Annotated in this window: 53 protein-coding genes (1 of these 53 running past the window's edge); 22 read left to right on the forward strand and 31 right to left on the reverse strand. The window is 47.9% G+C overall.

Features of this window, described 5'->3' with window-relative positions:
• Positions 1–377: 377 nt before the first annotated feature.
• Complete coding sequence (locus ADS79_RS31460; RefSeq protein WP_049742441.1) at positions 378–662, forward strand: hypothetical protein; 285 nt, start codon at positions 378–380, stop codon at positions 660–662.
• Between the two features lie 205 nt (positions 663–867).
• Here ADS79_RS31460 and ADS79_RS31465 read toward each other — a convergent pair whose 3' ends face one another.
• From ADS79_RS31465 to ADS79_RS31475, 3 genes are read right to left on the reverse strand one after another with little or no spacing between them, the layout of a single operon-like run.
• Positions 868–1644, reverse strand: a complete 777-nt coding sequence (locus ADS79_RS31465) for a fumarylacetoacetate hydrolase family protein (protein ID WP_049742442.1) — start codon at positions 1642–1644, stop codon at positions 868–870.
• A 42-nt stretch (positions 1645–1686) separates the two neighbouring features.
• Entirely contained in the window at positions 1687–2886 is a 1200-nt protein-coding gene (thiI, locus tag ADS79_RS31470) for a tRNA uracil 4-sulfurtransferase ThiI (RefSeq protein ID WP_049742443.1), read from the reverse strand.
• 55 nt (positions 2887–2941) lie between these two features.
• Positions 2942–4084 (reverse strand): cysteine desulfurase family protein, encoded by a 1143-nt coding sequence (locus tag ADS79_RS31475; protein ID WP_084766154.1) that lies wholly within the window; start codon positions 4082–4084, stop codon positions 2942–2944.
• Between the two features lie 275 nt (positions 4085–4359).
• On the opposite strand from ADS79_RS31475, the gene ADS79_RS35415 reads away from it, so the two are divergent.
• Complete coding sequence (locus ADS79_RS35415; protein WP_161807333.1) at positions 4360–4497, forward strand: coiled-coil domain-containing protein 22; 138 nt, start codon at positions 4360–4362, stop codon at positions 4495–4497.
• Between the two features lie 270 nt (positions 4498–4767).
• On the forward strand, positions 4768–5784 hold the full coding sequence (locus ADS79_RS31480) for a LysM peptidoglycan-binding domain-containing protein (protein WP_084766155.1): 1017 nt from the start codon (positions 4768–4770) through the stop codon (positions 5782–5784).
• Between the two features lie 63 nt (positions 5785–5847).
• Here ADS79_RS31480 and dapF read toward each other — a convergent pair whose 3' ends face one another.
• Positions 5848–6708, reverse strand: coding sequence for a diaminopimelate epimerase (dapF, locus tag ADS79_RS31485; protein WP_049742444.1), 861 nt, complete (start codon positions 6706–6708; stop codon positions 5848–5850).
• A gap of 122 nt (positions 6709–6830) precedes the next feature.
• Between dapF and ADS79_RS31490 the strand changes: the two genes are divergently transcribed.
• Complete coding sequence (locus ADS79_RS31490; RefSeq protein ID WP_236700170.1) at positions 6831–7358, forward strand: DUF84 family protein; 528 nt, start codon at positions 6831–6833, stop codon at positions 7356–7358.
• A 59-nt stretch (positions 7359–7417) separates the two neighbouring features.
• On the opposite strand, the gene ADS79_RS31495 is transcribed toward ADS79_RS31490, so the two are convergent.
• The gene (locus ADS79_RS31495) at positions 7418–7996 is read right to left on the reverse strand and encodes a hypothetical protein (RefSeq protein WP_049742445.1); all 579 of its coding nucleotides are present in this window, start codon (positions 7994–7996) and stop codon (positions 7418–7420) included.
• A gap of 92 nt (positions 7997–8088) precedes the next feature.
• Between ADS79_RS31495 and ADS79_RS31500 the strand changes: the two genes are divergently transcribed.
• Positions 8089–8679, forward strand: a complete 591-nt coding sequence (locus ADS79_RS31500; RefSeq protein WP_049742446.1) for a nucleotidase — start codon at positions 8089–8091, stop codon at positions 8677–8679.
• A 70-nt stretch (positions 8680–8749) separates the two neighbouring features.
• Here the strand turns inward: ADS79_RS31500 and ADS79_RS31505 are convergent, their stop codons facing one another.
• Positions 8750–8965, reverse strand: a complete 216-nt coding sequence (locus ADS79_RS31505; RefSeq protein ID WP_049742447.1) for a DUF1540 domain-containing protein — start codon at positions 8963–8965, stop codon at positions 8750–8752.
• Positions 8966–9095: 130 nt separating this feature from the next.
• On the opposite strand from ADS79_RS31505, the gene ADS79_RS31510 reads away from it, so the two are divergent.
• Positions 9096–9875 carry an SDR family NAD(P)-dependent oxidoreductase gene (locus ADS79_RS31510; RefSeq protein WP_049742448.1) on the forward strand — a complete coding sequence of 260 codons (780 nt, stop codon included), beginning with the start codon at positions 9096–9098 and terminating at the stop codon, positions 9873–9875.
• Here the strand turns inward: ADS79_RS31510 and ADS79_RS31515 are convergent.
• A complete protein-coding gene (locus tag ADS79_RS31515) occupies positions 9846–11108 on the reverse strand; it encodes an MFS transporter (RefSeq protein WP_049742449.1) in 1263 nt (420 codons plus the stop codon). The genes ADS79_RS31510 and ADS79_RS31515 overlap by 30 nt on opposite strands.
• A gap of 134 nt (positions 11109–11242) precedes the next feature.
• Positions 11243–12454 (reverse strand): MFS transporter, encoded by a 1212-nt coding sequence (locus ADS79_RS34750; RefSeq protein WP_084766156.1) that lies wholly within the window; start codon positions 12452–12454, stop codon positions 11243–11245.
• Between the two features lie 164 nt (positions 12455–12618).
• Here ADS79_RS34750 and ADS79_RS31525 point away from each other — a divergent pair, with 164 nt between their 5' ends.
• Both ADS79_RS31525 and ADS79_RS31530 read left to right on the forward strand, forming a co-directional pair.
• Positions 12619–13353, forward strand: coding sequence for an ArsR/SmtB family transcription factor (locus ADS79_RS31525; protein WP_049742450.1), 735 nt, complete (start codon positions 12619–12621; stop codon positions 13351–13353).
• Entirely contained in the window at positions 13331–14641 is a 1311-nt protein-coding gene (locus ADS79_RS31530; RefSeq protein ID WP_049742451.1) for an MFS transporter, read from the forward strand. The genes ADS79_RS31525 and ADS79_RS31530 overlap by 23 nt, the downstream gene beginning before the upstream one ends.
• Positions 14642–14699: 58 nt before the next feature.
• Here the strand turns inward: ADS79_RS31530 and ADS79_RS31535 are convergent, their stop codons facing one another.
• From ADS79_RS31535 to ADS79_RS31610, 14 genes are all read right to left on the reverse strand, one after another.
• Entirely contained in the window at positions 14700–16142 is a 1443-nt protein-coding gene (locus tag ADS79_RS31535) for a serine hydrolase domain-containing protein (protein WP_049742452.1), read from the reverse strand.
• A 60-nt stretch (positions 16143–16202) separates the two neighbouring features.
• Positions 16203–17315, reverse strand: coding sequence for an o-succinylbenzoate synthase (gene menC, locus ADS79_RS31540; RefSeq protein WP_049742453.1), 1113 nt, complete (start codon positions 17313–17315; stop codon positions 16203–16205).
• Complete coding sequence (locus ADS79_RS31545; protein ID WP_049742454.1) at positions 17296–18300, reverse strand: ABC transporter ATP-binding protein; 1005 nt, start codon at positions 18298–18300, stop codon at positions 17296–17298. The genes menC and ADS79_RS31545 overlap by 20 nt, the downstream gene beginning before the upstream one ends.
• Complete coding sequence (locus ADS79_RS31550; RefSeq protein ID WP_049742455.1) at positions 18297–19283, reverse strand: ABC transporter ATP-binding protein; 987 nt, start codon at positions 19281–19283, stop codon at positions 18297–18299. Before ADS79_RS31550 ends, ADS79_RS31545 begins: the two co-directional genes overlap by 4 nt.
• Positions 19284–19307: 24 nt before the next feature.
• Positions 19308–20165, reverse strand: a complete 858-nt coding sequence (locus ADS79_RS31555; protein ID WP_049742456.1) for an ABC transporter permease — start codon at positions 20163–20165, stop codon at positions 19308–19310.
• A gap of 16 nt (positions 20166–20181) precedes the next feature.
• Positions 20182–21102 carry an ABC transporter permease gene (locus ADS79_RS31560; RefSeq protein WP_049742457.1) on the reverse strand — a complete coding sequence of 307 codons (921 nt, stop codon included), beginning with the start codon at positions 21100–21102 and terminating at the stop codon, positions 20182–20184.
• 21 nt (positions 21103–21123) lie between these two features.
• Positions 21124–22734 (reverse strand): ABC transporter substrate-binding protein, encoded by a 1611-nt coding sequence (locus ADS79_RS31565; protein WP_049742458.1) that lies wholly within the window; start codon positions 22732–22734, stop codon positions 21124–21126.
• Positions 22735–22763: 29 nt separating this feature from the next.
• Entirely contained in the window at positions 22764–23636 is an 873-nt protein-coding gene (locus ADS79_RS31570; protein WP_049742459.1) for a MurR/RpiR family transcriptional regulator, read from the reverse strand.
• 7 nt (positions 23637–23643) lie between these two features.
• Positions 23644–25137 (reverse strand): M81 family metallopeptidase, encoded by a 1494-nt coding sequence (locus ADS79_RS31575; RefSeq protein WP_049742460.1) that lies wholly within the window; start codon positions 25135–25137, stop codon positions 23644–23646.
• Between the two features lie 319 nt (positions 25138–25456).
• Positions 25457–26233: a GTP-sensing pleiotropic transcriptional regulator CodY gene (codY, locus tag ADS79_RS31580; protein WP_049742461.1), complete on the reverse strand. Its 777-nt coding sequence runs from the start codon at positions 26231–26233 to the stop codon at positions 25457–25459.
• Positions 26234–26559: 326 nt separating this feature from the next.
• Positions 26560–27336 carry a sporulation protein gene (locus tag ADS79_RS31585; RefSeq protein ID WP_049742462.1) on the reverse strand — a complete coding sequence of 259 codons (777 nt, stop codon included), beginning with the start codon at positions 27334–27336 and terminating at the stop codon, positions 26560–26562.
• A gap of 50 nt (positions 27337–27386) precedes the next feature.
• On the reverse strand, positions 27387–27926 hold the full coding sequence (locus tag ADS79_RS31590; protein ID WP_049742463.1) for a sporulation membrane protein YtrI: 540 nt from the start codon (positions 27924–27926) through the stop codon (positions 27387–27389).
• Positions 27923–28234, reverse strand: coding sequence for a YtrH family sporulation protein (locus ADS79_RS31595; protein ID WP_049742464.1), 312 nt, complete (start codon positions 28232–28234; stop codon positions 27923–27925). The genes ADS79_RS31590 and ADS79_RS31595 overlap by 4 nt, the downstream gene beginning before the upstream one ends.
• Positions 28235–28854: 620 nt before the next feature.
• Positions 28855–29763 carry a LysR family transcriptional regulator gene (locus tag ADS79_RS31610; protein WP_049742466.1) on the reverse strand — a complete coding sequence of 303 codons (909 nt, stop codon included), beginning with the start codon at positions 29761–29763 and terminating at the stop codon, positions 28855–28857.
• Between the two features lie 122 nt (positions 29764–29885).
• Between ADS79_RS31610 and hutG the strand changes: the two genes are divergently transcribed.
• From hutG to ADS79_RS35780, 4 genes are all read left to right on the forward strand, one after another.
• Positions 29886–30872, forward strand: coding sequence for a formimidoylglutamase (gene hutG, locus ADS79_RS31615; protein WP_141260944.1), 987 nt, complete (start codon positions 29886–29888; stop codon positions 30870–30872).
• Positions 30856–32043, forward strand: coding sequence for a sodium/glutamate symporter (gltS, locus tag ADS79_RS31620; RefSeq protein ID WP_049742468.1), 1188 nt, complete (start codon positions 30856–30858; stop codon positions 32041–32043). Before hutG ends, gltS begins: the two co-directional genes overlap by 17 nt.
• 122 nt (positions 32044–32165) lie before the next feature.
• A complete protein-coding gene (locus tag ADS79_RS31625; RefSeq protein WP_049742469.1) occupies positions 32166–33416 on the forward strand; it encodes an MFS transporter in 1251 nt (416 codons plus the stop codon).
• Between the two features lie 31 nt (positions 33417–33447).
• Positions 33448–33585 carry a hypothetical protein gene (locus ADS79_RS35780; RefSeq protein ID WP_162839559.1) on the forward strand — a complete coding sequence of 46 codons (138 nt, stop codon included), beginning with the start codon at positions 33448–33450 and terminating at the stop codon, positions 33583–33585.
• 67 nt (positions 33586–33652) lie between these two features.
• Here the strand turns inward: ADS79_RS35780 and ADS79_RS31630 are convergent, their stop codons facing one another.
• On the reverse strand, positions 33653–34162 hold the full coding sequence (locus ADS79_RS31630; RefSeq protein WP_049742470.1) for a hypothetical protein: 510 nt from the start codon (positions 34160–34162) through the stop codon (positions 33653–33655).
• 19 nt (positions 34163–34181) lie between these two features.
• Positions 34182–35261: a M42 family metallopeptidase gene (locus ADS79_RS31635; protein ID WP_049742471.1), complete on the reverse strand. Its 1080-nt coding sequence runs from the start codon at positions 35259–35261 to the stop codon at positions 34182–34184.
• Between the two features lie 161 nt (positions 35262–35422).
• Between ADS79_RS31635 and ADS79_RS31640 the strand changes: the two genes are divergently transcribed.
• Complete coding sequence (locus ADS79_RS31640; RefSeq protein ID WP_049742472.1) at positions 35423–36244, forward strand: GNAT family N-acetyltransferase; 822 nt, start codon at positions 35423–35425, stop codon at positions 36242–36244.
• Positions 36245–36313: 69 nt separating this feature from the next.
• Positions 36314–37594, forward strand: a complete 1281-nt coding sequence (locus tag ADS79_RS31645) for a BaiN/RdsA family NAD(P)/FAD-dependent oxidoreductase (RefSeq protein ID WP_049742473.1) — start codon at positions 36314–36316, stop codon at positions 37592–37594.
• A gap of 282 nt (positions 37595–37876) precedes the next feature.
• Here ADS79_RS31645 and ADS79_RS31650 read toward each other — a convergent pair whose 3' ends face one another.
• From ADS79_RS31650 to refZ, 3 genes are read right to left on the reverse strand one after another with little or no spacing between them, the layout of a single operon-like run.
• Positions 37877–38074, reverse strand: coding sequence for a hypothetical protein (locus ADS79_RS31650; protein WP_049742474.1), 198 nt, complete (start codon positions 38072–38074; stop codon positions 37877–37879).
• Positions 38075–38083: 9 nt separating this feature from the next.
• Positions 38084–40537 carry a septation ring formation regulator EzrA gene (locus tag ADS79_RS31655; RefSeq protein ID WP_049742475.1) on the reverse strand — a complete coding sequence of 818 codons (2454 nt, stop codon included), beginning with the start codon at positions 40535–40537 and terminating at the stop codon, positions 38084–38086.
• Positions 40534–41190 carry a forespore capture DNA-binding protein RefZ gene (refZ, locus tag ADS79_RS31660; RefSeq protein WP_049742476.1) on the reverse strand — a complete coding sequence of 219 codons (657 nt, stop codon included), beginning with the start codon at positions 41188–41190 and terminating at the stop codon, positions 40534–40536. Before refZ ends, ADS79_RS31655 begins: the two co-directional genes overlap by 4 nt.
• 200 nt (positions 41191–41390) lie before the next feature.
• Here refZ and ADS79_RS31665 point away from each other — a divergent pair, with 200 nt between their 5' ends.
• The gene (locus ADS79_RS31665; protein WP_049742477.1) at positions 41391–42215 is read left to right on the forward strand and encodes an endonuclease/exonuclease/phosphatase family protein; all 825 of its coding nucleotides are present in this window, start codon (positions 41391–41393) and stop codon (positions 42213–42215) included.
• Between the two features lie 65 nt (positions 42216–42280).
• On the opposite strand, the gene ADS79_RS31670 is transcribed toward ADS79_RS31665, so the two are convergent.
• From ADS79_RS31670 to ADS79_RS31685, 4 genes are all read right to left on the reverse strand, one after another.
• Positions 42281–43186, reverse strand: a complete 906-nt coding sequence (locus tag ADS79_RS31670) for a hypothetical protein (RefSeq protein ID WP_049742478.1) — start codon at positions 43184–43186, stop codon at positions 42281–42283.
• Between the two features lie 122 nt (positions 43187–43308).
• A complete protein-coding gene (locus tag ADS79_RS31675; RefSeq protein WP_049742479.1) occupies positions 43309–44304 on the reverse strand; it encodes an MBL fold metallo-hydrolase in 996 nt (331 codons plus the stop codon).
• Between the two features lie 76 nt (positions 44305–44380).
• Entirely contained in the window at positions 44381–46624 is a 2244-nt protein-coding gene (locus ADS79_RS31680) for a sensor domain-containing diguanylate cyclase (protein ID WP_049742794.1), read from the reverse strand.
• 206 nt (positions 46625–46830) lie between these two features.
• Complete coding sequence (locus ADS79_RS31685; RefSeq protein ID WP_049742480.1) at positions 46831–47409, reverse strand: histidine phosphatase family protein; 579 nt, start codon at positions 47407–47409, stop codon at positions 46831–46833.
• Positions 47410–47637: 228 nt separating this feature from the next.
• On the opposite strand from ADS79_RS31685, the gene ADS79_RS31690 reads away from it, so the two are divergent.
• The 7 genes from ADS79_RS31690 to ADS79_RS31720 all read left to right on the forward strand — a co-directional run.
• Complete coding sequence (locus ADS79_RS31690; RefSeq protein ID WP_049742481.1) at positions 47638–49932, forward strand: YcdB/YcdC domain-containing protein; 2295 nt, start codon at positions 47638–47640, stop codon at positions 49930–49932.
• A gap of 296 nt (positions 49933–50228) precedes the next feature.
• Entirely contained in the window at positions 50229–50828 is a 600-nt protein-coding gene (gene rpsD / locus ADS79_RS31695; RefSeq protein ID WP_049742482.1) for a 30S ribosomal protein S4, read from the forward strand.
• A 249-nt stretch (positions 50829–51077) separates the two neighbouring features.
• Positions 51078–54209 (forward strand): penicillin-binding protein 1A, encoded by a 3132-nt coding sequence (locus ADS79_RS31700; RefSeq protein WP_049742483.1) that lies wholly within the window; start codon positions 51078–51080, stop codon positions 54207–54209.
• A gap of 82 nt (positions 54210–54291) precedes the next feature.
• The gene (locus ADS79_RS31705; protein ID WP_049742484.1) at positions 54292–54924 is read left to right on the forward strand and encodes a hypothetical protein; all 633 of its coding nucleotides are present in this window, start codon (positions 54292–54294) and stop codon (positions 54922–54924) included.
• A 38-nt stretch (positions 54925–54962) separates the two neighbouring features.
• Positions 54963–55607, forward strand: coding sequence for a CBS and ACT domain-containing protein (locus ADS79_RS31710; protein WP_049742485.1), 645 nt, complete (start codon positions 54963–54965; stop codon positions 55605–55607).
• On the forward strand, positions 55604–56770 hold the full coding sequence (locus ADS79_RS31715; RefSeq protein WP_049742486.1) for an acetoin utilization protein AcuC: 1167 nt from the start codon (positions 55604–55606) through the stop codon (positions 56768–56770). Before ADS79_RS31710 ends, ADS79_RS31715 begins: the two co-directional genes overlap by 4 nt.
• 374 nt (positions 56771–57144) lie before the next feature.
• Positions 57145–57671: the 5' portion of a DUF4386 domain-containing protein gene (locus ADS79_RS31720; protein WP_049742487.1), read on the forward strand. The gene runs 172 nt beyond the window's last position; the window shows 527 of its 699 coding nt (coding positions 1–527); its start codon is at positions 57145–57147; the stop codon falls past the right edge of the window.

The following is a 57671-nucleotide window of genomic DNA, read 5'->3' on the forward strand; positions in this document are numbered from 1 at the left end:
GGCAAATCATTTAATGATAGACTCATTAACGCTTTCGCTGTTCAGTTTTCAAAGAACATTTTTCCATTTCGCCCAAAAAGCGACTCCTTGATCTTATCACATCGCTCTTTGTTTTGCAAGAGGTTTTTTTGACCATCTTTGCCGCCTCAGCAGCGACAAGATCTAATATATCAAAAATCCCCTTTTAGAGTCAAGATGTTTTTTTAAGCTTTTTCATCCGCGTCCGTTCAGTTCCCTGATCATTTTCGGCAGAATTTAAATATAATTGAACACAATCGTAAAGTCAATAGTAAAGCGCATAACACCGCTCTTTTTATTTCACACTATCTTTGAAGCCGTAACCTCGAAAGATGACCACTCAAAAAGGCGGTGTACACATGGAACCTAAACCAACCTATGAAGAGTATGAAAATGAACGATACAGTGAGCTATCCACCGTTGAATCACAACGAAACGAAATTCTTCAAGAGGAGTTTCCTGAAGGTCCATACGGTGCTTCCACAAATGAAGTCAAGCTGGGGAAAGCTACTGGCTGGGAGCCTGGGCAACACTCAACAACAACTCGCTTCACATATGAAACACGCCAGATGCATCAAGACTTGCCTCGGCAAGACCCTTCTGCTCATCCGATTCACGACGATCCTACAAAAGAAGAAGAGTAAGAAGACCTCTATCGAGGCTTCCCGAAGAAGGAGCAACCGCGTTTTAGGGGAAAGTTTCACCGAAGTAATATGAGAAGTGGACACAGAGGTACCTTGCCTGCGCTCCTTCATTAAGCGTCGCGCTTATAAATGCTTATACGGTGAAAAAAGCAGCCCCCTCCACAATCCACGTAGAGGGGGCTTGACTATTTCACTGCACGACTGCCTAGTCTTCTGCAACAACATGCGTGCTAAGCGTTCCGATTCCTTCAATACTTACCGAGATTTCATCTCCTGGTTTGAGCTCCCCTACTCCAGGTGGTGTACCTGTAAGAATGACGTCCCCAGGAAGCAAGGTCATCACAGCAGATACAGCCTCCACGATTTGCGGGATCGTAAACACCATTTGATTGGTATTGGAGTCTTGACGCACTTCCCCGTTTAAACGAGTCACGATGCGCAGATTTTGATAATCCAGCTTGGCTGCGATCGCAGGACCGAGCGGACAAAATGTATCAAAGCTTTTCGATCGCGTCCACTGCCCATCTGACATTTGCAAATCACGCGCAGTCACATCGATTGCACAGGTACATCCGAGAATGTAATCATCAGCATCTTCAGCTTTGACCCTTTTCGCCTCTTTTTTGATGATAACAGCAAGCTCTCCTTCATAATGAAGGTTTGCAGTCAGCTTTGGATAGACAATCGGTTCATGGGGACCGACTACAGTCGTCGAAGGCTTCAAAAACATCAAGGGCTCTTTTGGCAGCTCGATTCCCATTTCCTCCGCATGATCGCGATAGTTTACCCCGATGCACACCACTTTGCTTGGCTCGCTAGGGGCTTTTATGGCGATTTCATCCAGCGACAGCTCAAGTCCTGTCATGATCGGTTTTGCGGATTGGATTTTATAAATGTCCCCTTCGATCACGCGTACCTTCTGATCTGCTTCAACCATCCAGCCATGCTTTACCTTGCCGTTGCGCTCATAACGGATTATCATGACAACCTCTCCCCGTTCTGCCTTTTCTTATAACGGTACAGTTTAGAACAGATCTGTTGTTGTTTCTTTTGGTTTTGTTGTAATTTCTTCAATCACAGTCCCCGCCACAGCATTCTCTACGAGGGTTTCCACATCCAGCGCCTCCTCAAAACGAGCAGCCAGGTAGGGCTTCGGACGTGTTACCGGGTTTTTAGGTGTAAATACTGTGCAGCAGTCTTCATATGGCAAAATAGACAGCTCATACGTATCAATTTTGCGAGAAATATCGGTAATGTCGATTTTGTCCATACCAACGAGTGGGCGTAAAATCGGAATCGAGATCACTTTGTTGATTGTATCCATACTCTCCAACGTTTGAGACGCGACTTGTCCAAGACTTTCACCGGTAGAAAGTGCCTTTGCCTTCGTATTCGCTGCTACTCGCTCCGACACGCGCATCATAAACCGGCGCATGATCGTGATGAGATAGTCCTCCGGGCATTTTTCGCGAATCGCTGTTTGAATCTCTGTAAAAGGTACGACGTGAAGACGAACAGTTCCTCCCCATTTCGTCAGCTTTTGTGCGAGATCACGTACTTTTTGCAGAGCGCGCTCACTCGTAAACGGGTAGCTATGGAAATGAATCGCTTCAAGCGTCACGCCTCTTTTCAGCATCATCCAGCCAGCAACAGGACTGTCAATTCCGCCAGATAACAGCAGGAGAACCTTGCCGCTCACACCTACTGGCAATCCGCCCGGTCCCGGAATCGTCTCACAGCTCAGGTATGTCCCTTCTGTGCGGATTTCGACGTTTACAATTGCTTCCGGATTATGCACGTCTACACTGATTTCTGGAATCGCCCGCAAAATATGTGTTCCAACCATGCGGTTTACTTCCATAGAAGGAATCGGGTAGCGTTTGTCTGCACGACGGGTTACGACACGGAAGTTACGCGGCTGCGGATTTAACTGACGGATCATCTCAAGCGCTTTGACCTTGATGTTTTCAATATCCGGATCAACCTGGATGGTTGGACTAAAGGAAGAAATCCCAAAAACGCGCTTCAGTCGTTCCATAACCGCGTATGCATCCTCACCATGCAGCTCCACATACATCCTGCCGTAATTGCGGCGTACTTTTACTTTAAAAAACGAACGCAGGACACTTTTCACACTTCTTGCAAGAGCATCCTCAAACTGGTCGCGGTTCTTTCCTTTTAAAGCCAACTCGCCATAGCGAATCAAAATAACATCGTAGTTCATGATTATCTCCTTTTTGTTAGACACGCTTTTTTCTGTGCATATAATAATGATTGCGTTATTTCATATAAGAACGAAGCTGAATGACGCACTCCCCCAGGGCCGACACAAATTGCTTGATATCCTCGGCAGTGTTCTCTCTCCCCAGGCTGACGCGAAGAGACGATAACGCACAATCACGTTGGATACCAATCGCTGTTAGCACGCGACTCGGTTCGTTTACCTTGGATGAGCAGGCGGATTTCGTAGAGATCAAGAAGCCGCGCTCCTCCAAAGCATGCAAGAGAACCTCCGCTTTTACTCCTGGTACGGACAGATTCATAATATGCGGAGCAGCACCTGTCTCAGGAGTATTGATGATACAGCCTTCGATTTGAGCGATTCCTTCTCGCAACTGCTGATTCAAGCCTTGCAATCTGATACTCTCCACGCTGCCGAACTCTTCAAGGATCCGAAAGGCTTTTGCCATGCCCGCAATGGCTGGCAGATTTTCTGTTCCTGAGCGCACGCCGGCTTCTTGCCCACCACCCATCATGAGTGGATGAATGATCAAGCCTTCTCTTTTATACAAAATGCCAGTTCCACGCGGACCATAAAACTTGTGAGCAGACACACTCATAAGATCAATCCCGGAGTCCTTAATCCGGAGGGGGATCTTGCCAATCGATTGGACCGCGTCTACATGAAACAGCACCTTCGGAAACTGCTTCAGCCACTGACCGATTTCCTCAATCGGTTGGATTGTTCCCAGCTCATTATTGACGTGCATGATGGATACGAGAATGGTATCAGGACGAATCGCCGCTTTGACATCTTCCACAGATACACGACCATCTTTGTCGACGGGAAGATACGTAGTCGTAAAGCCCAAGATCTCCAGCTGCTTGCAAACATCATAAACCGCCGGATGCTCCACTTGGGTCGTAATGATATGTTTCCCTCTGTTCTGATATTGAAAGGCAATACCTTTGATCGCCGTATTATTGCTTTCTGTACCACCTGAGGTAAAAATGATTTCTCCTTCTTTACAGCCAAGGTACTGTGCGGCAACCTTTCGTGCCTGCTTCAGCACATTTTCTGCTTCTGCCCCTTTATGGTGCAAAGAGGACGGATTCCCGTAATAGCTTTCCATGGCTCGTCGCACCGTTTCAATCACTTGAGGATGGGGCCTTGTCGTAGCACTGTTATCCAAGTAAATCACCAGTATACACCTTCCTGAAGGCAAGCTGCCTTAAATCTACGCTTCATCATACCATGACTCTTCCCCATTCATACAGTGGAAAGCACTTTGCCTCCTTATTTTTCCCGTATACAGAGGAGATAACAAGCAAAAAAATCCAAATCTGAACGTTCGTTCACAGAGTATTCACAGCTAAAGCGCTTACATCCAGTTATAGGCTATTTACTTCCTGAAATCATTTCGTTAGAATAGTCAATAAATTTAGATAAAACAATGACAACGGGGAGAGAACAACAATGACGGCACAAGCTATGCAAGAGAAAATCAGAAAAATGGAAGCGGAATTGAAGCATCTACAAGCAGAACTGGCCAAAATGAACAAAAGCACGGACCGATCAGACGTCGCATATCTAAATGAGGTGTACAACGGGTGACTTTTCGCTTATTTTCCCTTCAATAGCGTGGGTAGTGGCAGGACGTTTTTGCCGCAACCGCGCTATTTTTATGTCTTCATGCCTTATTTCGTGGAAAAGCACTCCTACTGTGGGTACAAATAAACATCCTTTCTAACGGTTCAATTTTCTTAGTTTGGGAAAATCGTCCATATGAGGGGGGATTTATCCAATGAAAGCCAATCCTTTGACTGCTTACAATAGTACTTGTATCAGTCAATCACATCATGCTACGGCAACGAGGAGGCTTTCATGTTCAAAACATCACGCTGGAAACGTCTGTCCGCGACAACGATCCTGATTGCTGCTTTGCTCCCCACCACTTCCGCTTGGGCTCAATCTGTTACTGTCGCGCCTGGAGATACACTCGGCATTATCGCTTATCACAATCAAATAACAGTAGAGCAGCTAAAGCTGGCTAACAATCTGACTTCAGACATGATACTGGTAGGTCAATCCTTATACATACCGCCACGCTCGCGGGTTTACACAGTGAAATCCGGCGACGTCTTGTGGAAGATCGCTGCCAAATATGGCGTTAGCATTCAGAGTATTGTGAATATCAATCAATTACCGTCAACGGATGATCTGTTGATCGGACAAAAGCTGCTTATCCCAAGCGAAGCGACAGCAGGCACCAACGAACAAACGAAACCAGTTGCCAAACAGGACAAGCCATGGGTTGAAAACATAAATTATCAAGTGGCTGCTGCCGATACTCCATGGACCATTTCGATTGCACACGGGATTCCTATGACCGAATTCCTCCAGGTGAACGGATTATCAGAAACGGATTATTTACAAGTCGGACAAACCGTAAAGATTCCTGTGCACCACATTCCCGAAACAGCTGTGACAGGCGCTGCGTACGGTGAATACCTGGACTGGTTTGATGCTGCTCAGTACTTGTTTCCGATCAATGCTGTTGCAACAGTAACTGACTTCGCCACGAAAAAAAGCTTTCGAGTGAAGCGTACCATTGGCGCTTCGCATTCTGATACAGAGCCACTTACTGCCGCAGATACAGCGATCATCAAGGATATCTGGGGAGGCTCATTTTCCTGGAGTGTCCGGCCCGTTATTGTAGAAGTAAAAGGCAGACGAATTGCTGCTTCGATGACATCCATGCCGCATAGCATCGAGTACATCACAGATAACAACTTTAGCGGTCATTTTGATATACATTTTCTTGGCAGCCTGCGTCATAAAGATAATCTAATTGACCCTGATCATCAGGAAGCAATCAAAATCGCCGCTGGCAAAAAATAAGCAAGGATTTTTACAACACGAAAAAACCGTTCCTGCCCGCAACTGGACAAGAACGGTTTTTTCTTATTTATATGGAATCTCTCCCTGATATACACCGGAAAATATTTCTGTAGCCGGACCTGTCATGAAGACGCGATTATCGCTTTCTCTCCAGTTAATCATCAGGTCCCCGCCTGCAAGATGCACCGTTACTTCTCGGTCCGTCTTTCCGCTCAAGGAAGCAGCAACAGCTGCTGCGCATGCCCCTGTGCCACAGGCAAGTGTCACCCCTGAACCGCGTTCCCATACACGGAAATGAATTTCCTTCCGATTTAATATTTGGATAAATTCGACATTAGTACGTTCCGGAAACCATTGATGGAATTCAATCTTGGGACCGTAGGTAGTGACATCTTCATCTCTTACTTCATCCACAAAGATGATCGCGTGAGGATTCCCCATCGAAACAGCTGTCATGGTGAAAACTTCGCCATCCACTTCAATTGTCTGTTCACGCGCTTGCTCATCTGGAATACCGGCCATTGGTATCGCCGCCCGCTCAAAGCGTGGCTCTCCCATGTCTATGGTCACCTGCTCGACTTTACCGTCCTCGCCCAAAGAAACGACCGGCGTCATCATGCCGCCCAGCGTCTCAACCGTGAAAGTCGCTTTCTCTGTCAAGCCATGATCATATACGTACTTGCTCACACATCGCAAGCCGTTCCCACAGTTTTTGGCTTCGCTGCCATCGTTATTAAACACACGCATGCGAAAATCAGCTCGCTCCGAAGGCAAAATCAAAATGAGCCCATCTCCGCCAATCCCAAAATGACGGTCGCTTACCCGTCTTGCCAGTTCGGGGAGATCTACGCCTGTCAAATCTTCTTCAAAGCAGTTGACATACACGTAATCGTTACCCAAGCCATGCAATTTCGTAAATTTCATCGTCCACTCCTCTTTTTCTCTGTAATATCTGACTTTACGTATACGCATTATCTTATCACAACACAACCGTTTGTGGGAAAGTGGTATACTACCTCTTAATGCTGGAAATGGAGGAATTGCAATTGGATTTTTCTTCGTGGCGTTTTGGCTTAGGGACGACAAACGGAGCAAAACGATTAGCTGTACAAATGGCGACAGGAGCAGAACCGATCTGCTTATCTGTCCCCTCAGGCATTTCGGATCAGCCCATGAGCGAGGACGAAACGATCACGGGTGCCATCAATCGGGCTAAAGCTGTATTGGAGGCATTACCGGAGGCGCAAATCGGACTTGGTTTGGAAGGCGGTTTGATGTATGACGATCGCTTTACACATCAGTGGTACCTCATCTCCGTCTGTGCGGCTTGGGATGGGAGACAGCTTTTTTTGGGAAAAGGCTTGTCCTTTCCCATGCCGCATCTCGCTGCAGAGCGAATTTTGCAAGAAAAAATAGAACTTCATACCGTTATTGACGAATGGGGTAAGACCACGAACAGCAACCATCGTGGTGGCGCATACGGCTTGTTAACAAATGATCAGGTGCGTCGTGCAGACGTGTTTCGTGATGCTGTCATCGCCGCTATTACCCCATTTCATTCTCCTTTTTATTAAAGGAAAAACAAAAGCCTCTCCAGGTACAAGCGACCGGAGAGGCTTTTGGGGTTTGGTGCCTAACGAGCGGTGTAGTACGGGTAGATTACCAAGGCGCCAAGGATGGCGACTGCACCGATAATCATTGCCCATGCCCCTAGTGCCCGTGCATTTCGACGATAAGCCAAAAAGCCTAGCACCATCCCGATGGGAGCAATCACATAAGGCATGAGGAACAGGGAAAGGATCGATAATCCCAAGCCTGTCATCCCAATACCGCTTGCCCCACCTTCCCGGCTGTCGTCATCGACAACATCACGTGAGGATCGACGAACAGGGATTGGGTCGGCGATCTCTGCCGCCGTTTCTACGTCGTCATCTCTGACAGAACGAGGGGCGCCATGCTCCTCCCGTGCCAGAACAACGCCGTCCAAACGCTCCGAAAAGTCTGTCCTCTCCCTGTCTGAGTCGCCAAAGTAACGCTCAGTCTGGGTAAACGGATCATAGGCGATACGTTTGCGGGCCCTTGCCTCGTGTCGATCGAACTCAGCTTGCGTCCACGTATCAGCTGCAAACTCCGTATCGTGCATGTCGACTGTTTCGGAAAAGCCGGTATCTTCCTTCCGCTTCGCATTCATACGTTCTTTTTGGTCCGCCATGTTATGCTCAGCCCCTTGTCCAAAGGAATTGTGGTGAAGGAAGTAGCCTTATTGTCTGCGAAAGGTGTACAATTTAAACGGGAGGCGAGAGAATGAAAACAGACAAAGTCCTAACCATTGGAATTGATATTGACGGAACAGTGACTTCACCTAGCAGTATTGTGCCGTTGATGAATGAATGCTTTGGAAAAGATTTACGATACGAAGACTGCTACGAGTACAATTTGGCGAATGTGTACAACATTACAGACGCACAGTTTGACGAGTGGCTCGATCAATACGGCCACCGTTTGTACGATGAATCCCCTGTACACGGCAATGCAGATCACATCCTTCGCAAATGGTATGCAGAGCACAAGCTCGTTTATATAAGCGCACGGGATGCTCGCCATCGCGATGTGACTTTAGACTGGTTTACCCGTTATCAGATTCCTTTTCATGAGGTGGATCTGGTTGGATCCCATGACAAGCTGGCTGCTGCAAGCAAATGGCAGGTTGATCTGTTCTTGGAGGATCGATTGGAAAATGCGCTGCAATTATCCGAAGCGCTACAAATTCCTGTTCTTCTCTTCGATACCCCTTATAACAAAAGTACACTGCCAGATCTTGTTCATCGTGTGAACTCCTGGGATGAAGCACAAGAAAAAGCCAATCAGCTGTTTCTTGCCAGGACAAGCTTCTAATTTCCATCGGCAGTCAAAGCAAAAAGACGTATCTTCGACAGATACGTCTTTTTGAGCCGAGAATCGCAGCTTACTTTTTCTTCGGCTTGAACGTCAGACAACAGGTTTCAGACGAAGAAGCAGCCTGGTCTTGGTGTTCCGTATTTTGACCATACTCACCAGCAAACTCTTCCTTGTAGCCTGCGTTTGCGTGAGCGTCAATTTCCACCATAATTTCGTCGGCGCTGCATAGGTTGCCCTGCGCCCAGTACTCACAATTAGCAACACTGCACTTAACTTGTGGCATGTGTATTCACCCCCTAGGGGCTATCCTTCACAACAAGCCAGAAGCTTATACTTCGGGTCGCCTGGGATTTTAGCCGTACCAATGCCCACATCATCCATCCCCTTCCTTTTTGAAAGAGGTGAATTCTACGATGTCTTCCGCCAAAATCGTTGTCATTACAGGTGCATCTGGTGGCCTCGGCAAGGCACTGACCGAGCTCTATCTCAAAAAAGGAGATCTGGTCATTGCTACGAGCCGCAGTGAAAGCACGCTAGAGGCTTTCGCCAGGAAGCTTTCTCACCCTGAAAAGCTCTACATCTATCCACTGGATGTCGGAAACAATGATGCCGTTCGCCAATTTGCAGCATGGGTTCATGTTCGTTTTGGCAAATGCGACCTGCTTTACAATAATGCGGGAACGGCTGTTTTCGAGTCTTTAGTGCTTATGCGACTAGAAGAGCTGGAGGAGACCCTGCTCACCAATATTGCAGGAGTCATGTACACGACGCGTGCGTTTCTGCCTATGATGCTGCAAGAGAATCAGGGCCATATTGTCAACATTGCTTCGCTCGCCGGTCAGGTCGCTACGGCCAAGGCTGCTGTGTATGCCGCGAGTAAAGCTGCCGTCATTCGCTTTAGTGAGGGACTTCGCCATGAGCTGGCGGATACAGGAATACAAGTCACTTGTGCGCTGCCTGGCCCGATCGATACACCTTTTTTAGATCGAGCGGATAAAACAGGTACGTATCGCAGTAAAGTCAGCAGCTATTTGCTGTCACCTGAACAAACGGCTTCACTCATATACAAAGCTGTACAAAGAAAACGCCCCGAGGTTGCCATGCCGTTTCGTCTGCATGCACTCTCTTTTCTGTATAGCCTCATGCCGCATAAACTGAAGCAGCTAGTCGCCCCGCTCCTCAACCGCAAGTGATGACTGGTCATCCAAATGCCGCAAAGCTCCGAAAGCGATCCCCCCACAGATGATACAAACAGCTGCTCCTGCTCCGAACAGGCCCTGTACGCCTAATCCGGGAATTAACAGCCCTGATACCGCTGCCCCTACAGGCATTCCTGTCCCCGTAATCGTCCTGATGCTGGTCATTACTCGCCCCAGTAAGGCATCAGGAACTTGTTTTTGCAGATAGCTCCTGTACAAAATGTTGTAGGGAGAAAAACAAAATCCGGCCAGTGCCATTGCTATCATCGCCACTTCTAATCGGGAAAAGATAGCAAGCGGCAAGGTTGTCACACCCCACGCTACAATAATACCTGCCAACGTGGCCCCTAACGGAATTTTCCAATTAATCGTACTGAAGAACAGGGAACCGAGAAGCGCACCAATCGCCAATGAAGACCAGAGCATCCCCAAAGCGACTGATCCTCCCCCTAAATCTTGATTCGCATACAGAGGAAGGGCTACCTCAATCGGCCCATAGGACATGTTAAATAAAAAGGTAAACAAAATAAGGCTGAGCATCTGTTTTTGCCCAAATACATAGCGGTAGCCTGTGCGCATATCCAATAGGAGCGAGCGCAAAAACGGTCCGATTTTCCCTGCAGGAGCCGATGCAGGGTTTGCACTTTGGGTAAGCTGTTTCGGCAGTCGCGAGAAACAGAATGCACAGATGAAGAAGCTAAAGGCATCAATCAAAAGGACATTTGCTTCCCCAATCAAGCTGATCAATACACCAGCCAGGGCGGGTCCAAACATGTAAACGATTTGCCACTGACTTTCCATAACCCCATTTGCTTTGACCAGATGCTTTTTATCCGGCACCAGTCTTGGCAGCAGCGTCTGGGCCCCTGCAGAGCTAAGCGGCGAGAGCAGACCTGCAATCACGATCAGCACATACACCAGGAAAAGGGGTACTTGTTCTACCTGTAACAGGACAACCAGTGCGATAAAAATAAGTCCTCGGGCCACATTGTCTACCATAATCAGCTTGCGGCGATCGTATCGATCCAGTAAGACCCCCGCCAGCAGCCCAGCCAAAACAGAAGGCAGCATGTAGGCAAGAATGACTCCACCCATGGCTACAGAGGAGCCTGTTTTTTTCATAATAAACCAGGTCAAACCCATCCAGCCAAACTGATCCCCAAGACTGGATAAGAACATTCCTAGCCAATACCAGCGAAAGGAACGCTGGCGCCATAGCTCTTTCATCTGTCATCTTCCTCTTCTTTCCTTCTTTTGTCCCTTATTGTAACTTTCATTACATACTTTTTCAATAATTATATTTATTAAATAAAAAAAGAAAAAAGCCCTTTGCCACCAAGCAACAAAGGGCTTTTTACCTCTCAGTATGCTTTTGCCTCTGTCTTTTCCAGCTTTCGTTGACTCCAAAGCCAGATCATTCCTGCCAGTACCCCAAAAACGCCAAGCCACACCGAGACCGTGGCACTCCCTACCTTTTCAGCTCCATATCCGAGAATGAGACAGCTTATTGAAAAGCTCCCCATCGTCGCCATCTCTCTGATCGAGAAAACGCGGGCCAAATAGGCCGGATCGGCTAATTTTTGAAGCTTGGTAACAGACAAAATCGCAGAGCTAAACGAAGCGAATGAACAGAATAAAATCGCAACCGCAAGTCCCAGGATCGGCTTGATATGAAAGACCGCGACAATGGCACAGCCCATCGCTACAAGTGCCCAGCCTTGTACCGCCGTCACGCCCTTTTCACCCAGACGATACGATAGTCGGTTAACGAGAATTCCTGCCATCACGCCTCCGAGTCCGAGTGGAATGTCAAGCAGACCAAAAACATACAGGCCTTCTCCTCGCTCGGTGAGCACATAAAACATCAACATGATGTAGTAAGCACCACATACCCGCTCTGCCATTTGGTAAAAGATAACTCTCCCAATCTCTTTTTGCTTGCTGATGTAGCGAAATCCTTCCTGAAGTCTGTCCTTAAAACCGGCCGTTGCCTTGGAGGCCTCTGCACTGGCTATCTGCGGGAGCTGCAGCAGGATAAACAATGATGCCAGGTAACACACCGCATCAAGCAAAAAATTGTAACGATAAGAGAACAAATACACCAGGATAGCCGCAACACCTTGGCAGACAATAATCAAAAAGGACGTGGTGCCTTGCAAAAGCGAGTTGGCAGCGAGACGGTCCTTTTCTTCTACAGAGCTGACAATCGCGACCTGCATGGCGGGTTGAAAAAACGCACTGCATATATTGACCAAAATCAACAATAAAAAGGCTACCCACAAATAGGTAACAGAGGTAATGAAGAAAAAGAGGCTGACCAAAATCCCGCGAAGCAAATTCACGATGATCATCACGCGGCGTTTATCCCAGTTCTCTACGAGCGCACCTGAGAAAAAGCTGGTCAAAACATAGGGCAGCATCCGAAATACCGTCCCCGCTGCAAAGGATAGCCCTGAGCCGCTCAAGTCATTCAGCAGCCCAACGACAGCAATAAAAGTAAACTCATTTCCGATGATGTGAATGATATGTGCCGTATACAAACGGCGAAAGACTGGATGTTGTAGCAATGACATGATTAAAGCATCCTTTCACCGTTTTCTCGTATTGTAACACTTGTCAAAAAATAGTGGCAAATTGATCTTGCCAAACGGAATGTTTTATTGCTACAATACGTTCAAATAAAACTGAACGTGTAAAAATAATGTAACGTTCTGTTCAACTAAACGAGGGTGATTACTTGAAACGTTATTTGGTTGTTGAAACATTGGATCAACTAAAAGCCGTAAGCGATGCATTACGAATGCAAATCATCACCATGCTGGTAAAAGACGAATACACAGGGAAGCAATTAGCTACACAACTCTCTTTGTCAGCCTCCAAAATCCATTACCATCTGAAAGAATTGGAGAACCACGGCTTTGTCCATGTCGTGCGTACAGAAGAGAAAAACGGGATCATGCAAAAGTTTTACAGATCCGTAGCCTATGATTTTAAAGTAAGTGATGATCTTCTCCCGTCCCTGCGAGAGGATACGATGCTTTTACAGGAGTCTATGCTAAATCATCTGCGCTCTAGCATTACGCGTTTGTATAATGCCCCGGATGAATCATTCCTGTTGTTTGCAGATGCACAGAAACGGTCGCCAACCATTGCGATGAATGCAGAAATTAAGGCTCCCCGCGATGAAATCTCTGCGTGGCTATCAAAATACCATGCTCTTCTGGCCGAGCTCACGGAAATGGAAGACCGATATGTAAAGCGAATAGCGGCTGGAGAAGCCCCCGATATCGAAGAAAACTTTTATATGGTTACTGTTGGCTTCATGACGAATGAACGTATTTATGTCGCTGACGATGAATCACTGCCTGAAAACTACGAGTACATTTCTTCAGATCATATACATCTGCCAAGCAAGATCGTTGTCAAAAAGAAGCAAAGGAGTGACCAGGATGACGAGCCAAAGGGGAAATAAAGCGCTCTGGCGCAATAGCTCGTTCGCCCTGCTGTGGTGCGGAACGATTCTTTCTGCGATGGCAGACGGTGCCTTTTTTATCCTGCTGTCCTGGTTCATCGTTGATGTGACAGGCTCGGAAGCAATGCTTGGCACAACCTTGATCTGCATGTCCATCCCTCGCCTGCTGTTCATGCTGGCTGGGGGAGTGGCTGCGGACCGCTGGAATCGGAAATGGATCATGTTTTTATCCATCCTGGCACGGGGACTCATCCTCGCCGGCTTCAGCCTGATGCTGATGAATGAAAATAACAGTTTCCTCCCCATCTCCGCTTATGTATTGGCTGTCCTTTTTGGTACGGTAGACGCCTTTTTTTGGCCCGCTCGCAGCTCCATTCTGCCTTCTCTTGTTACACGTGAACAGCTCGCCCCAGCAAACAGCATGATGGAAATCTCCCAGCAAATCAGCATGGTTGGCGGTCCTGTCGTCTCGGCCCTGCTGATTAAAACAACCACTTATCCAGTCATGTTCCTGATTCTTGGCGTTGCCTTTTTCGCAGGCACCTTGTTTATCCTTTCTCTTCGATTGAATCCGAGTGAGCAGGAGAGTAAGGAACATGAACCTGCTGCTGCGAAAACCTCTTACTTAAAAGATATCATGGGGGGAATCCGCTTTACTTTTTCTGTTCCGATCTTGTGTATTATTTTTGTGACCTCTCTATTTACCAATATGATGTTTTCCGGCCCGATCAACATGGGCATACCGCTTCATGTCAAAGATCTCGGCTGGGATGGCAGCTCGTATAGCTCACTTAGCATGTCGCTTGGCATCGGTACCATTGTTGGGGGGATTTTGACAGGATTATGGAAAGGGTTCCGTGGAAAATTCATCCTACTTCCCGTTATTCTCGGTTTCATGGGTGTCGGTATGAGCTCCCTATTTTTCATGCAGCAGCTTACTTTTGGTTTGATCTCCATGTTTCTGATTGGAATGACGCTTACGATGACAAACATTCCACTAATTACCTATATTCAAACAATCGTCCCAGCCAATGTTCTTGGACGTGTCATGTCTTTGCTTTCTCTCATGTCCATCGGCTTTGGCCCGGTTAGCTACGCTCTCTGCTCCTATTTACTTGAAGCAAAAATGGCAACGCCAGGACTTCTGCTCTTTAGTGGAGGAATCATTTTTACCTGCATTGGACTTAGCCTCTTGTTCATTCCTGCTTATCGGAAAATGGAGCAGCATCCCGATTGGAAACGAACTACTGTTGAAACACCTGCAGCCAGTACGTCCCTCTCCTCCTAAAAGCAAGAACGCACACCTTGCAAGCAGATTGGTTGCTTGCAGGTGCGCGTTTTCGTATTTATACGGTCGCCTGTTCTTTTTTGACTGGTGATTTGATCAATTGACGTCCTCCAACGAACAGCCTGATACTGGCTCCCGTCTCATCCCGAAAGAATCGAACAAACGAATCATTCTCTCCCCGTTTCCAAACAAAGCTGTCTTCTCCGACAGGTCTCAGCGGAACGCCCGTACCCAGAAGTTTCAAAACCAAACCATTTTCCTGAATCTCAACGGTTACATTCGCCCCTTCGGAGGAGCGATAAAAACCAACTAGGGACGTAAGTGCCTCCGTTGACACTTCATAATCAGGATAAACAAATGGTGGTGTATTTGCGGGCTTTTCGTTGATCTCGTTCAACATGCCATGCATCAAATCTGCCGCAGGTCCTCCATCGACATTCATGAGAACGGCTCCGGTCAAATTGCGTTCTGGGAGGAAAAACAATTGGGCACTGACACCTTTTACAGCTCCACCATGTTCAATCAGCTGTCCACCATGGCAGTCACTTGCAATCATAAGCCCATACCCATATCCTTGATAAGGATTCATCTGCGTATGAGCGAGGGTTATTTGTCTCACACTTTCTTCGGTCAGAATCCGTTTTGTTCCAACCAACCCTCCCGTGCGGAAAATCTCGGTAAAGCGCAGCAAATCATGTATGGTTGATTTCAGCTTGCCTCCTGCACGCATAGACGGTGCATCCCACCAGGATGGAGAACGGTAAACCTCGCCACCATCCGCCGCACTTTTGCGGGTAAACAGAGTCGCGACCTGTGTGTCTTGAGGCAGGTCCTCGAGGAGAAAAGCACTCCGTGTCATCCCGGCAGGGTCCAAAATATTCTCTTTCACGAACTGCTCATACGAAATTTCGCTCACACGCTCGATAATAACCCCAAGCAGAGCAAAGCTGTCGTTCGAATAGCTGAACTGCGTACCTGGAGGACCAAGCAGCTCGTAATCAAGCCCTGAAATGTAGGCGACAAATTGATCTTTTGTATCAATCGCTTCCATCTTATCTAAATCAAATTCTAAACCAGAGCTGAAGGTACCATTGTGTGGGTCGTTTTCCATACTTCTTTTCATTGCACCCATTAACGTGTCAAATGCAGGGAAGCCAGCAGTGTGCGTCATCAGATGATGAATGGTTATTTCCCGAGTGTGTGCTTCATTCGGGGTACGTAGCTCCGGAATATATTTGACGACTGGATCATGAACGGAGAGCTTACCTGCTTCTTGAAGCTGCATGACCGCGACACATGTAAACACCTTGGTAACCGAGCCGATCCCAAACACTGTATCCACAGTAACGGCCTGGGCATCCTCCGTGTTATCCGTGAGACCGAACCCTTGAAAATAGCTCAGTTCTCCATTCTCTGCCAGTCCCATGGATGCTCCTACGATCTTTCCCTTTTCAAGCAGCTGCTTTGCATACTCTTCAAACGATTGGACCCATTTTGCCACTTTTCTTCTCCCCTTCACTCATTATCTATGTCTGACGAAGGTTGTTACGAAACTTCTTGCCTACGGTCTGAAAGTCGCCGAACGAATGGCGTATTTGCCTACTGCATTTGTATTTACCTTGTAGCCGATTCCAGGGCTTTCGGGAACAGCCAGCTGTCCAGGAGCAACAAGCTCAACTCCAGGTTCTACGATGTCTTCCTCCCAATAACGACTGGAGGCAGCGGTATCCCCCGGAATGGTGAAATTAGGCAATGTGGTAATGGCAATGTTATGCGCACGTCCCACACCTGATTCGATCATCCCGCCGCACCATACAGGAATGTCCTGTGCCTGGCAATAATCGTGAATCCGCTTTGATTCGGTCAATCCACCTACACGACCAACTTTTATATTGATAATTCCGCAGCTACCCAATTCTATCGCTTTTCGCGCATCTTCCACGTTGTGGATGCTTTCGTCCAGACAAATCGGCGTGCGCAGCTCTTTTTGCAGCTTGGCATGATCGATGATGTCATCATGTGCCAGTGGCTGTTCAATCATGATCAGATTGTACTGATCCAATTCCTTCATTATATCCAGATGCTCCATCGTGTAAGCAGAGTTGGCATCTGCCATCAGTGGCACATCATCTCCGAAGGTTTCGCGGATCGCACGGACTACATCCACATCGAAACCTGGCTTGATTTTTACTTTAATTTTTTTATAGCCTTCACCGAGATGACGCTCTACTTTTTCAAGTACCTGTTTTACTGTCGGTTCAATCCCGATACTAATCCCTACATCGATGATTGATTTTTCGCCACCGAGTGCTTTTGCCAGAGAAATTCCTTTTTTCTTGCTATATAGATCCCATACAGCACCTTCCAAAGCTGCCTTCGCCATATTGTTGCGACGGATTGGCGCGAAAAGACGGTCTACATCCTCTGGTGCCTCGATTGGCGTGCTCAGAAGCTGCGGAATGAGATAGCGCTCCAACATGTGCCAGACAGTCTCAGTCGTTTCTTCATTATAGTAAGGATTTGGCATCGCTACGCTTTCTCCGTATCCAACTTCGCCTTCACTGTACACACTGACAAGGAGAAAATCCTTAATACTCGTGCTACCAAAACTGGTCTCAAATCGGAAACGAAGTGGCATGTTCAGTTGCTGTAGTTCAATTCGCTCTATTTTCAATGATTTTCATCCCTTCTAGGCCATATAGGTGGCACGATACGTAATGGTTTGCATTAACAGAGGTGGCAACAGGTCTAACTTGTGAACACATCTCGACCGCATGCGGACAACGCGTGTGAAAAGCGCAGCCAGCAGGGGGCTTTGCCGGATTTGGGACATCGCCAGTAAGAACAATTCGCTCCTTCTTTCGCAGCGGATTGGCTTTGGGTACAGCAGACATCAATGCCTGTGTATACGGATGCATCGGTCGGGCAAACAAATCTTTTTTGTCAGCAATCTCGACGATTCGGCCCAAATACATCACGGCGATCCGATCGCTAATATGACGAACGACACCTAAATCATGCGAAATGAACAAATACCCTAATCCGAGACGTTGCTGCAGATCTTGCAAAAGGTTGACAATTTGGGCTTGGATAGAAACATCAAGCGCAGAGACAGGCTCGTCGGCTACGATCAGTGAAGGCTGGACAGCCAGTGCCCGGGCGATCCCGATCCGCTGACGTTGCCCACCACTGAATTCATGTGGGTAACGGCTAGCGAATTGGGAGTTCAATCCCACTAAATTCAGCAATTCCTGCACATGCTCCACGCGCTCTTTGGCTGAAAGCTGAGGCAGCCGAACACCGATTGCTTCCTCCAATGCTTTTTGTACCGTCATTCTTGGATTCAGGGATGCATACGGGTCTTGAAACACGATCTGCATCTGCTTGCGCAGCGGTCGAAACTGGGAAGGCGAAAGCTTGGAAATCTCTTTCCCTTCAAAATGGATGGTTCCGCCAGTTGGCTCAATAAGACGCATAATGCTTCGTCCAGTAGTCGATTTTCCGCAGCCACTCTCCCCAACCAGGCCCAGCGTTTCGCCCTTTCTCACCTCGAAGGACACTCCGTCTACCGCTTTCACTACGTCATTGCTTTTACCAAGCAGTCCTTTGTTGACCGTAAAATACGTCTTCAGGTCGTTTACTGTTAACAGTTCGCTCATACCGCCATCTCCTTGTTCTCGTACAGCCAGCAACGGACCGCTTGTGAGCCAGTTGCCAGCAGTGGCGGTTTTTCATTGGAGCAGCGTTCATGGGCATGTGGGCAGCGAAAGCGAAACGCGCAGCCTTGGGTCACTTCTCCCAGTAGCGGCACACTCCCCTCGATCGGTTCCAGTCTGGCACGCTCCTCCTCGTCCTCCATATCTGGTACACAACGCAGCAATCCTGCCGTGTACGGATGCAGCGGATTGGCAAACAGACTTGCAACATCTGCTTCCTCGACGATTTCACCGTAGTACATCACGAGCACACGGTCAGCCATCTCTGCCACGACACCCAGATCATGAGTGATCAACAGAACGGACGTACTGCCGTTTTCCTTCAGTTCGTTCATCAGCTCCAAAATTTGCGCTTGAATCGTCACGTCTAAAGCCGTCGTCGGCTCATCTGCAATCAACAAATCAGGATTACAGGCCATCGCCATCGCGATCATGACTCTCTGCTTCATTCCTCCGGACAATTGGTGCGGATATTCACGCATGATGCTCTCAGGCCTAGGAACGCCTACCTTTTTAAGCATCTCGATTGCTTTTGCCTGGCGTTCCTTTTTAGACAAATCACTATGGAGTAAGTACACTTCCTCCAATTGCTTGCCAATGGTATGCACAGGGTTGAGCGAGGTCATCGGCTCTTGAAAGATCATCGCGATCTCATTTCCCCGGATCGCTCGGATTTCTTTTTTATCCAATTGATTTAGCTTGGTATCGCGAAATGTAATGCTTCCTTCCATTTTGGTCATCGCTTTCGACAAGAGGCCCATGATCGCCAGTGACGTCACACTTTTACCGCAGCCGGACTCCCCTACCAGTGCGACCGTCTCCCCTTTTCGAATGTGAAAGGAAATGTTCTGCAGGGCTGGTAGCGTTCCTTTTTCTGTCTGAAACTGCAATCGTAGATCTTCTACCGCAAGCAATACATCCTGCATCGGTGGTTGCCCTCCCTTCCTCCATTACCTTGTTTTTGGATCAAGCGCATCGCGCAATCCGTCCCCTAACAGATTAAAACCAAGGACCACTAGCATAATGGTCATACCTGGAAAGATCGACATCCACCAAGCTTGACTCAAAAAAGACTTACCGACAAAAACCATCGCTCCCCACTCTGGCATCGGCGGCTGAGCACCCAAGCCAAGAAAGCTCAGTGCTGCTGCTGCCAAAATACTCACACCAAACTGAATCGTGGAAAGCACGATGATCGGCGAAAGAATATTCGGTAAAATATGCTTCAGCAAGATTTTCCAGTCCCGAATGCCCAACGCTCTGACCGCCTCGATGTATTCCTTTTCACGGATGGAAAGAACCGCCGAGCGAACGATCCTGACATACGAAGGAATAACGGCAATGACGACGGCGATCATGGCATTGGTCAGCCCTGGTCCCAGAACCGCAATGACGGCAATGGCGAGCAAGAGTGCTGGCAAAGACATGAGAATATCCATTCCCTGCATGATAAACATGTCAACCCTTCGGTAGTATCCGGCAACGATCCCCAGTGTGACCCCGATGACCGTAGAAAGCACCACCGTGATCAATCCCATCATCAAGGAAATGCGTCCGCCGTGTAGCAAGCGTGAAAAAATATCACGGCCAAAATCATCAGTACCTAGTAAATTCGTAGCACTAGGGGGAGCTAATCTGTTATCGAAATTCATAAGGTCGACGGGGTGAGGAGCGATCCATGGAGCGAGTAAGGATGCTACGATAAAAATCAGAAGAATAACGGCCCCACCCATCGCTGTTTTATTGCGGCCCAATCGTTTTCCAATGACTTTCCAATACGACTCAGGACGAATTTTGTTGTTCACCATAGTCTGCCTCCTCTCCTTAGTCGTAATGGATACGCGGATCTATCAGACTGTAGATTAAATCCACGACCAGATTCGTTGTTGCAAAAATCACTGCCATGAAAAATACCATTCCTTGCACTGTTGGCATATCTCGCTTGCCTATGGATTCAATCGCCAAGCTTCCTATTCCCTGCAAGGAGAAGACGGTTTCTACTACGACTGCCCCTGCCATAAGCGAACCAAATTGCAAGCCCAGCATCGTAACGACAGGAATAATAGCATTTGGTAAGCCGTGGCTGAAAACCATTCTGATCACGGCTGCTCCTTTGGCCTCTGCCGTGCGCATGTAGTCCTGCTTAATGACCTCAAGCATGCTGGAGCGTGTCATCCGGGCAATCATTCCCGCTTCTGCCATCCCTAGTGTGATCGCTGGAAGCAGCAAAGAATGTAACCCCTCATAACCTGAGATCGGAAATAGACCCAGCTTATAAGCAAAGATCCATATCAGGAACAGCGCAATCCAGAAGCCTGGTGCAGAAATCCCTACCAATGATGAAAGAACAACCAGTCGATCCACAATTGTATTTTGCTTGACTGCCGCAATCGTACCGAGCAAAATCCCGAAAATTGCCGCAATAATGACACTAAAAATAGCGAGCTGCAAAGTTATCGGAAAGCGCTGTGTAATTTGCTCCCACACACTTTGACCAGTAAATAGGGAAGTACCCAGATCGCCTACCAAAAGCCTTCCTAAAAAGTGCAAATATTGCTGCCACAACGGCTCGTCAAGCCCAAGTGCCGCACGCATTTGGCTGACTGCATCCGGAGTGGCAAACTGCCCGAGAATCGTCGTTACTGGATCTCCAGGGATAAGATGCACCATAAGGAAGATGAGGACGGATACCCCTAGTAGTGTTCCTACTAGGGAGAGCAGCCGCTTTAGTACGTATCGACGCATGCTATCCACCTCTTTGTTTGTCTATTTATCAATCGTAACGTCGCTCAGGATCATTCCTTGTGTATACGGGTTCATAATCACCCCTTTGATCCCTCTTGTAGCCGTAACCGTTTCATTTACCCACAGTGGTACCCATGGCTCTTCATTGATCAATATTTTTTGGGCTTCCTCGTAAATTTTGAGACGCTCCTCTTCATTCATTGCTGCACGCCCTTTGTTCAAGAGATCATCCAATTCCGGGGTATTAAAGCTCATCCGGTTAGCCGAGTTGCTCTTTTCGAAGATGAGATAAAGAATATCGGCATCATACCAGCCAAAGTACATCAAAGCCATATCGAACGACTTTTTCTTCATGCGGTCTTTGATTGTTGCGATTTCCTGAACGGTAATTTTCAGATCAATCCCTGCTTCTTTCAGTTGGCTCTGTAAAATCTGAGCCGCACGTTGGTACGCTGGCTCTGGGGAAACCATGATTTCGACAGAGAGTGGTTTGCCATCCTTGTCCACAAGTCCATCACCATTGGTGTCTGTCCAGCCTGCCTCTGCCATCAGCTTTCGAGCTTGGTCCAAATCACGGGTATACATTTGCTTCGCTTCGTTCTCAATCTTCTCACTATACCCCCAAATGGTTGAAGGCAGTGGTCCGTAAACGGGCTTTCCAAAGCCGTTTAGAGCTACCTGTACCAATGGATCACGATCGACAGAGAGTGCAATTGCTTTACGAAGACGAACATCTGAGAAAAGCGGGTGCTGGTTATTAAAAGCGATGTATTTATGCCCGATATCCATTGTCTTATTAATTTCGACCCCTGGCAGCGACTGCAATTCCGCGACTGAATTCGCAGGGACGTCATTGAGGATATGAATCGTGCCTTTCTTGAATTCCATCATCCTCGTATCGTCGTCTTTCAAGAAACGGAACGTGATATTGTCAACATGTAGCGGACCTTTGTTCTGTGCGTACTCTGGTCCCCAGTTGTAATCAGGATTTTTCTTATAGGTCAAGGAAGCCCCGCGCTCACGCTTCTCAAATATAACTGGACCTGTTCCAGATGGATTGTCGCCAAAGCCATCTCCCAGCTCCTTGGCTTTCTTCGCGTCGACCGGAGAAATCATGCCGCTAACGACTACACTGAGAAAAGGAGCAAACGGACTGCTGAAATAAACTTTAAAGGTAAGCTCGTCAGTTGCCTCTACCTTTTCAACCGGACCGACGATGCTCTTCACCGGTGAAACCTCCAGCAAGCGATCAAATGATTGCTTGACTGCCTCTCCTGTTACTGGTTCACCCGAGTGGAATTTAAGTCCCTTACGCAGGGTAAATGTCCAAACCTTTCCATCTTCGGAAACCTCGTATTTTTCAGCCAAACCTGGGCTGATTTTTCCTTCCAGATCACGCGTGATCAGTGGCTCATATATAATTGAGTTTGCAGCAGTTACCCATGTTGACTTATGCAAATCCAGCGTATCAGGATCAACCAGAGCCGAGATCACCAAGGTGTTTCCACCCTTCGGTGCCTCTGTCCCCGTTTGCCCTGGATTGGTAGACGATTGTGAAGAACATCCGGCTGCTACAACGGTTGTAGCGAGTAGCACGCTAAGCGCCCCTTTTAACCACCAGTGCTTTTTCATTCCCTTTCTCCCCCTTTTTCTGTCACAACTTAAATCTCTGTGGAATCTACAAACGGATAGATTTGGCGGCTCGAATCCTCGTACTCCGCTATTCGTTTTTGTATCTGCTCTCCATCTGCCTGAACAACACCGCTGACCAATATATTGAGCATGGCGAAAATCGAAGCCATGCCTTTGATCGCGATCGGCGACGGGGCGTAAACCTTCAGCACCTGATCAGCGATCGGACCGAGCGGGGAAAGCTCATCATCTGTAATTCCCAAAATCGTAGCTCCTTTATCCTTGGCTGCTTGAGCGAACAAGATCGTTTCGCTGATATAGCGGGGGAAAGAGAAGGCGATGACGAGCCAATCCTTGTCGATTTGATTGATCAGATGGTTGACATCGTCGATTGGACCGTTGTAGAGACGGGCATTTCCTCTGATGACATTCAGGTTAAAAGTAAGCCAATGAGCGGATGAATAAGAGCTTCTGAATCCAACGACGATGATTTGCTTGGCTGCCAAAATGCTGGCAACCGCCTGTTGAAGCTGTTCTTCTCGCAGCTCCCCCAAGGTTTGTCTGATATAGGCCACATCCTGCTCCATGCTAAAGGTAATCAGATCAGTGCGCCCCCGTATTTCCTCAGCGGCGTTCAGGAAGCTCTTTAATGCCTTATCTTGTGGAACTCTTTCCAAAAGAGAGCTGCGTATTTCATTCTGCAATTCGCTATACCCGGAATAAGATAGTGCGTACGATAGCCGAATAATGGTTGTTTCACTCGTTCCGCTGAGTGCCCCTACTACTTTTGCGGGATGAAGTGCGACTTCCTTTGGTTCGGCGAGAATATATTTGGCTGCCAGCTTTTGCTGATTGGTTAGATCGGGAAAAATCTTGCGAATGCGTTCTTGTACAGTTTCCATGTGAGCTCTACTTTCTTGTGAGAATTTGATGAAATGGATCAGTTATTGGATCGAGTGGATAAATCGGTCTTTCTACTCGCTCATATTTGAAGAATCGGAAGTTTAGCGTAGTCAAGCCTGGTGAGTCGACCGTGATGACCTTGGCACTAATCGGCTCATAGGCAGCGCGGAAATGAGTACTGGATTTTAAAGCAACAATCTTGTACTTGGTGACATCGATCCCGTGAAGCTGAAAGATCTGCTCGTCGAGAACCTGAGACTTCACCGAACAGACGACGACATCAATTCCATCGATTTGCAAGCGAACCGATTTTCCATAGTTTACTCGCCCGCCTTGTCCCATCGGGGTTGTCGCGATGAATTTGCCGTCTGTCAAGCATTTAACGTAAGCGTTTACAGAAATTGGTTCTCCATGTAAATGATCCGTTTTTCCACCGAGCTGAATCGCGATCGTGGCTCCCACTCCAGCCTGATACGCTTGCTGCACTACCTCTGGATCGTAGATGAAACCAAAGCACGCATTAGTCAGCTTGGCATCGAGCATGGCTTGCAGCAAATACGTTCCGTCTCCTGGTGTTCCTCCCCCTGGATTGTCAGAGGTCTCATTGATGACGATTGGCATACCTTCCGATTCCAAAGCGAGTGCAATCCCCTCTGCAGGAGTCGGCTTAATCAGCTCGAATTCGTCCCGTTTTTCCCAAACCAGTCGGGCGATATCTTCGCTTACTTTCTTCGCCAGGTCACGATCATTATCTGTAATCGCCAGAATAGATATCCCAAGCTCCGGGATGTCCGTATACGGGAACCCATGGATCAGAGCGCAATCGATAACGCCTGCTTCCTTTTCCCATGCCCAGCAAGCATCGTTGATATCTTTGACAGGATTATGATGGGTTGCCGATGTAGGAATGACGAGGGGTAGTCTGGTCAAATGCATGGTGGGTCTGCAATTTTCCTCAACCATTTTGCGTGCCAGATCAATCGCCTCAATACCTCGCTCATAGCAGTCTACATGCGGATATAGATGGACACTGAGGAGTGCATCTGCTTCACTTACCATGCGCTGTGTCATATTGGCATGCAGATCAAGCGTTGCGATCAGCGGGATTTCGTAGCCGACTTGTGCGCGAATGGCAGCCAGCAGATCCCCCTCCAAATCATCTACCTCTTCAGCTACTCCAGCTCCATGGAGCGAAAGACAGATTGCATCGGCCTGCCCTGCTTCTTGGATCGCGTCGAGGAGCTCTTTCTTCATCACAGCATACGCCTCTTTGGTTATCGTGCCTGATGGATAGCCAAACGTCCAAAACGTAGGCAAAAGCTCAATTCCCAGCTCCTCTGCTCGATCAACCATCCCGCCGAGGTAATCTCTGACTTTCCTATGATTTACGAGTATCTCTTCTTTATGAGACCATTCCCAGCTTTGAAACAATTCAAGCGTAGATGGTACGTTGGAAAACGTGTTCGTTTCATGAGCCAACCCACCGATCATGACTCTCATCTCGATATCCCCTCATCCCCGTTATGAAGTCTAAACTTTAAATTTAGAATTTTGTGAAGTCTGCACCTTTGTGGACATTATATAGGCTAGTGAATCGATGTTCAACTGTTAATTCGTGAACGTTGTTTAATTTTTCTGAACTTATTTGTAAAAAAACATAAAAATAGCTAGTGTGGATACTACTTGAAAGAAAAATCGTATTATGGCGAAAAATGTTACTTTTTGAATCAAGAAAACGCGTGTGCTGATCCAATTTTTTCTACTAAGCAAAAAACCCTTCCTGTTTTGAGGAAGGGTGGGCGGTGCTGCTATGTTATTATTATGAGGTTTTCCATTTTGCCAGCTCGGATGGGAACTTTTCGTTTAGTACCTTGATGTATGTACCCTTCATACCAAGTGAACGCGACTCCAGCACTCCAGCACTTGCCAGCTTGCGCAATGCGTTAACGATTACAGAGCGAGTAAGCCCTGCCTGATCTGCCAGTTGGCTTGCTACGAGCAGGCCTTCGCGGGCATCGAGCTGCTCCATAATTTTTTCGATCGCAATCTGCTCACTGTATGACAGGGAAGAGAGCGCAATTTTTGCAAAGGTTTTGTCACGCACTTCGTTTTCGATTTGCTCTGTACGTTGACGGACAATTTTCATTCCAATCACAGTAGCACCGATTTCGCCCAAGATCAAATCTTCTGTTTCAAATTGACCATAAGCTCTCAGAAGTACAAGCGTTCCAAGACGGCTGCCTCCTGCATTAATCGGGACGATAGTCGTCATCAATTGCGGGAACAGGGAGCTGAGTTCTTTTGGAACCAGACTGTACGGGCTTTGAATCGGTTCGTTTGCTAATGTTTGCGTGACTTCCAGCAGTTTTTGATGTACGCCTGCCTGAAGCTGGCTGGATGGGCGGCCTTCCTCATTCAAGGCAATTTCCTGATTCATGCCGCTGCCAAGAATTGAGCCATCCGCTGTGATGATGTACACGTTCGCTGCAATAACTTCCGACAAGAGCTTGGCGAGATCCTGATAACCGACTCCGCTACCTCCCATTGTCTTTTGCAGCATCACATTAATTTTTCTTGTTTTTTCCAGTAAATTCATCATAATTTCCTCCTTGAGATTCTTCATGCTCACAGTATTGTCAGAAAAATCCAGCCCTATACATGCAAATCGAAAAATTAGAAAGACACCTCATACACTTTTCATCTGGCGAGAGAAAAAGCACGGATGCGAGATGAGTCTGTCTTAGTCGTTTTGCAAAATGGGTGAATGCCCGGACACAAAAGCGAGCATCCGCAACTATCATGTAGGGAAAGATCCAAAGTCGCGGGTTAGGAAGATCGTCGGTGTTGACGACTGACAACCGAAGCAAGCCACATAGAGAAAGGCTGCTAGAGCATCTTGTCTCAGGCAGCCTTTCTATGACTTTATCGAATTTGCTTGTGAATGAGCTGTTCGATTGCGTTTGCGATAACGGGAAGGGGTTTGTTCAGATCTGCGTCATACAGTCTGAAACGCACAAATCGTTCGTCTAAATTAAATGCTTCTTCCAACCCGCCAAAGAAGCCGCGCGCTCTTTTATCCAGCTCTAGAAAAACTTCCAATTCTCCCTCACGCAAATAAAAGATAGCTTCCAGCTCTTCCAGTTGTTTGCGAAGTGGTCCGGTCGGACGGAATTCAAATTCTTGTACAAACGGATAGTTCCGTCCTAAATAACGATTATATTCACAATCTACCTTATATAGCTGAAACCCAAGGGATTGAATCGCATCCAGCACTTTCGCCATCAACGGATGCGGTCGTACCTCGATAAAGTCAGAGTCACCGGGATCAATTGCATTTTTAATATCTAATCCTGTTCGAAGATAAACAGGCTGACGTCCCATTGTCAGTGGAGTCTCATACGGGAGCTGGAAAGAAAACGGAAGGACCTTGCTCTCTTTTGGCTGCAAGGAAATGCTCTCCGTTAAACGATATTTTACTAATGTACATTCTTCCTTCCCCTTCTTATCGTTGACTTCACGCTCGTAATGAGTAACTACATACATGTAAATCTCGTCGATCTCCTGGGCCACGTCACCACCTGTGATGTGCACCTCACCTTTTACCACATCACCAGGGATGAGGGATTCTTGCTCCAGTCGTGCGTCAACCTGCGACGATCCAATCCCTATACTGGCCAACAACTTTTTGAACATCGACATCTACTCGCTTTCTCCTCGATTGTGAATACCATAGGTCACACTAGGCGTACTCATGTAGAAATATACGAGTCGATAAAAAGAAAGTTTCGTGCTACCTTCTTCATCACATCTTCTTTTTTGACTTCAGCTGTAACAAATACGTACAAGGTTTGGCTGATGACGACTGTCTTGATTCTGACCTCTACCATTGTGCCATCCGAGAGCACGTATTCGCGGCGGCGCAGCATTTCATGCAGGACCTGATGAACGTAGGCAACCTGCTCTACTTTTTTACCCTTGAGCGATGCCATGTCTTTCTCCACACGATCTACTACCTGGACCTCTATCGTGGGATGAAGCTTTTGTTCTCCTGCAAGGACAGATGCCCGAACCTCTTCGATTACCGTGTCCTGCTTTTTGCGATACACACGCTGATTTTCTTTTAAAGACTGGATCTCTTCATACAGCTTTTTATTTTGCAATTCGAGGCTCTTTTTGACCAGCATCATTTCTTCCATCTCTCGTCCGTATAGCATCAAAACCGTCGTCGACCCCAGCATGATACCAATGAGCAATAGAGCTACATACCTTTTCCAGAGGACCACGATCATGAACGCACCTGTACCAGCCACTGCACACAAATCGTACCGATATGGGCACCCAGAAAGGCAACAACAATCATCGCCAGCTGTTTCACTACCGGCGAGAAGTTTCCGATCAGGATTTTTTCAATTTGCAGGAACGAATCAAACGATCCACCCAGTGCTCCGACTATGCCAAAGATTTTCAGCTGATCAGCAAGTAGTTCCATAGACAAAAGCGGCGGCTTGTGGGTCAAAAAAGCACCGATCCCCCCGCAGAGAGCCCCCCCAACTACGATGCCATAAGCAACAAAGAACGTCAGAATGACCTGTGCCATGTTGGAATCCATCCTCTCGACCAAGCAACATATGCTTTATCCCTACGCGGCTTGTCTCGAATTTATGATGGTTACATCCTTTGTCTCGGACGTAAAAAACAAAAAACGGCATGCTATATTCCACGCATGCCGCTCCCTGTTACTTCCTTCTCCTTGCAATTCTTCCTAACCTTTTTTGAATCCGGGGAGAATTCATCACCATGAGATCCATAAACAAATTAACCATTTTCGGGTTTCGAAGCATTTGTTGGAATACTTCCGGATTTTCGCTAAACCATTGCTCGTTTGCCTTTATCCAGGCTTTAAATGCATCATTTGACTTGTAATAGTTGTTTAAGCGACGAACAGGCCGATCAGCACCCATTTTAATCATATCCCTTCGTCAAAGAATATGGAGAGGAGAAAGATGATCACAATGATCCAGATCACCACTTCAAAGCCATCTTGGTTGAAAAAACCAAAGCTCTTCATGTCTGATCCCCCCTTCCCCATGCCTCAAGCCGTGCATCTGGCATATCGCCCATGATTCCCTTCCCTATTGGTATATGTGGCAGGATTTAAGATGGATTGGACACTAGCCTGCTTGCCTCTGATTTTGTGTATTTACCTAATGGCTGGCATCAAGACAGCCTATCTCGCTCTTTTGCAGGCACAAAATGATCGCGAATCTCTGTCAAAAACGACTGAACGGCAGGCGCCAAATAGCGGTTTTTCATAAACGTCAAATAAACGGTTCTCTCCAGTGCTTCCGAATCAATCGTTTTGCGAACAACAGACGCATCATTTAGCTCACCCAAGTAATTTTCGGGGATGATCGTAATACCCAGGTTTTCTTTGACTAAAGTCAAGGCTGTCTCGAACCGCTCGATTTCAAACTTTATATTCGGAGAGGCATTCTCCAGCAAAAACGCTTGTAAAATATCCGCTCTGGTCTGAAAGCCTTCTGTACTAATAATAAAAGGCTCCTGCTCCAAATCTTTTAAGCGGATCGATTCTCGCTCAGCAAGCGGGTGGTCCTTGTGCAGGACGAGTACCAGTCGCTCATGGTATAAAGGGATCGTTTCGATATCTTCTTCGTCAATGTACTGGTTGGTTACGAGCAGATGCGTATGATATTTTCGCAACGATTCTTTTACCGCCCTTCCCCCCAATACCTCGATCAGCTTGATATTGATCATCGGAAAATGCTCCTGGTACTTGCGGATCACCTTTGGAATCCAATACTTTACAGACTCGATAATGCCAACAATCAGCTCCCCACTGCCTGTCAGCTTTACCTCCTCCATTTCTTTTTTCAACATGTTCATATTCGACAGAACCAGCAGCGATTTCTCATACAAGATTTTACCAGCGTCTGTCAGTTCAATTCTTCTCGTATTTCTTTCCAGCAGCGGCGAGCCAACCTCGCGCTCTAAATTTTTGATCGCATTGCTTAATGAGGGCTGTGATATATGTAGTTTTTGCGCGGCTTTCGAGTAGCTCAACTGATCGCAAACCGTCACAAAATAATGCAGCTGTTTAATATCCACGCAAGTGTTTCCCTCCGATTTATAGCATGAAGCTATTAATTTATTTGAATTATATATTAGAAATAATAAGTTAGCCATTATATAATCAGAAAACAAACCATACTTTAAAAATTTTAGAAAGGGTGAAAAAATTGCCTGCAAATGTATCAGCTGATGTTTGGACCGGACGAACTGATCATACACAGAGACGAAGCAGCTTTCGCTACCATCAAATCGTAGAAAACATAGAACTGGAACAATTGACGAAATATCATGCCCCGACCTGTGCCATTGTTGGATATGAGTGCGAAGAAGGCGTTCGCCGCAATCAAGGCAGATTAGGCGCAGCAAAAGCTCCAAACGCAATTCGGCAAGCGCTTGCAAGCCTTCCTTGGAAGCTTGCAGAACAGCAGCAGTTGATCGACGTAGGTAACGTGAGCTGCCTGGATGACGCGCTCGAAAAAGCCCAGGAAGAATTGGGGCAAGCTGTCGCCACCCTCTTCTCCAAATCTGTGACGCCGATTATTTTAGGCGGCGGGCATGAAACCTTGTATGGACATTATATAGGGGTTCGCGCCCACATCGGGAAAGACGCGACACTCGGTATTATTAATATTGACGCTCACTTCGATTTGCGATCCTATGAAACACAGCCTTCATCAGGCACGATGTTCAGGCAAATACTAGAGCAAGATCATAACAGCCATTATTTTGTGCTCGGAATCCAGCGTTTTGGCAACACGCAGGAGCTTTTTGACAAAGCGGACGAGCTCGGTGTCCGCTATGTGTACGAAGAAGACATGAGCGATGCGAGAATGTCAGAGATCGCTTCTGAATTAAACGAATTCATCGAAAGACATGATTACGTCATGCTTACCCTTTGTACGGATGTGCTAAATGCAGCGTTTGCACCCGGGGTCAGTGCCCCGTCTCCTTTTGGTTTAAGCCCGGCGACAGTCCGCAGCTTGATCCGTACAGTTGCCGCTCATAAGAAAACGCTTTCTTTTGACATATGCGAAGTCAATCCTGTTTTAGATGAGAACGGAAGAACGGTAAAGTTAGGTGCTTACTTGACGAATGAAGCCATCATGGGATTTTTAGGAGGATACAGCGATGACACTAGCACTTAATCAAGTCACTACCATCTTTTTGGCCGTTGCCCTTTTAGTCTTAGGCACTCTAATTGTACGGAAAGCAGGATTTCTGCAAAAGTTTTGTATTCCGGCACCCGTTGTCGGCGGTCTCTTGTTTGCCATTATTGCTACGATCCTCAAGTCGACTGGTCTTGTAGAGATTTCATTGGATACATCCCTGCAAAGCTTGTTCATGCTCACCTTCTTCACAACAGTCGGTCTTGGGGCCAGCTTTAAGCTCATTAAATTAGGCGGCAAGCTCCTCGTCATCTACTGGATTGCCTGTGGATTCTTGGCTTTGGCCCAAAACGTGATCGGTGTCTCCATGGCCTCCTTGTTCAACATCCACCCATTAATCGGTATGATGGCTGGTGCCGTTTCCATGGAAGGCGGACATGGTGCTGCCGGGGCATTTGGACAGACACTTGAAGACATGGGGATTCAATCTGCGCTGTCCGTCGGGATTGCGGCTGCTACCTTTGGCTTGGTAGCAGGTGGCTTGGTTGGCGGACCAACTGTGAAATATTTGATTTCCAAATACAATCTAAAGCCAACTGAAACAGAAGAGGTCGTACAAAACGTCGAGGAAAATGTGCAACCGATTACTTCCAACACGTTCTTTACACAGGTTCTGCTTATTACCTTCTGTATGGCAGTCGGAACGTACTTGGGTGGTCTGTTCTCGGACGCAACAGGCTTTGTCCTTCCGGGCTATGTTGGAGCTATGTTTGTAGCGGTTATCGCCCGCAATATCGTTGATAAAGTCAATCCGAATGCGATCGATATGAAGAGTATTAACCTGATCAGTGACGTGACCCTTGGAATCTTCCTCTCCATGGCCCTTATGAGCATCAAGCTGTGGGAGGTTGCCGACCTTGCCCTTCCAATGCTGGTCATCGTATTCGTTCAAGTCGTCTTCATCGTGTTGTTTGGTGCCTTCGTGTTGTTCCGCCTGCTTGGCAAAAACTACGATGCTGCTGTCATGGTCGCTGGATTTACTGGTCACGGCCTCGGTGCAACACCGAATGCGATGGCAAATATGGCTGCTGTGACCGAGCGCTTTGGACCGTCGCGAAAAGCGTACCTGGTTGTTCCAATCGTGGGAGCCTTTTTGATTGATGTGTTTGCCATGCCAATCATTATTACCACCATTAACTTGTTTAAATAAGCATAGAGCCCCTCGTCCCTTCATCTGGATTCGTTCCGGTTGAAGGGATTTTTTTGCCCTCATCACCTCATACTAACCTGGAAACGCTGGAAGTGGTCAGAACGCTTTTGAAGGAGTCGATTATGGAAGCTCACGCTCGCTCTCTTTGGCGAAACAAGCCATATATGCTGCTATTGCTCATCGTTTTTTTCATGCATCTGGCCTCTTATCTGGTCATTCCCGTCTTCCCGGTCTTTTTGCAAAAGGTGCGTACCCTGCATCTGGCTCAGGTAGGCTTTGTGCTTGGCGCAGGCAGCATTGCTTATCAAGTCGGAAGCCTATTGGGCGGTCCGCTGTCCGATCGGCTCGGCAGACGCGCAATGATTGTACTCGGCTCCATGCTTCAAGGCAGCGCAATGCTTGGGTATCATTACAGTCATTCATTCGGCTTGTTTCTGTTCTTTTCTTCCGTAAACGGACTTGGTCTTGGACTGCTCGCCCCTACGATCAAAGCCATGATCGCGGATGAAGTTGACCAGGCGCAGCGAACTGCTGCTTTTTCTTGGCGTGGTATTCTTGCCCACTCGGGAATTATCGTGGCAGGCTTGATTATTTCCTGGATGACTGCTTTGGGACAGCAGCCGTTTTTGATTGCAGCCGTTGTCTTTGCCATGCTGGCTGCCCTCACCTGGTTTACTCTGCCGGACGATCGCTGCGTTGGCCCTGATTGCAAGCGGACACCGCTTTCCGAGTACAAAAACATTTTGACCCACCGCAGCTTTCTGTTGTTTTCAGGTATTACCTTGCTGATTTGGGCACTATACGCCCAGTTTGCGCTGATTTTGCCTCTCCGGGGAGATTACGTGCTGCGCTCTGCCACGTTAATTGGTCTGATCTGGACGATTAATTCGATGAGTGTGGTCATCCTCCAGGGCTTTGTCTCGCGCTTTGTGCTGCAACGGATCAATCCATATATTTCCCTTGCGATTGGTACGACACTGCTCGGTATTGGCCTTACTGCGATGGGCTGGGCAGAGCATTTTATCACACTCAGCGGGGCTGCTATCTTCTTTATTCTGGGTGAAATGCTGTTCATGCCAGTTCAGGATAGCCTAGTTACCCATTTTGCCAAAGAAGAATGGCTGGGTGCTTACTTCGGCTTCTCCAACTTCGTCTCCGGAATCGGAACGGCTCTTGGCACTAGTGTCGGAGGAGCGATGGTAGAGCGACTGGGCGGTGTCGGCAGTCATTCTCCCTGGATTGCTTATGGGATCATCACCTTGTTTTTAGCCGTCGTACTCAGTTTGTTTGCTCTTTATGCCATCTCTCGTCATAAAAGGACGGTAGCACCCGAAACCAAGCTTCGCTCTGGCAGAAAAGAAGGGGCTACCTGACCACTACTTACAGAAAGAAGGAAAGACTTCCATGAAGAAACAGGACGATCAAAGCTCGCGCAATCACCCTCAAGCAGCAAAGCGCAACCATCAGCCCCAACATGTGCAGAACGATGCTCCTGGCTATGGAGACAAAAAATTGGAGGGACCAAATCGACCAGCTACGTAAGCATAGAAAAAGCCATTCTGCTTTCGAACGAGAGCAAAATGGCCTTTTTCGTTTTGTAGGTTGTCGTCTATTTGATCGGCACTAATTTATACGGGAGTGAAAATGATTCTAGTTTGTTCAAAAACGTATCATGTGACTGCTGATCGGGCGCAATTAATTGCAAGTAACGGGTGAAATAAAAGACGATGCGGTCCTCGTCTCCTGCTTTGAGCCGGTAATGGGAAAGCTGTGCGATATCTGTGAGATTGTAAAAATAGTCGTATCGCTCGTCTGTAAGTGCTGTTCGAAATGAACGGCTCACCACGATATCGTTACTGCGATGCTCCTGACTGTTTTCTTTCGTCGCTCCCAGAAAACGAAGAAGCTCACCTGCTTTTTTCGCACCGACCTTTTCCACAAGCATGCTGTCATTGTACTCGATCTCTAGCACTGTCAGCGTGTGACGGACAGACTCCAGCATCGCCATCAGTACTTTGCGTACAGCCAAATTCTCGGTGGCGAATTGGTTGTCGAAGACGTTGAACTCAAATGACGTAGCCTCTCCTTGTTTTCGTGTGTACAAAGTAATGGCATTCACATACGCCACCTCCTTTTCCTTAGCGAGGCAGAATCGATTCCCATGTAGCGCGGTCCAGCTTGCGGATTACCGAGAATAACAGGCGCTTTGCTGCCTCATAGTCTTTTTTATCAATGATAGATGCATGGCTGTGAATATAGCGGGAAGGAATACCGATAACGGCTGATGGTACCCCTTTGCCATGATACTGAACGACACCGGCGTCTGTTCCGCCTTTTGCCACGTAGTACTGATACGGAATTTTTTCTTCCTCGCAGGTAGAAATCAAGAGCTCACGCAGACCGACCGGCATCACATAGCCAGGGTCGTAAATTCGCATTAAAAGGCCGCTACCCAATTTGCCGCCTTCCTCTCTCACGCCTGGAATATCGCTGGCAGGACTTGCGTCTAATGCAAGGAACAGATCTGGATCAATCATGGCTGCAGCCGTTTTTGCCCCGCGTGTTCCAGACAGCTCCTCCTGCACAGTGGCACCTACGTACACTACATTTGGATGTTCTGGACGCTCATGCAGCTCTTTTGCCAGTTCTACTGCCAGGCTGCAGCCATAGCGATTATCCCATGCTTTTGACATGATCCGATCTGGGTTGGCCATCTCCTGAAGCGGGCATACTGGTACGATCTGTTGGCCTGGGCGTATACCGAGACGCTCTACTTCTGCGCGCGAGTCCACCCCGATATCGATGTACATATTACGAATATCCATCGGACGGTTTCGTTGGTCGTCACTGAGGACATGCGGCGGGATAGAGCTGATAACCCCCTCGATAATGCCCTTGTCGGAAACGATTTGTACGCGTTGGGCGAGCAAAACCTGTCCCCACCAGCCGCCGAGTGTCTGGAACGATATAAATCCTTTATCCGAAATACGCGATACCATGAAACCGACCTCATCCATATGACCGGCAACCATGATCTTCGGTCCATTCTCATCCCCGCGCATGACACCGAAGATGCTCCCCAGATTGTCGTAGACGATTTCACTCGTATACGTGCTTATGTATTCCCGCATGATATCACGAACCGGGCCTTCGAAGCCTGCTGCTCCCGGTGCTTGTGTCAAACGATTCCATATTTCTCGTTGAAACGGATTATTCATCGTGGTCAAGCCTCCTCCATCCAATCAGGATGTTTTTCGTCGTCTTCTATTATCGACTTACAACCAACGGGATGCAACCGCCGGAAGCAGGAATGTGCACTCTTTTCCCGAATCTGATTACAGTCTAAACGAGAAAGTGAATGACAGAGGAGGTAGAGATCATGGCAATTGCGATCCGTAAATTAACACAGCGAAAAGAGATCGAGTTGTTAGAGGAATTGGAAGGGAAAATTTGGGACCCAGATGATGCCATCCCGTATCATATGACACTTACGATGTCCAAATTCGGTGGTCTGTTGCTCGGAGCTTTTGACGATGACCAGCTGATTGGATTTTTATATAGCTTCCCAGGCTTTACAAATGGCGAAATCCATCTCTGTTCACATATGCTCGGCTTTTTACCTGAATACCGCAAGCGCGGTTTGGGTGTGCAAATGAAGTGGCTCCAGCTCGACGAAGCGAGGACACAGGGCTTTGCAAAAATTACGTGGACGTACGATCCACTCGAAACCGTTAACGGGGTTCTCAATATCGTCAAGCTTGGGGGAATCGTTCGCACCTTCCTGCCTGACTGTTATGGTGAACTGAATGACGATTTTAATCGTGGGCTGCCAACGGATCGTTTTCTTGTAGAATGGTTCGTCGACAGCAGCCGTGTAAAACGTCATCGGACAGGTCAGGCTGCAAGCCCGCTGTTAGATCATGCACCAGAAGTTCTTCGCTATGAAGTGACAGATGGCATTCCGCGCCCAACCGAGATTTTGCTCCAGCGGGAAGAAGCCGTGCTCCTGCTCCCTGTCCCTGCTCACTTCCAGGATGTAAAACGGGCAGATTTTGAGATTGCTCGTCACTGGCGCGAATGGACCGGTCAGTTGTTCGCTCATTACTTGGCACAGGGCTACGTCGTAACCAGCCTCCAAAGAGACGAAGGTATTGTTCGCTACGTGCTGGAGAAGCAGCCGCTTCACGATATTTTGTCCTGATCGATGTGTTTACGAAGTGATATGTTACAATGGGGGTTGCCCTACCCTAAATAAAAAGGACGAGAACAAATGAATCGAACAGATTACGATGTCATAATCATTGGCGGCGGTCCTTCTGGCCTCATGTCTGCCATCGCTGCCTCCAGTCAGGGGGCACGTGTTTGTCTGGTGGAAAAAGGCTCCAAGCTGGGACGCAAGCTGATTATTTCCGGTGGCGGTCGCTGCAACGTGACCAATGCCAAGGAACAAGATGAGCTCATCAAGCAAATGCCAGGAAATGGCCGCTTCATGTATAGTGCTTTGGCGCAATTTGGCAACCGCGACATTATGCGCTTTTTCGAGGAGCTGGGAGTTGCCTTGAAAGAGGAGGATCGCGGAAGGATGTTCCCGGTAACAGATAAAGCCGTGACAGTTGCCCAAGCCCTGATCGATCTGTTAAAACGCCAAGGCGCAACCATCCTGTTAAACAGCTCCGTCAAACAGGTTCTTTATGACGAGGAACGCGTGACAGGCATCTTTCTGGAGTCTGGAGAGGAGCTGACCTCCAGGTGTGTCATCATCGCTGTTGGCGGCTGCTCAGTACCACAGACTGGCTCCACAGGCGATGGCTATGCATGGGCAAAAGCAGCAGGACATACAATTACCGACCTGTACCCGACTGAGGTACCGCTTACTGCAAATGACGCCTGGATCAAGGACAAATCCTTGCAGGGTCTCTCACTTCGGGACGTCGAAATGACCTTGTTTGCTCCTAATGGCAAAAAAATCAACACGCAGGATGGCGATCTGATCTTTACCCATTTTGGTCTTTCCGGGCCTGCTTCTCTACGGATGGGTCACTATGTCTCCATTTCCCAGCGCAAGTATGGAGCAGTGCCGCTCTCGCTCACCATCGATCTGATGCCTGCTAAAACAGCAGATGAAATCGCAAAAGAAAGCTGGAGTCTATTAGAGGAACAGCCGAAGAAGGCCGTGAAAAATGTCCTCAAAGGCTATCTTCCTGAAAGAATCATTCCTTTGTTGCTCTCTCTGTCATCCATCGCAGAAGAAACGACTCTTAGCCATATGAAAAAGCAGGAATGGTCTCTGCTTGCGAAAACGATCAAAGCTTTTCCATTCACCATCACTGGCACTCTTTCGCTGCAAGAAGCCTTTATTACAGGTGGCGGAGTGAGCGTCAAAGAGATTGACCCGAAGACGATGGGCTCCAAGCTCAAGGCGGGTCTGTATTTCGCAGGGGAAGTGATGGACGTCCATGCGCACACGGGTGGCTACAATATTACAATTGCCTTTTCCTCGGGACATGCCGCTGGGACATCTAGTGCAAAAGAATCATTAGGAATTTTTTAAAAGATTTTAGGTTTAAACCTGTTTTAATAGGGGAAACTAGTAAGTAAGGTACTCTTTTTCCACAAGAGTGTACCAGCACCTTGCTCCCCCCTAGTTGTAAGGTGCTGGTCATGACACCTTTACTCCCTTTTATCTTCCCTAGATGGAGTGTCGCCCTGGTGAGCGGCGCTTCTTTTTTTTACCCGTTCACGTGATCAACTGCTGTAAAAAAACACCCGATGCGACAAGAACGGCTTCAGGTAGTGAAGTCCTTGTTCGCACGGGTGTTTTCTCGATTCTAGATTAACTAACAAATCGGTATAGGTACGCGAAGCCTGCCAACAGAAAGGTAAAGCCGAGGATAAAAAACGTATTGGCCCTTTGCTTTACGCGTTTTTCATTGCCTTGAAAAGCAGCCTTCATACGTGTCTTCCAGCGGTTTGTACGCGGTTGAAGCATAAGCACAATCCCCATAACCATTAAAAAGATGGGAAAGTACATGGACGTCGATCATCCCTTCTTTTTGCGACGCAGCAGCCAGCCAGACTCTTCCTCGACTGGTGCCCCTTCTACAACAAGACGAGCATCTTCAGCAAGCTGGTAGCTTTCCGCAAAGGCAAGCTGTCTAAAGGACTGCTCCGCCTTGGTCAATAGCTCGTTTACTTGACGGTTTTGACGACGATAACGGTTTGTATACTGAATGGCTCCCTCAGCCAGCTGGCAAGTCGCAATGATTCGCTCCGCCATTTTTTCCGTCTCTTCAACCAGATCATTCGCATCCTGTATCAGTATCGCCACTTCCTCCAAATCGTAACGATATTCCTCCATGATGCCCTGAACGCGAGCAAGCGTTTGAATAATTTCTTCAAACATGTACTTCAATTGGTCAGGAATGCCCGGGAGATAGCTGCGCTTGATTTGCTGACGGATACGAACGAGCGTATTGGAGATGCGCTCCAGCTCGTCCAAAGCGTCATCCTCGGTTTCGATTACCAACAGATCTGGCTCCTCAGCTGGCTGTACAAACTCTTCCTGATTGGACGTTAGCTTCGGAATGACCAGCTCGTATTCCTCTTCTTCGTACACAGGCGACTCTTCTATCACAGGATTTGTTTCAACCGCACTGCTTTGCTGTTTCGTTGTGGCTGGCGCTACAGCTGGGGTTTTCTTTGACTGCTGTACTGCCTGAAGCAAAACAAGTCTTTCTGCCTCACTCAGCTCAGTAGTGCGAGCTGAGGAATCCTCTACAGGCTGTGACCAACTGTCTTTCTTGCGTGTCGTTTCCAGCTCGACTGGCAGTTCTATGTCCTTATCCAGCGTAGGCAGGCTTGCTTTTTCACGCACTTCTGGCTTTTCCTCTGCCACGAGTACCTGCTGCTCTTCATACAGCACAGTATGATCGGGCTGCTCGCGGAGCTCGAATTGCTCTTCTGCAAACGCTTTTGGTACTTCCACATCAACAGGTGCTACGGCAGAAGCCGCTATTTGTTTTTTGGCGACAAGGCCTTCATCAATCGTTTGGTACGTCGTGTCAATCAGTACCTCAAACGCCTTTTGATGGGTAACCAGCGTCTCCAGACTGCCTTCTTCCAACGCACTTTTCGCAGCAGTAAGCAGCTGCTTTGCTTGTAACAGGGCATTTTCCAAAGCGTCCTGGTTGAAATCATAGCCATCCCGGACTGCTTGATCAATTCCGGCTTCCAACTGCTTGAACTCTTCCGGCATTTCTTTTTTCACACGATGCACGAGTGTTGGGATCTGCTCCATGGTGCCGTTGATTCGCTCCAGCAGTTGCTGTGCCTTCAATGTCGTATTGTAAGCCTGGAGGTCATCACCTGCTGCTCGTGACGTTTTGATCATGCTACGCATCGTTTCAACTTCATCCAGTGATGATTTCAGCTCGTGAAACGACAGGCCATATTCCAAGCGCAAATCAGACAAACGGCGCTCAATCTGCTCGACCAGCTTGCCGATCTCAGGAATGACCACTTTGTTTTCCTGTTTGGTGACGGCTACCTTTGTTGTATCTGATTTCAGATCTGTTAATTCCTGTTCAATCTGGGTCAACGTCTCTCTTGCTTCATCCAGCATTCCCAAAGCGAGAGAAAAGCGGAATCGATCGCACGCTTCCTCTGCATCCAAAATCATCATTTCCACATCAGGAATACGGTTGCGCAGCAGGTTTTCTTTTTGATCCGCGAGATGGTGGTAGCGAACCTCAGTGGTACCGCTGGAACGGCGCATTGGCTTGTCGACTTCGATTACATTGATCTTTTCAACCAGCTCTTCCTTCCAATCCTCCACTTCATCCACTTGCGCAAAAATCGAACGTCTGCGGATCATCGCATAGATCAAGCCGATTGACAGTCCTGCAAATACGGCTCCAATCGCATAAATCCACCAAGGAATGCCTCCAAATAGCGAATCGGACTCCTTGGGTGCTTCTTTCGTTTCCTTCTCTGCGTCCGTAGCCGCTGCTTGTCCTGGCTTGCTCTCCAATCGGTTGATTTCCGCGTATACTTCTGTAATCAGTGTTTGGATTCCGGTCAAATACTGTTTCTGGTTGCGGAAAGGCTCATAGTACGAAGTGATCTTCTCCTGAAGCATTTCCTCATTGGCCCCTTTTTCTTTCAGGGCGGGTCCCGCAAATATCCCCAGCTGCTCTGTCTCCATATTGAGCACGACCATGAGAGCATCATCAGGCAAATTGTAGTTATCAAACAGCTTAGTAGCATAATCCTGGGGGGTATCTGCTTCGGGGGAAGTGTTCTCTACCACTACAACCTTGTATGTTCCAGGCGCATCCTTGAGCGCTGCCTCGAATTTCGTAATCTCTTCTTTTTTCAGGTATTTGTCAGAGTCCTGTACGATTTGGTCTGTTTTATCTGGAAATGGTGTGGCAAAGGCTGGATTCGTATATAGCAACATGCCTGCCAAACAGAGCATGAATAGTTTTCGTTTCACTTGTTATACAACCCCTTAGTGTATTCATTCATGGGAGGGTAGTCCTGCGAGTCTTTTGGAAGTAAGCACGCCTCTAAATAGCTCATGGCTGAAGCTTCCAGCCACAGAACAAACTCCTCATCGGATGGCTCCAAATCATAAACCTGGCGAACCATTTGCGGTTGCAAAAATGGATAATTCATAAGGCTACCCAGAGCCAAAACGACCCGGTCAACCGATACGGACAAAAAATCGCCAGAAGCGATCCCGCACTCAATGACATGCGACAGACCGTGTTTCCAACGACTAATATACAGCGTAAGCACTTCCCGAGCCAACATAGACTCCACACTCAGCTCTCTTTGTATTAGCCTCGTGATAGCGGCATGCTCCGTTTGAAAGCTCACATAGAGATGAACCATTTGCGCTAGCTGCTGGTATGAGGTAGCATCCCTTTGTGTTTCTACCAGTTCTTCCACGTGTCGAAATAAAGTCTCGAAATAGGAGGCTGTCAAGGTTTCCAGCACACCCTGTTTCCCATGAAAGTGATAGGAAATCAATGCGGAGTTTACCTGAGCCTCCTTAGCAATATGTCGTACAGACGTCCCTTTGTAGCCATGTATGTCAAACAGCTTGGCAGCCGCAGACAAAATTCGTAATTTGGTTTGATCCATTGCCTTTCCTTCCCTCCTGTTCCGGTTTTAAGAAAACGGACCAGACACCAAGGCCAGTCAGGCATCCTTCCCATTGTACAGATTGTTCGACGCAAAAAGATAGTCCTGTTGTATGTTCGACAAAGTTTTCCAGTATTCCTCCTACCTATCAAGGCGCTATGATAAAAAAAACAACCTTTTCAAGAAGCGGAGGTGATTCCTTGCGCAAATTCTGGTTGCCACTTGTCTTGTTGCTTTTGTTCATCCATTTTTCGCAAGGAACAACGCTTGTCCACAATTTCGCTTCCTCTACGCCTGCTGTTACTAGTTATTACGTAGATCGACTGCAAGTCGTTACGTACAATATTCGCGGCTGCCGGGATGATCAGGGACATGCCGACCCTGAAAAGGTCGTAGATGCCCTTCGACCTCTTTCCGCAGATGTCATCGCCTTGCAGGAAGTGGACAATACCCTTCCACGCTCGTCCTTTGTCAATCAGGTCGCCGTCATTGCGAGAAGCTTGAACATGAATTATGCCTTTGCCCCATCCATCGATTTTCTTTTTGGCACGTACGGAAATGCGGTGCTGAGCAAATATCCGATCCTGCATGCAGCTTCCACGCCGCTGCCAGCAACCAGGGAACCACGCAGCCTACTCGATGTCACCCTGGATTGGTACGGGTCACCGCTTCATGTATATGCAACACATCTGGGTGTGAAAGCGTCCGAACATCCTGAACAAATCAAATCTCTCTACTCTTACTTGCAAAAAAAATCTTCAGAAACGGGCGTATTGCTCGGTGATTTTAATATGTATGCGGACAATTCCTTGCTTGATTCCGTGCGCAGCCTGCTTCAAGACCCGCTGTACGAAAAACACATCGTGCTTGGTACCTTGAAAAGCAAACAATCGCGAAAGGAGATCGATCATATTTTTCTTTCGCATGACCTGCAGTTTCTACAGGCTACTGCTCCCCGGATTGGACCATCCGATCATTATCCCGTCCTCATGGAGATTGCAAGGCGGGCGACCAAATTAGCTTAGCAAACCTGCATAAAAAAGACGCTGGCTTTCCGCAGAAATGAAAGGAAAGTGAGCGTCTTTTCTCGTTAACCTTCTGTCGGTCGTTCAGCAGGTGTAGGAAGCGGTTGTACCCTTCCATAATTTTGCAGGAACGTCTCCACTTGCGAATGCTCGTGAACACGCTGGTTGTTTAAATCATACACGGAGCGAATTGACATAGTCAAATTGGTTGGAAGCATGCTCTTTTTATTGTAGTAAATGGTATAGTCGGCTTCCACATTCATTTGATCGACAATCTCATTTACATCTGGTTTGGCTTTTGATTGAATGGAGGGTCCTGCCTGTTTGGCATGCGTTTTCTGCCAGGCACCATCCGAGAGCGCCATTGCCAGCTTTAATTTAGGCTTATGCTTGAAATCAGGTGTTGACTGAATACTCGCCGCTGACGCAGTCTGCTCTCGCATTTGCGTTGCCAGCCAGGTTTTCAGCTTTGCGGAATCGAGTGTAATCCGGATGGCTTCCACATCATCATTCGGATTTTCATCCGGCAATGTCCGAACATTTTTCTTCATCTCATCCATTTGCTGAAACGAGAAAATCGGACTCCAGTTATTTAGCTCTTGCTGTAGCGCCACATTTTTGGGAGCGACGCTTTTCCAATCGTGGTCATTGCCTTCCTTGGCATACAGCTTGTCTCCTTGATGTAAAAGGGACAAGGTGTCTACCCGCTTTTCGTCCGGTACCGATAGCTTTACCTTCATGTATACGGCATCGCCATCTTTCCGGCCTGAAAAGTTGACCATATTGGCATTGGCGCTGTTCTCCGTCAACAGCTTGGTGCGGCCATAAAATGCATAGGACTGTTGCGTGGAAAATTGATCGCGTACCTGATCGTAGGCAGAACCCGCATTTTGCTTGACTCCCATATGCGTGCAGCCAACCAGTGCGGTGCATAACAAAGTCATCATACAAAGCGTCCAACGCTTATGCATAGTTGCCCTCCTTCCGCGTAATCGGCAGACCCTGTCGGGTACCTGCAGGCGGTCTCGTCCCCTTTATCGTTTCCGGGGAGTAAAGGGCTTATTCTGTTGGTTGGAGGGCAACCACCAATCGCTTACAAATGGTAGTACAACATTCCGTTTTGCTCACGCACCTCTACCTGATGCAAAATGGTGAGCAGATCGATATGGCCAAGCGTTTCTGAGAGAGTCAGGGGGAGCTCTTTTTCATACAGCGTAGGAAAGAGCATAGCAGTCAACTCATACGCTGATTTTTCTCCGTCGGCAAGCATGCGGCGCAGCGTATCGGTCCGCTCCCAGTTTTTTTGCAAGCGCGAGAGCACCAATTCCCGATGATTCGTCACCGGCTCACCATGCCCGGACAACACCAGATCAATTTCCTGGTCCGCACACATCTGCAAGGCTGTTCGATATTGTACGAGCGTCAACGGTCTTGCCCCGGATCGATCCCGTGGCGGCTCAATGAACGCGTTGGAGGAAATGTGCTTGATAATGTGATCACCGCCGAGCATAACCCGATCCTTTTCACGGTATAACGAGAGATGGCTTTGGCTATGACCGGGTGTATACAGTACCTTCCATTCAGACAAATGTGGAACTATCTGCTCATGACGCAGTAAACCGTCAATTCTGCTTGGCTCTGAGAAAGTTTTCATCAGCTGATGAAATTTTTGGATGATAATCAGCTTCTCTTCTGGGACGCCTGCCTTTTTGTACAGCTCTGTGAAAAATTGATCGTGAAAAGCAATGAAATCTTCATCCTGCTCGACATAAGGAGCAGCAAGCGGATGAGCCAGTGTCGTTGCACCAGATGCTTGTCGCACCTTTTCTAACAAGCCACAATGATCGACGTGATGATGCGTCAAGACTACCTGCTCAATGTCCTCTACCTTGTAGCCAATGGAAGCAAGGCCTGTTGTAAGTGCCTCCCACGCTGCTGCTGTTAATGGACCGACATCCACAAGCGTCAGCTTTTCTCCCTTTACCAAATACACATTGACTGCGCCTACATTGAACGGAGTTGGAATCTCCAAACAGAATACGTCCTGGGCCATTTCGGTGGCGATCGTGCCTATTCTACCTGCTGTCATCTTTATTTTTCACCCAACCTTCTTCTTGCACGATTTTTATGCTGCACGAAAAGAGAAAAGAGCCACTGATCTGGCTCTATGCTAGTACCACTTGATTTCTACCTGAATTTTTCGCTTCGTATAACGCCACATCCGCCTGATGGAACAGCGCTTCTACGCTAAGATTCACATCGAGCTCCTTGTTCCATTTGGCAAGGCCGCATGAAATGGTAACTCGCGGGGAGGTCTGCTGCTCTACGCACTGCCGAATCCGCTCTGCAACGGTATGTGCTGTTGCCTTGTCCACCTTGGGGAGGTACACAGCAAGCTCCTCTCCGCCCCAACGCGCCGCAATATCCGTATCACGAATACTATGCCGAATCAAATCGGAAACCTGAATCAATACCTCGTCCCCTACCTGGTGACCAAAGGTGTCATTCACCGTCTTGAAGAAATCGATATCAATTAAAATCAACGAGCCATACCCGTCTTTTTCCAGTGATGACCTGACTCGTTCATTCAAATGCCTGCGCGTGAACAGCCCTGTCAGGTTATCCGTAATCACCATACGCTCCATCTCGTTATGAAGCACTGCATTGGTCATCGCTAGACTCGCGTGTTGTCCGAATATTTCGAGGAGCTTGTAGTCGTCAAAACTAAAAAAATGATAGCGTGAATCAGCAACTAAAAGCACCCCACTAACTTCTCCCTCGACAACAAGCGGTACGCCCATAAGCGAAGAACAAGGCATCAAGGAAAACGGCAACGGTCCAGCGCCAGGCTGAGCTAAAAGCAATGCCTGCTTGTTTAAAAGTATTTCCTGAAATGGCTTTTCTGAAGCTTCAATGCTCATGCCATTATACGCAGGAATGGATGACGAAAGGACTTGAAAACTGTCTTCCCCTGGTGTCTTGTTTAAAATCGCACAAAACTCTGCGTCAAAGGTCGCCCGCATCATGGTGGTCACAAAGTCCAAAATCTCCTTCAAATTGAGACTTCGGTTCAACTGCCTCGCCATTTCGTTGATCAAGCGTAGCTCACGAATCAAATTACGTGACTGCTGGTATAGTTGTGCATTTTCAAATGCCGTCCCAGCCGTATCAGCCAAAATCGCGATGTAGTTTGTTTCGTGCTGACTCAAGGAAACCAACTGATCGGATGTCACCTGCAAAACGCCGTATATCCCCTGCTTGCCCAGCAATGGCGCTGCAATGACAGTTACTTGATGGTCGCCAGCTGTGATCTCATCAACAACCAGCCTGCCTTCCAAATACGCCTTTGTACTCGTTGACGGCTCCTCCTCATGAAAGGAAAGCTGCTTGACCGGAGTCGTCGCATTCGGTTCTACCGTCAGGAACAGTTCGACCGATAAATACGGATAAAGGATAGGGATGCTTGTCACAATCTCGTGCAGGACATCATTCACATCAATCGACGCCTGGATCTTGGACATAAGCTGGTAAAGCAGGTCCTTTTTGCTCGCTTCCCGGCGCAGATCATCTGACAGCATGGCTCGCCACAGTGCACAGCTCGCTTTACCACTCACCTCTTGCAAAAAAGCAACATCCCGTTCGTCGTACTTGTAATCCATCTCGTCCGGGGACAAATGCAAAAAGAGTGCGTATAGCGGACTGTCATTCATACTAATCGGAACGACTACGATTCGATTGTTATCAAGCACCGCAGGAGTGACCGGACTCACACCAAAGCGAGAAACCAAATGGGTAATTTGAATCAATCCAAAATCGACTTCTTGTGTAGTTACAAATTCTTGGGGAATCAACAAGCCATTCTCCGAAAGCCTCACTGCCGAGCAATATCCTTTTTGAATGATCTCACTGATCTGGCTCGTTAGGCTTTCCAGCAATTCTCGAGTGGTGTCATGCAAGGTCAAATCCATAACGATTTGGCTGGTTACATGCTGGATGTATGCGTCATAACCCATTCGGATCAACGGCTCCAATCCTCGCATGTACGAAGTAAGGTCGAAATCGATCTCCGCTCGTGGAGTTACCATCCCGACCACTGCACGTATCTGACCGTCCTGCTCGCGCAAAGGAAATGCTCCAAAGACAAGCGTATCGTTGCTATCGTTTTGCACGACGATCTGCCTCGTGCTAATTGCCTCCATGACGTATCCATTCAATTCTCCACTCGGTGGAGAATCCTTTCGCAGTTGAAGCTCTTGAGGGTTCCATGATTGACCAACCTGCATCTCTATGATGTTAATTACACGGCCCCCGGAATCTGTCAAGAAAAGGATGCCTGGGCGCTTTTCCGGCCAAGACTGCAAAATAAAATGGGCCGTGTAGGAAAAGACTGTCTCTAACTTCCCCAACATTTTACTTGACACGAGAAACTCCCTCTCTCAGCATTTTCTCAACGTGTAAGAAAGTTATAGCTCCCTCACCCTTGTGAAAGTATTTTTGCTTAATCTTTCCGGAACGCATGGTATAGCAAGTTACCTTTTGCGTACACTTCGGCATTTCACTTCGGTGACCATTTCGATAAAGCGGGAGCACACACTACTGAACTGCAAACCGTTTTTTAAGCTTCCAAATGGTCTGTCTCATTCACATGCAAGACATTCCAAAAATCTGTGTAGCGGAATTTCGTTATCCCGGTATTGTCGATACGGGTAATTCCAGTCCCTTGCTCACCTGATGTGACAAAATGTAAAAAGCTGTTGATAAGCCCGCCATGAGAAACAACGACAATCGTCTCGTTCGGATGAGCTTTCGCCAGCTCAGTCAAAGCAGATACAGCACGCTTCTGCATGCACTCAAACGTTTCAATTCCGCAGGCTGCCTCATCCTGGTTCTCAAAACGAGCGCGAATCTCCTCGTAAGTAAGCCCCTCCCACTGACCATAGCAACGCTCGCGCAAGGTGTCATGTGTCGAGACTGTAAAATTGAAAGGTTGGGCAATCCTTGATGCCGTTTCACGTGCACGACAGAGGTCACTCGAGTAGACAGCGTGGATCTTTTCGCCTCGAAACCTGCCTGCCACCTGCTCTGCCTGGCGTAAGCCCAGCTCATTTAACTCTATGTCGCTGTGTCCTTGAATGCGTCGGACAGAATTCCAGTCCGTTTCTCCGTGGCGAACGAGATACATGATGGTTTCCAAGACGACTAATCTCCTTTGATAGCAAACTGTGGATAGTACTCTTTATTATATAAGAAGCATGTACACAATTCTAGATTGATCCATAAAACATTTGGTACAAAATTCCTATATCTTCAATACCTTCTGAAAAGCCCGGACACATTTTTCCTGTAATGGATGAAACGAACGTAAACTTTTACTCGTCAGAGGTGATAAGAGAAACATACTGACATCGTTGGAGGGGTCCACATGAAACCATGGTTTGTACGATCAAGCTCAGTTCTTTTAACCGCAAGTCTCTTGCTACCTATTGCACACGCGCAGGCACAAACGCCTTCTACTTCAACCAGCAAAGTTGCAACCGGCACCACGCAGGGGGCTGGCAATCTTCTGGCAGCAACAAGCAATGTGAAGCTCTCCAAGGAGGCAGCTCTTGCTATCGCAAGCAAGCTCGTTCCGACAAGCGGGCTTGAGCTGTCCAACGTCTCTTTGCGCTCATCCGATTCGTGGCGCACATTTCCAGAGTGGTCCTTCAGCTGGGTCAAAAAGGAAGCCAACAGCGAGGATATCAAGCTGTCCTATAACATCAGCATTCACGCTGATACGGGTGAGCTAACCGGCTATTCCCGCTATGATCGCAGTGCTTCCAACCTGCCGTATGCAAAGCGCATCTCCTATCAGGAAGCAAAAAGCCAGGCACAGAGCTTCCTTGAGAAGTACAATGCCGGCAAAGCAGAAGAGACGCGCTTGTATTTACGAGATATGCCAGAGCCCAAAACACCTTTGAACAATGACATCTCCTACAACTTCCGCTTCGTCCGCCTGGTCAATGACGTCCTGTTCCCGGACAACGGGGTTGACATCTCGGTAAATGGTGCAGGTACGGTTATGAATTATTCTCTTTCCTGGAATGACGTCGATTTCGAAAAAGCTTCGAATCTCATTTCCGAAGATGAAGCAGAAAAGAAGCTGTTCGAGATTACTAACCCAACTCTCTCTTACCTGTTGCCTTGGGAGCGTTCAGGAGCGGATCGTAACAAGCCGGTGCTGGGCTATTTGAATCCATTTACAATATACGTGGATGCAACCGATGGGACCGCCTTGAGTTCATCCCTGACTCCACGCACCTCCAATAATGATCCGGTTCCCGCCAGCACCAAGAAGCTGCCGGCTCGTCACTCAGGCAAAGCTCTCTCTCAGGATGATGCTGTCAAAATGGCTACCTCCTTATTCGATCTCTCCGATTACAAGCTGAGAGCCAGCAACTACAGTGAAACGGATTATCGCGGCAAGCGTCCTGTCTGGAACCTGGAGTTCATCAGCGAGAACAAATCGGACGCTCGCTACGCTTACGTATCCATTGACGCAGCAACAGGTGATATCTACTCCTATAACAAGGATCTGCCGCTCTCATCGGAAAAAGAGAAATCTACGAAAAAGCAAAGCCCTCAAAAGCTCAACGAAAAAGCAATGGAAGCCATCCGCAAATGGACGCCTACCTCTGCCAATGTGCTGTATCTCAATGACAACAATGCTGGGCAAGAGGAAATTTACAATTCAGATCGCTATTCAGTCAGTTTCTCCCGATATATTGGAGAGATTGCGGCAGCAACCGGTTCTGCCTACTTCACATTTGACGCTGAGTCAGGTGAAATCCTGTCTTACACAACGGATATTGGCAGCGAGACTTACCCAGAACAGCCACCAAAGCATATCTCCGCCGAAGAAGCGATTGACACCTGGTGGAAGGAAGCCGAAGTCGAGGCTGTCTACATGCTCGCACCTGTCAGTCCCGAGGATCAAAAAAGAATGCAGCAGCAGCCAAACTATGTTCCTAAGCGTAGCGCCAAGCTCGTCTATCGCGTGACCACAACTCCTCTGGATCAGCCTTATTTCCTGGATGCTGGCACAGGTGAATGGCGTTCATTCGCTTCCGGCAAAAACCTCAGCCTACATCGTGCAGCTCCCGAAGATCTCAAGGGACATCCTGCCGAAAAAGAATTGATGCTGATGTATGAGTATGATGCACTCTCACTGGAAAACGGAAAGATCATGCCACAGAAGCAGATTACGCGCGGTGAAATGATCGAAATGCTGATAATCAGCCTCAATCAAGGCCGTTATTATCCAATGTACGCAGCTGATCGAAAAGCTACGTATAGCGACGTTGCCAACGGCTCCCGCTACTTCTCTGCGGTCGAGGCTGCCGTCGATCGCGGACTCCTCGACAAAAATGCATCCAAGTTGAATCCGGATGAAGCGATCAATCGCGAAGAGCTCGCTGATATGATTGTACGTGCTCTTGGTTACAGCAAGCTTGCCGATTATTCCGGCATGTTCCAATCCCAGCTCACCGATATTGCGAACACAAAGCACCGCGGCTCAATCGTGATCGCGACGACTCTTGGCATCGTGCCGACAGATAAGCAAAAGTTCGAGCCACAGGCTACTGTGTCGCGCGCTGACGCTGCCATCACCTTTACACGCTTCCTTGAAAAACGAGGAGAGCAGGATAACGGACCGGTCCTTTTCCGCGAACAATAAACATGCGCATGCAAAAGGCCATCCAAGCCACTGCTGGCAACGGATGGCCCTTTCTTTTTTCTTGACTTTCAGATGCCTATCCGAGTATTATTTATTGTATGTGTACAGGGTAGCATTGATTGTAGGTAAAAACGGAAGGATACATCCTCTTAGTTCCCTCCCTTTCAGGCAGCGGCTGAACTACCTGTGAGGAGCACGATGCGGAAACGCTACCGTCTGAAGTTCGTGTAGATAAAGTAGGAACTAACCTGCCGGAAGTAAACACCTGCGAATCCATATTAAAGGAGAATGAAATTATGTCACGTTACACAGGACCTCGTCACAAACTGGCCCGTCGTCTGGGTATCTCCCTCGATGGTACAGGCAAAGACATCAAACGCAACTATCCTCCTGGTCAACACGGTCAAAACAACCGTCGCAAACTGAGCGAGTATGGTCTTCAGTTGCAAGAAAAGCAAAAGCTGCGCCACATGTTTGGCCTTAACGAAAAACAATTCCGTCGCACTTTCGACCATGCTAACAAAATGGCTGGCGTAGTGGGCGAAAACTTCATGAAATTGCTGGAATCCCGCCTGGATAACGTAGTTTACCGTATGGGCTTTGCACCAACTCGCCCTGCTGCTCGTCAGCTGGTAAACCATGGTCACTTCCTGGTAAACGGCAAAAAAGTGAACATCCCATCCTACCGTGTACAACCGGGTGATGTGATCACTATTCGTGAGAAGTCCCGTGGTCTGCAATTGATTAAGGACTCCCTGGAAAGCCGCAACTTCCTGCCGAACTACATCACATTCAACGATGCTGCAGCTGAAGGTACCTTCACTCGTCTCCCAGACCGTGAAGAAATGCCAGCTGAAATCAACGAAGTTCTGATCGTTGAGTTCTACAGCCGTTAATCGTTTGAGGATAAAAAGAGTAGCGCCGCTCGTCGGCCTGCTCTTTTTTGTTTTTCTCCATCCTTCGACTTTTTTTGCCAACTTTCACCGCCTCACGCTGCCCATCCCTCCCCCATTTTACTTGTTATGTTTCTATGCATGAAAACGATATGTATCCATACAAACTTGACTCTGTCAACTTCGCAGCTTCTATCCCTACAGGTTCCTCGTATGGTATAATCAGGGGGTATGCTAGGGGGTCGTAATAATATGTCGAATAACCACACATCTTCCTCTGATCCGCCAAAGAAAAAACGCAGACGTAGCCGTGGAAGGACGATTTGGATCATCGTTCAGTTGCTATTTCTGCTAGGGCTCATGGGAGCCGCGGTTGCAGGGGGAATCGTGACAGGTTATGTTGCCGCTCTCGTCAAGGACGAGCCAGTGCGCAACAAAGCGGAATTGGAAAACAAAATTTTCACGAACTATCTTACCGGATTCGCCTACTATAATGACGGCTCTCTCATCGGCCAATTACGTGCAGAAGAGGGAGATCGGCGATTGGTGAAAAAACCAGATGTTTCTCCCTATCTCATTAATGCCATCATCGCAACCGAGGACAAAACTTTCTACCACCATAATGGGGTATCCTTTCAGTCCACGTTGCGCGGAGCGATTCAGGAATTTACCAATCAGCCTGTAGTAACCGGTGGTAGTACGATCACACAGCAGCTTGTAAAAAATACGATTCTCTCTGCCGAAGTCAGCCATTCTCGTAAAATACGGGAAATCTTCAGTGCGATGCGGATCGAGCGCATGTTTTCCAAGGATCAGATTTTAGAAGCCTATATGAACGAAATTTATTTCGGAAAAAACGCCAACGGCTCCAATGTCTACGGCGTTCAGGCAGCAGCAAAAGGGATCTTTGGAAAAGATGTAAAAGAACTGAATCTAAGCGAAGGTTCTTATCTAGCAGGCATGATTCAAAACCCGGGTGCCTACTCTCCTTTTGGCAATGAAAGCTATGCGAAAGGCAAGGAACGCCAAAAAATGGTTTTGGATCGTATGATGGAAAATGGTTATATCACCCAAAACCAATACGATGTAGCCTACAAAGCAGATTTGAAGGCCCAATTGGCTAAGCCAACCCAACAGGCTTACCGCGAAGTACCGTTCTTGATGATGGAAATTGAAGATCGCGCTGCACGTCAGTTGGTTGACGCCGACCTCAAGGAAAAGGGCCGGGACAAGTCGACAATCGGACGTAATGAGTACCGTCAATTAATTGAAGATAAGAGACGTGACCTCCTGAGAAAAGGCTACAAGGTGCATACAACGATTAACAAGAGTGTGTATGACATCATGCAAGCTGTCGCAGCTGATCCGAATAACTTCGGAAAAAATCGTTCGTATACGATTCGCCGCTCAAACGGGAAAACAGAGAAAATCGAGAACGCTCTGGAAGAAGTCGGCGCAATGCTGATTCACAACAAAACGGGCGCTATTCTCGGAATGATAGGTGGACGTGACTTTAAAGTCGAGCAAACCAACCATGCTACCGCTCCACGCCAGCCTGGTTCGGCGATGAAGCCGCTCGCTGCTTATGCGCCAGCATTTGAGCTCGGCATTTTGCAGCCTGCCTCACCACTGGATGACTCCCCAGTGCTGCTTGCAGATGGGCAAAACGGCTCTCACCTGCCGAAAAACTGGAACAATAAATGGCAAGGGATCATGAGTGCCCGTGAAGCCTTGCGGATGTCCTGGAACATCCCGGCTATCAAGACGTATTTGAAGGTCGGCATTCCGACCGCACTTGAGTACGTGAAGAAGATGGGAATCACCACGCTGGTAGACGCGGACAACTACGCTGCTACTGGGGTAATTGGCGGACTTACATATGGTACGACCGCTGAGGAAATGACGAATGCCTATGCCACTTTTGCAAATAATGGCTCTTTCGTCGATGCCTACCTCATTGATCGTATCGAGGACAGCCAAGGAAACATCATTTACCGTCATGAATCACAGCCAGTACAGGTTTACAGTGAGCAGACCTCTTACTTGATTACAGATATGATGCGCTCTGTCGTAAATGCAGGTACAGGTACTCATATTCGCAAATTTGTACCTCGTAAAGTAGATGTAGCAGGAAAAACCGGTACAACGAATAACAGCAACGACCTCTGGTTTGTCGGGTATACACCTGAGCTATCGATGGGTGTGTGGGTAGGCTTTGATGAACCGTACCCGATGCCGGATGCTGACAAGTACGTGCCAATGGCCGTCTGGGGCAAGGTCATGAAAGAAATTATCGAGAAGCAGCCTGCGCTCTCTCCACCTGATTCTACCTTTAAAAAACCGGAAGGAATCGTAACAGCAACCGTCGACTCAAAGTCCGGTTTGCTGCCGAGCGAGCTTTCCAAAGAAGCAGGTCATACCATTACCGATATTTTCAACCGTAAATTTGTCCCTACAAAAGTAGATGACACGCACCAAAAAGCACGCTTGATTACGTACAACGGTGAAAGATATTTGGCAAAAGAAGGAACACCGGATGATTTTGTAACGGAGGGCGTCTTCTACCGTTCACCTGATCCGCTTCCAACCAAAGAGCAAATTCAAGCCAAGAATTCTAAAGTGGCTGTACAGCCGCCTGACTGGGAACAGCGTCTACCTGATCGTGAGGACCCACGTACAGAAGTAGGAGGAGCGCCTTCTGCACCAAGCGGACTTACTGCTAGCAACAACGGCAAACAGGTCGTGCTCAGCTGGCAGTCTGGCAAGGAAGCTGACTTGCTGGGCTATCGCGTCTATCGCGCTGATACACAAAACGGTTTTGTTCACGTCTCCACTGTGAAAGACCCGTCCGTACTGTCCTTCGAAGCAGGTGCTGGAGGAAATTTCGGCTACTATGTTACTTCTGTTGATATTTCCGGTAATGAATCTCAGCCTTCTGCGATTGCGACAGTCGGTTCCGGTTCGCATACATGGGAGCTTCCTGATCCGAATGCCGGTTCGGAATTCCCGGATGGAAATACAACCAATCCTGGCTCTAACAACGGTCAAACATCTCCACCAGAAACAACGCCGACTGATAACCAGGGAAGCAACGGAGCAGGTACGCCAAATGCAGTTCCTCCTTCCGCTCCGAAATCGTTGTCAATCAAGGCGAATGGCGGTAGCCTGAAGCTTCAATGGAAAGAGAACAAATCGTCGGAACAAGTTATTGCCTACAATATTTACTTCAGCCCAGACGCAGCAAGCGGCTATTTGCTCCTCGACACTGTGTCGGCGACGAGCTACACCCATACCACAAACGTAACAAACGGCGTCTACTACGTAACCGCAGTCAATAGTTACGGAGAATCGTCACAATCTAACAACGTATCCGCCACACCATAGAATAGACTTACAGCAAGAGCTCACAGAGATGGTTATCACACCATCTCTGTTTTTTACACAAAGGCAAAAACGGGAGGTACGAATGGACCACGTCAAGCGCTATTATTCAACGAGCATGACTGTGAATGGAAAAGAACTGTTCATTGAAGGTCCCATTTCTGGAAGCGAGCTGGCATCCTTGCGATTTGATGAGGGGCTAAAGGCTTTTCGTGTTCCAGAACAACAGCATGAGGCACTCATCGAAATCGCAGATTTGCCTGAAGGCAGAATTATAGTGGCCCGCGAGGATGATCTCGTTCTCGGATACGTCACCTTTCTCCATCCTGATCCACTTGAACGATGGTCCCAGGCGAAGCTGCCCGATCTTCTGGAGCTGGGCGCAATCGAAATCTGTCAATCGGCTCGAGCAGGCGGTGTAGCAAAAAAGCTGCTTGAAGTCGCCTTTTTGGATGATGCCATGGAAGACTACATCGTGATCGCAACAGAGTATTACTGGCACTGGGACTTGAAAGGAACAGGTCTGGACGTATGGCAATATCGAAAAGTAATGGAAAAGGTGATGGGCAGTGTCGGTATGAGCTGGGTAGCGACGGACGATCCCGAAATATGCTCACATCCTGCCAATTGTTTAATGTCTAGAATCGGCAACCGGGTACCTCCAGAAACCGTTGCTCGGTTTGATGCCATTCGTTTTCAAAATCGTTTTCTGTATTAATTCTGCCGTTCTCTCTAGGAATAAAGGAGGTCTCTCTCATGCGTGCCCAAGATATCATGCGTAAAACGGTAATTACCGTAAATCCGACGACCCCAATCGGGGAAGCACTTCTCCTGCTTAGAGCCAACAGAATCCGGCACCTTCCAGTAATTGAGAGAGACATCCTCGTAGGCATCGTCTCTGACCGGGACCTGCGGGATGCCCTGCCTTCTCGGCTGCTAACCCATGACGATGATGAAACGGTTCTGCAAAAGCCCGTAGCACAGATCATGAAAAAGCAGGTCATCACCGCTCACCCGCTTGATTTTATTGAAGATGCCGCCCTTCAGATTTATGAACATAAAATCGGCTCTCTCCCGATTGTCGAGGGCAATCGACTCGTAGGCATGATCACTGAGTCCGATCTGTTTTCCAGCTTGATCGAGCTGTTCGGTGTCAACAGGCCCAGCTCCCACATCGAGGTCGAAGTCGATGATCGAGTCGGAATGCTCGCGGAAGTAAGTCAAATCTTTCGTGAAGCGCATGTCAATGTCTCCAGCGTAATTGTCTATCCCTGCCAAAAAGCAAATAAAAAGAATCTGGTTTTCCGCGTTCAAACCATCGATCCTCGCGCCGTCATGCAGCTTCTCACGGATAAAGGATTTACGGTTATCGGCCCGACGGAAGGAGAGGTATTCCTGTGAGCCGCAATGCTCGTCTGATCTACTCTCCGGACTACACGCAATATTATTTTCACGATGATCATCCATTTAACCAGCGTCGTTTGCTCCTTACCCACGATCTGATGAGCAGCTTTGGAATTCTCACCGAGTCAGACATCCTTGCTCCCCGTATTGCCACTGAGGGGGAACTCACCCTCGTTCATGACCCTCGCTACATTCAGTTTGTGCGCGATCAGGGGCACAGTGAAAAAGAGCTTCCTCAAGCGGCAAGCTACGGTTTGGGCACGGAAGACGTTCCCTGCTTTACCAATATGCATGAGTCCTCAGCACTCATCGTTGGCGGCACTCTGAATGCAGTCGATGCTGTTATGAAGGGGCAGACGGAGCACGCATTTAATCCTGCTGGTGGATTGCATCACGCCTTTTCTGGTCGTGCCTCGGGATTTTGCATTTACAACGATTGCTCTGTGGCGATTGCTTACATGCGAAAGCACTGGAATGCTCGGGTTCTGTATATCGACACTGATGCTCACCATGGGGACGGTGTGCAATGGTCCTTTTACGACGATCCGAATGTACTGACCGTGTCCATGCACGAAACGGGTAAGTACTTATTTCCGGGCACGGGTAATACAACAGAGCGCGGGGACGGATCTGGATATGGCTATTCAATTAACGTCCCGTTGGATGCGTTTACAGAGGACGATTCGTTTTTGGATATTTATCACGAGCTGGTAACCAAGCTAGTGAAAGGGTTCAAGCCTGACGTCATTTTGACGCAAAATGGCTGTGACGCGCACGCGTATGATCCCCTCACCCACCTTTCCTGTACGATGAAGATTTATCAGGAGATTCCCCGGCTCGCCCATCGCTTGGCCCATGAATATTGTGAGGGGCGCTGGATCGCTGTCGGTGGCGGCGGGTACGATATTTGGCGAGTCGTTCCTCGCGCCTGGACCTTGCTCTGGAGCGAAATGAGCGATCAGCCACTCAGTGATCAACCACTCCCCAAAGAGTGGCTGGAGCGTTGGCAGCCGCAGTCTGAGCTAGGATTGCCAGCCCGTCTATTTGATGAGGGGTTTCCTGTGATCCCACGCCGCGCAGAAATTACGGAAAAAAATCGGCTGACGCTGGAGCGGGCAATCATGTATGCGCCTACCGGGACGGAAGATACCAGTAAGTAACGGAAGGGATAACACCCTTAATCGGTCGATAGCGGGAAACAGCGGTGGTCTACAGACCTGAACATAATGTCTTGGACTGCCGCTGTTGTTATGGAACGAGCATTCATCACCATAAATCAGACATGAGTGATCTTCAAATATATTTATTCCTTTGTTGAATATAATCTAACGTTTGCTATTCCTTCTTCGCATCTCCAAAATATCGTTGATCCTCTCTCCCGTAGCAAAACGTTTCTCTTCTCCCCTCTCCTTGGTTACCATCAAACTGGGTTCACTAGATAAGCGATTGTTGCGATTGAGAAAAGGAATTTATACGCCATAAAAATGTATTCCGCGAACACCTGCTTAAGGCAAGCAGGATAAGGAGGTTCATGATGGTGAGGAAGAGTATAAATTCGGACAGAAGATCTGCAGTAATTATCGGGGTTTTGATATTGGCAGGAGTGGTTGCAGGCTTATTTAGTGTTGTTCCCGTTATCGATGGAGCAGATTACCTTGTCGAGGCATCTACAAATTCAAATCAGGTACTACTAGGAGCATTTTTCCAGTTGCTCATGGTTGTTTCCTATGTTGGTATTCCGATTTGGCTGTATCCGATATTGAGCAAGCATAATAAAGGCTTCGCTCTTGGATCGGTTGCTTTTGGCATCATTGCTGGTGTGTTCATTATGATCGGTGTGATCACTCTTCTGTTGCTATTGACATTAAGCCACGAATTCGCAAAAACTGGAGCTCTGGACAGCTCGTTCGTTCAGATCCTGGGTGGATTGTTACGGGAAGGACGCGATTTGGTGAACCATGTGGCAACAACACTGGCATTTGTTTTGGCTATGTTCTTTTTTACCTGCGTATTTTACCAAACCAGATTAGTTCCACGTTGGTTGTCCGCTTTGGGTCTTAT

It is taken from the genome of Brevibacillus reuszeri (genome assembly GCF_001187725.1).
GTDB lineage: Bacteria > Bacillota > Bacilli > Brevibacillales > Brevibacillaceae > Brevibacillus > Brevibacillus reuszeri.

What these genes read in the sequence shown, in the direction of transcription:
- ADS79_RS31460 (WP_049742441.1), top strand. Translation starts at nt 378, where the DNA reads ATGGAACCTAAACCAACCTATGAAGAGTATGAAAATGAACGATACAGT.
- ADS79_RS31465 (WP_049742442.1), bottom strand. Translation starts at nt 1,644, where the DNA reads ATGATAATCCGTTATGAGCGCAACGGCAAGGTAAAGCATGGCTGGATG.
- thiI (WP_049742443.1), bottom strand. Translation starts at nt 2,886, where the DNA reads ATGAACTACGATGTTATTTTGATTCGCTATGGCGAGTTGGCTTTAAAA.
- ADS79_RS35415 (WP_161807333.1), top strand. Translation starts at nt 4,360, where the DNA reads ATGACGGCACAAGCTATGCAAGAGAAAATCAGAAAAATGGAAGCGGAA.
- ADS79_RS31480 (WP_084766155.1), top strand. Translation starts at nt 4,768, where the DNA reads ATGTTCAAAACATCACGCTGGAAACGTCTGTCCGCGACAACGATCCTG.
- dapF (WP_049742444.1), bottom strand. Translation starts at nt 6,708, where the DNA reads ATGAAATTTACGAAATTGCATGGCTTGGGTAACGATTACGTGTATGTC.
- ADS79_RS31495 (WP_049742445.1), bottom strand. Translation starts at nt 7,996, where the DNA reads ATGGCGGACCAAAAAGAACGTATGAATGCGAAGCGGAAGGAAGATACC.
- ADS79_RS31500 (WP_049742446.1), top strand. Translation starts at nt 8,089, where the DNA reads ATGAAAACAGACAAAGTCCTAACCATTGGAATTGATATTGACGGAACA.
- ADS79_RS31505 (WP_049742447.1), bottom strand. Translation starts at nt 8,965, where the DNA reads ATGCCACAAGTTAAGTGCAGTGTTGCTAATTGTGAGTACTGGGCGCAG.
- ADS79_RS31510 (WP_049742448.1), top strand. Translation starts at nt 9,096, where the DNA reads ATGTCTTCCGCCAAAATCGTTGTCATTACAGGTGCATCTGGTGGCCTC.
- ADS79_RS31515 (WP_049742449.1), bottom strand. Translation starts at nt 11,108, where the DNA reads ATGAAAGAGCTATGGCGCCAGCGTTCCTTTCGCTGGTATTGGCTAGGA.
- ADS79_RS34750 (WP_084766156.1), bottom strand. Translation starts at nt 12,454, where the DNA reads ATGTCATTGCTACAACATCCAGTCTTTCGCCGTTTGTATACGGCACAT.
- ADS79_RS31530 (WP_049742451.1), top strand. Translation starts at nt 13,331, where the DNA reads ATGACGAGCCAAAGGGGAAATAAAGCGCTCTGGCGCAATAGCTCGTTC.
- ADS79_RS31545 (WP_049742454.1), bottom strand. Translation starts at nt 18,300, where the DNA reads ATGAGCGAACTGTTAACAGTAAACGACCTGAAGACGTATTTTACGGTC.
- ADS79_RS31550 (WP_049742455.1), bottom strand. Translation starts at nt 19,283, where the DNA reads ATGCAGGATGTATTGCTTGCGGTAGAAGATCTACGATTGCAGTTTCAG.
- ADS79_RS31555 (WP_049742456.1), bottom strand. Translation starts at nt 20,165, where the DNA reads ATGGTGAACAACAAAATTCGTCCTGAGTCGTATTGGAAAGTCATTGGA.
- ADS79_RS31560 (WP_049742457.1), bottom strand. Translation starts at nt 21,102, where the DNA reads ATGCGTCGATACGTACTAAAGCGGCTGCTCTCCCTAGTAGGAACACTA.
- ADS79_RS31565 (WP_049742458.1), bottom strand. Translation starts at nt 22,734, where the DNA reads ATGAAAAAGCACTGGTGGTTAAAAGGGGCGCTTAGCGTGCTACTCGCT.
- ADS79_RS31570 (WP_049742459.1), bottom strand. Translation starts at nt 23,636, where the DNA reads ATGGAAACTGTACAAGAACGCATTCGCAAGATTTTTCCCGATCTAACC.
- ADS79_RS31575 (WP_049742460.1), bottom strand. Translation starts at nt 25,137, where the DNA reads ATGAGAGTCATGATCGGTGGGTTGGCTCATGAAACGAACACGTTTTCC.
- codY (WP_049742461.1), bottom strand. Translation starts at nt 26,233, where the DNA reads ATGAATTTACTGGAAAAAACAAGAAAAATTAATGTGATGCTGCAAAAG.
- ADS79_RS31585 (WP_049742462.1), bottom strand. Translation starts at nt 27,336, where the DNA reads ATGTCGATGTTCAAAAAGTTGTTGGCCAGTATAGGGATTGGATCGTCG.
- ADS79_RS31590 (WP_049742463.1), bottom strand. Translation starts at nt 27,926, where the DNA reads ATGATCGTGGTCCTCTGGAAAAGGTATGTAGCTCTATTGCTCATTGGT.
- ADS79_RS31595 (WP_049742464.1), bottom strand. Translation starts at nt 28,234, where the DNA reads ATGGCACAGGTCATTCTGACGTTCTTTGTTGCTTATGGCATCGTAGTT.
- gltS (WP_049742468.1), top strand. Translation starts at nt 30,856, where the DNA reads ATGACACTAGCACTTAATCAAGTCACTACCATCTTTTTGGCCGTTGCC.
- ADS79_RS31625 (WP_049742469.1), top strand. Translation starts at nt 32,166, where the DNA reads ATGGAAGCTCACGCTCGCTCTCTTTGGCGAAACAAGCCATATATGCTG.
- ADS79_RS35780 (WP_162839559.1), top strand. Translation starts at nt 33,448, where the DNA reads ATGAAGAAACAGGACGATCAAAGCTCGCGCAATCACCCTCAAGCAGCA.
- ADS79_RS31635 (WP_049742471.1), bottom strand. Translation starts at nt 35,261, where the DNA reads ATGAATAATCCGTTTCAACGAGAAATATGGAATCGTTTGACACAAGCA.
- ADS79_RS31640 (WP_049742472.1), top strand. Translation starts at nt 35,423, where the DNA reads ATGGCAATTGCGATCCGTAAATTAACACAGCGAAAAGAGATCGAGTTG.
- ADS79_RS31645 (WP_049742473.1), top strand. Translation starts at nt 36,314, where the DNA reads ATGAATCGAACAGATTACGATGTCATAATCATTGGCGGCGGTCCTTCT.
- ADS79_RS31650 (WP_049742474.1), bottom strand. Translation starts at nt 38,074, where the DNA reads ATGTACTTTCCCATCTTTTTAATGGTTATGGGGATTGTGCTTATGCTT.
- refZ (WP_049742476.1), bottom strand. Translation starts at nt 41,190, where the DNA reads ATGGATCAAACCAAATTACGAATTTTGTCTGCGGCTGCCAAGCTGTTT.
- ADS79_RS31670 (WP_049742478.1), bottom strand. Translation starts at nt 43,186, where the DNA reads ATGCATAAGCGTTGGACGCTTTGTATGATGACTTTGTTATGCACCGCA.
- ADS79_RS31675 (WP_049742479.1), bottom strand. Translation starts at nt 44,304, where the DNA reads ATGACAGCAGGTAGAATAGGCACGATCGCCACCGAAATGGCCCAGGAC.
- ADS79_RS31680 (WP_049742794.1), bottom strand. Translation starts at nt 46,624, where the DNA reads ATGTTGGGGAAGTTAGAGACAGTCTTTTCCTACACGGCCCATTTTATT.
- ADS79_RS31690 (WP_049742481.1), top strand. Translation starts at nt 47,638, where the DNA reads ATGAAACCATGGTTTGTACGATCAAGCTCAGTTCTTTTAACCGCAAGT.
- rpsD (WP_049742482.1), top strand. Translation starts at nt 50,229, where the DNA reads ATGTCACGTTACACAGGACCTCGTCACAAACTGGCCCGTCGTCTGGGT.
- ADS79_RS31700 (WP_049742483.1), top strand. Translation starts at nt 51,078, where the DNA reads ATGTCGAATAACCACACATCTTCCTCTGATCCGCCAAAGAAAAAACGC.
- ADS79_RS31705 (WP_049742484.1), top strand. Translation starts at nt 54,292, where the DNA reads ATGGACCACGTCAAGCGCTATTATTCAACGAGCATGACTGTGAATGGA.
- ADS79_RS31710 (WP_049742485.1), top strand. Translation starts at nt 54,963, where the DNA reads ATGCGTGCCCAAGATATCATGCGTAAAACGGTAATTACCGTAAATCCG.